Source organism: Bacillus sp. 11C, from assembly GCF_055486375.1.
Window position 1 is genome coordinate 200,559 of record NZ_JBUPVZ010000001.1, and the last position, 57,671, is coordinate 258,229.

The 57,671-nt window shown below is 45.7% G+C and carries 57 protein-coding genes and 1 other annotated feature (1 of these 58 only partly in view); of the genes, 10 read left to right on the forward strand and 47 right to left on the reverse strand.

The window, feature by feature from the left end:
* Nucleotides 1–30: 30 nt before the first annotated feature.
* Nucleotides 31–259 (reverse strand) — a binding site (T-box leader).
* A gap of 111 nt (nucleotides 260–370) precedes the next feature.
* From ACY3LV_RS01025 to ACY3LV_RS01035, 3 genes are all read right to left on the reverse strand, one after another.
* Nucleotides 371–871 (reverse strand): YwgA family protein, encoded by a 501-nt coding sequence (locus tag ACY3LV_RS01025; protein ID WP_087992757.1) that lies wholly within the window; start codon nucleotides 869–871, stop codon nucleotides 371–373.
* A 35-nt stretch (nucleotides 872–906) separates the two neighbouring features.
* Nucleotides 907–2,208, reverse strand: a complete 1,302-nt coding sequence (locus ACY3LV_RS01030; protein WP_148963435.1) for an HD domain-containing protein — start codon at nucleotides 2,206–2,208, stop codon at nucleotides 907–909.
* Between the two features lie 160 nt (nucleotides 2,209–2,368).
* The gene (locus ACY3LV_RS01035) at nucleotides 2,369–2,593 is read right to left on the reverse strand and encodes a YuzB family protein (protein WP_087992758.1); all 225 of its coding nucleotides are present in this window, start codon (nucleotides 2,591–2,593) and stop codon (nucleotides 2,369–2,371) included.
* A gap of 213 nt (nucleotides 2,594–2,806) precedes the next feature.
* On the opposite strand from ACY3LV_RS01035, the gene rsfA reads away from it, so the two are divergent.
* Nucleotides 2,807–3,586 carry a prespore-specific transcription regulator RsfA gene (rsfA, locus tag ACY3LV_RS01040; RefSeq protein ID WP_333561623.1) on the forward strand — a complete coding sequence of 260 codons (780 nt, stop codon included), beginning with the start codon at nucleotides 2,807–2,809 and terminating at the stop codon, nucleotides 3,584–3,586.
* A gap of 143 nt (nucleotides 3,587–3,729) precedes the next feature.
* Here rsfA and ACY3LV_RS01045 read toward each other — a convergent pair whose 3' ends face one another.
* From ACY3LV_RS01045 to pta, 4 genes are all read right to left on the reverse strand, one after another.
* The gene (locus tag ACY3LV_RS01045) at nucleotides 3,730–4,620 is read right to left on the reverse strand and encodes a carboxylate/amino acid/amine transporter (RefSeq protein ID WP_464863214.1); all 891 of its coding nucleotides are present in this window, start codon (nucleotides 4,618–4,620) and stop codon (nucleotides 3,730–3,732) included.
* Between the two features lie 170 nt (nucleotides 4,621–4,790).
* Complete coding sequence (gene ywfL / locus ACY3LV_RS01050) at nucleotides 4,791–5,636, reverse strand: octanoyl-[GcvH]:protein N-octanoyltransferase (protein ID WP_464863215.1); 846 nt, start codon at nucleotides 5,634–5,636, stop codon at nucleotides 4,791–4,793.
* Nucleotides 5,637–5,683: 47 nt separating this feature from the next.
* Complete coding sequence (cysL, locus tag ACY3LV_RS01055; protein WP_087992762.1) at nucleotides 5,684–6,583, reverse strand: cysJI operon transcriptional regulator CysL; 900 nt, start codon at nucleotides 6,581–6,583, stop codon at nucleotides 5,684–5,686.
* A gap of 144 nt (nucleotides 6,584–6,727) precedes the next feature.
* Entirely contained in the window at nucleotides 6,728–7,699 is a 972-nt protein-coding gene (gene pta / locus ACY3LV_RS01060; RefSeq protein WP_464863216.1) for a phosphate acetyltransferase, read from the reverse strand.
* A 269-nt stretch (nucleotides 7,700–7,968) separates the two neighbouring features.
* Here pta and hemQ point away from each other — a divergent pair, with 269 nt between their 5' ends.
* Together hemQ and bacG are read left to right on the forward strand one after the other, a co-directional pair.
* Nucleotides 7,969–8,733 carry a hydrogen peroxide-dependent heme synthase gene (hemQ, locus tag ACY3LV_RS01065; protein ID WP_464863217.1) on the forward strand — a complete coding sequence of 255 codons (765 nt, stop codon included), beginning with the start codon at nucleotides 7,969–7,971 and terminating at the stop codon, nucleotides 8,731–8,733.
* A 133-nt stretch (nucleotides 8,734–8,866) separates the two neighbouring features.
* Nucleotides 8,867–9,646 carry an NADPH-dependent reductase BacG gene (bacG, locus tag ACY3LV_RS01070; RefSeq protein ID WP_464863219.1) on the forward strand — a complete coding sequence of 260 codons (780 nt, stop codon included), beginning with the start codon at nucleotides 8,867–8,869 and terminating at the stop codon, nucleotides 9,644–9,646.
* A gap of 271 nt (nucleotides 9,647–9,917) precedes the next feature.
* Here the strand turns inward: bacG and bacF are convergent, their stop codons facing one another.
* From bacF to spsA, 21 genes are all read right to left on the reverse strand, one after another.
* Nucleotides 9,918–11,117 (reverse strand): transaminase BacF, encoded by a 1,200-nt coding sequence (gene bacF / locus ACY3LV_RS01075; RefSeq protein ID WP_148963428.1) that lies wholly within the window; start codon nucleotides 11,115–11,117, stop codon nucleotides 9,918–9,920.
* Entirely contained in the window at nucleotides 11,118–12,302 is a 1,185-nt protein-coding gene (gene bacE / locus ACY3LV_RS01080) for a bacilysin exporter BacE (protein WP_148963427.1), read from the reverse strand.
* Entirely contained in the window at nucleotides 12,299–13,717 is a 1,419-nt protein-coding gene (gene bacD, locus ACY3LV_RS01085) for an alanine--anticapsin ligase (protein WP_464863220.1), read from the reverse strand. Before bacD ends, bacE begins: the two co-directional genes overlap by 4 nt.
* An 18-nt stretch (nucleotides 13,718–13,735) precedes the next feature.
* Entirely contained in the window at nucleotides 13,736–14,497 is a 762-nt protein-coding gene (gene bacC, locus ACY3LV_RS01090) for a dihydroanticapsin 7-dehydrogenase (protein WP_464863221.1), read from the reverse strand.
* 2 nt (nucleotides 14,498–14,499) lie between these two features.
* Nucleotides 14,500–15,207: a 3-((4R)-4-hydroxycyclohexa-1,5-dien-1-yl)-2-oxopropanoate isomerase gene (bacB, locus tag ACY3LV_RS01095; RefSeq protein WP_087992769.1), complete on the reverse strand. Its 708-nt coding sequence runs from the start codon at nucleotides 15,205–15,207 to the stop codon at nucleotides 14,500–14,502.
* Nucleotides 15,197–15,811 (reverse strand): prephenate decarboxylase, encoded by a 615-nt coding sequence (gene bacA / locus ACY3LV_RS01100; protein WP_148963425.1) that lies wholly within the window; start codon nucleotides 15,809–15,811, stop codon nucleotides 15,197–15,199. The genes bacB and bacA overlap by 11 nt, the downstream gene beginning before the upstream one ends.
* A gap of 151 nt (nucleotides 15,812–15,962) precedes the next feature.
* Nucleotides 15,963–17,201: an MFS transporter gene (locus ACY3LV_RS01105; RefSeq protein ID WP_464863222.1), complete on the reverse strand. Its 1,239-nt coding sequence runs from the start codon at nucleotides 17,199–17,201 to the stop codon at nucleotides 15,963–15,965.
* 321 nt (nucleotides 17,202–17,522) lie between these two features.
* Nucleotides 17,523–19,070, reverse strand: coding sequence for an L-glutamate gamma-semialdehyde dehydrogenase (pruA, locus tag ACY3LV_RS01110; protein ID WP_464863224.1), 1,548 nt, complete (start codon nucleotides 19,068–19,070; stop codon nucleotides 17,523–17,525).
* Nucleotides 19,071–19,307: 237 nt separating this feature from the next.
* Complete coding sequence (rocG, locus tag ACY3LV_RS01115; RefSeq protein ID WP_333561632.1) at nucleotides 19,308–20,582, reverse strand: glutamate dehydrogenase; 1,275 nt, start codon at nucleotides 20,580–20,582, stop codon at nucleotides 19,308–19,310.
* Nucleotides 20,583–20,765: 183 nt separating this feature from the next.
* The gene (bslB, locus tag ACY3LV_RS01120) at nucleotides 20,766–21,230 is read right to left on the reverse strand and encodes a biofilm surface layer hydrophobin BslB (protein WP_464863225.1); all 465 of its coding nucleotides are present in this window, start codon (nucleotides 21,228–21,230) and stop codon (nucleotides 20,766–20,768) included.
* A gap of 324 nt (nucleotides 21,231–21,554) precedes the next feature.
* Complete coding sequence (locus ACY3LV_RS01125; protein WP_087992774.1) at nucleotides 21,555–22,010, reverse strand: dTDP-4-dehydrorhamnose 3,5-epimerase family protein; 456 nt, start codon at nucleotides 22,008–22,010, stop codon at nucleotides 21,555–21,557.
* On the reverse strand, nucleotides 22,003–22,854 hold the full coding sequence (gene rfbD / locus ACY3LV_RS01130) for a dTDP-4-dehydrorhamnose reductase (RefSeq protein WP_464863347.1): 852 nt from the start codon (nucleotides 22,852–22,854) through the stop codon (nucleotides 22,003–22,005). The genes ACY3LV_RS01125 and rfbD overlap by 8 nt, the downstream gene beginning before the upstream one ends.
* 13 nt (nucleotides 22,855–22,867) lie before the next feature.
* Entirely contained in the window at nucleotides 22,868–23,815 is a 948-nt protein-coding gene (rfbB, locus tag ACY3LV_RS01135; protein WP_464863226.1) for a dTDP-glucose 4,6-dehydratase, read from the reverse strand.
* Complete coding sequence (locus ACY3LV_RS01140; protein ID WP_464863227.1) at nucleotides 23,815–24,555, reverse strand: sugar phosphate nucleotidyltransferase; 741 nt, start codon at nucleotides 24,553–24,555, stop codon at nucleotides 23,815–23,817. Before ACY3LV_RS01140 ends, rfbB begins: the two co-directional genes overlap by 1 nt.
* A 24-nt stretch (nucleotides 24,556–24,579) precedes the next feature.
* A complete protein-coding gene (locus ACY3LV_RS01145; protein WP_464863229.1) occupies nucleotides 24,580–25,599 on the reverse strand; it encodes a PseG/SpsG family protein in 1,020 nt (339 codons plus the stop codon).
* Between the two features lie 2 nt (nucleotides 25,600–25,601).
* Nucleotides 25,602–26,324: a glycosyltransferase family protein gene (locus ACY3LV_RS01150; RefSeq protein ID WP_464863231.1), complete on the reverse strand. Its 723-nt coding sequence runs from the start codon at nucleotides 26,322–26,324 to the stop codon at nucleotides 25,602–25,604.
* Nucleotides 26,317–27,438: an N-acetylneuraminate synthase family protein gene (locus ACY3LV_RS01155; RefSeq protein ID WP_464863232.1), complete on the reverse strand. Its 1,122-nt coding sequence runs from the start codon at nucleotides 27,436–27,438 to the stop codon at nucleotides 26,317–26,319. The genes ACY3LV_RS01150 and ACY3LV_RS01155 overlap by 8 nt, the downstream gene beginning before the upstream one ends.
* On the reverse strand, nucleotides 27,438–28,307 hold the full coding sequence (locus ACY3LV_RS01160; protein WP_464863233.1) for a GNAT family N-acetyltransferase: 870 nt from the start codon (nucleotides 28,305–28,307) through the stop codon (nucleotides 27,438–27,440). Before ACY3LV_RS01160 ends, ACY3LV_RS01155 begins: the two co-directional genes overlap by 1 nt.
* Nucleotides 28,308–29,477: a DegT/DnrJ/EryC1/StrS family aminotransferase gene (locus tag ACY3LV_RS01165; RefSeq protein ID WP_464863234.1), complete on the reverse strand. Its 1,170-nt coding sequence runs from the start codon at nucleotides 29,475–29,477 to the stop codon at nucleotides 28,308–28,310.
* A gap of 20 nt (nucleotides 29,478–29,497) precedes the next feature.
* A complete protein-coding gene (locus ACY3LV_RS01170; protein WP_464863235.1) occupies nucleotides 29,498–30,922 on the reverse strand; it encodes a CDP-glycerol glycerophosphotransferase family protein in 1,425 nt (474 codons plus the stop codon).
* Nucleotides 30,923–30,926: 4 nt separating this feature from the next.
* Complete coding sequence (gene spsA / locus ACY3LV_RS01175; RefSeq protein ID WP_333561641.1) at nucleotides 30,927–31,697, reverse strand: spore coat dTDP-glycosyltransferase SpsA; 771 nt, start codon at nucleotides 31,695–31,697, stop codon at nucleotides 30,927–30,929.
* Nucleotides 31,698–32,018: 321 nt separating this feature from the next.
* On the opposite strand from spsA, the gene gerQ reads away from it, so the two are divergent.
* Nucleotides 32,019–32,552, forward strand: a complete 534-nt coding sequence (gerQ, locus tag ACY3LV_RS01180; RefSeq protein WP_333517895.1) for a spore coat protein GerQ — start codon at nucleotides 32,019–32,021, stop codon at nucleotides 32,550–32,552.
* 41 nt (nucleotides 32,553–32,593) lie between these two features.
* On the opposite strand, the gene ACY3LV_RS01185 is transcribed toward gerQ, so the two are convergent.
* The 3 genes from ACY3LV_RS01185 to ACY3LV_RS01195 all read right to left on the reverse strand — a co-directional run bounded on the left by ACY3LV_RS01185 (nucleotide 32,594) and on the right by ACY3LV_RS01195 (nucleotide 34,692).
* Nucleotides 32,594–32,965, reverse strand: a complete 372-nt coding sequence (locus tag ACY3LV_RS01185; RefSeq protein WP_087992786.1) for a DUF423 domain-containing protein — start codon at nucleotides 32,963–32,965, stop codon at nucleotides 32,594–32,596.
* Nucleotides 32,966–33,026: 61 nt separating this feature from the next.
* Nucleotides 33,027–34,349 carry a purine/pyrimidine permease gene (locus ACY3LV_RS01190; RefSeq protein WP_464863236.1) on the reverse strand — a complete coding sequence of 441 codons (1,323 nt, stop codon included), beginning with the start codon at nucleotides 34,347–34,349 and terminating at the stop codon, nucleotides 33,027–33,029.
* 19 nt (nucleotides 34,350–34,368) lie between these two features.
* On the reverse strand, nucleotides 34,369–34,692 hold the full coding sequence (locus ACY3LV_RS01195) for a YwdI family protein (RefSeq protein ID WP_464863237.1): 324 nt from the start codon (nucleotides 34,690–34,692) through the stop codon (nucleotides 34,369–34,371).
* A gap of 167 nt (nucleotides 34,693–34,859) precedes the next feature.
* Between ACY3LV_RS01195 and ACY3LV_RS01200 the strand changes: the two genes are divergently transcribed.
* Nucleotides 34,860–36,230, forward strand: coding sequence for an aldehyde dehydrogenase (locus ACY3LV_RS01200; protein ID WP_464863239.1), 1,371 nt, complete (start codon nucleotides 34,860–34,862; stop codon nucleotides 36,228–36,230).
* Between the two features lie 25 nt (nucleotides 36,231–36,255).
* Here ACY3LV_RS01200 and ACY3LV_RS01205 read toward each other — a convergent pair whose 3' ends face one another.
* Both ACY3LV_RS01205 and ACY3LV_RS01210 read right to left on the reverse strand, forming a co-directional pair.
* Entirely contained in the window at nucleotides 36,256–36,933 is a 678-nt protein-coding gene (locus tag ACY3LV_RS01205; RefSeq protein ID WP_464863240.1) for a uracil-DNA glycosylase, read from the reverse strand.
* Between the two features lie 14 nt (nucleotides 36,934–36,947).
* Nucleotides 36,948–37,754 (reverse strand): glycosyltransferase family 2 protein, encoded by an 807-nt coding sequence (locus ACY3LV_RS01210; protein WP_394715384.1) that lies wholly within the window; start codon nucleotides 37,752–37,754, stop codon nucleotides 36,948–36,950.
* A 190-nt stretch (nucleotides 37,755–37,944) separates the two neighbouring features.
* Between ACY3LV_RS01210 and ACY3LV_RS01215 the strand changes: the two genes are divergently transcribed.
* Nucleotides 37,945–38,760 carry a bifunctional hydroxymethylpyrimidine kinase/phosphomethylpyrimidine kinase gene (locus tag ACY3LV_RS01215; RefSeq protein ID WP_464863241.1) on the forward strand — a complete coding sequence of 272 codons (816 nt, stop codon included), beginning with the start codon at nucleotides 37,945–37,947 and terminating at the stop codon, nucleotides 38,758–38,760.
* Nucleotides 38,761–38,850: 90 nt separating this feature from the next.
* On the opposite strand, the gene ACY3LV_RS01220 is transcribed toward ACY3LV_RS01215, so the two are convergent.
* The 3 genes from ACY3LV_RS01220 to scrA all read right to left on the reverse strand — a co-directional run bounded on the left by ACY3LV_RS01220 (nucleotide 38,851) and on the right by scrA (nucleotide 42,014).
* The gene (locus ACY3LV_RS01220; RefSeq protein WP_087992796.1) at nucleotides 38,851–39,099 is read right to left on the reverse strand and encodes a hypothetical protein; all 249 of its coding nucleotides are present in this window, start codon (nucleotides 39,097–39,099) and stop codon (nucleotides 38,851–38,853) included.
* Nucleotides 39,100–39,192: 93 nt separating this feature from the next.
* Complete coding sequence (gene sacA, locus ACY3LV_RS01225) at nucleotides 39,193–40,632, reverse strand: sucrose-6-phosphate hydrolase (protein ID WP_464863242.1); 1,440 nt, start codon at nucleotides 40,630–40,632, stop codon at nucleotides 39,193–39,195.
* A complete protein-coding gene (scrA, locus tag ACY3LV_RS01230; protein ID WP_333517885.1) occupies nucleotides 40,629–42,014 on the reverse strand; it encodes a PTS system sucrose transporter subunit IIBC in 1,386 nt (461 codons plus the stop codon). The genes sacA and scrA overlap by 4 nt, the downstream gene beginning before the upstream one ends.
* A 300-nt stretch (nucleotides 42,015–42,314) precedes the next feature.
* Between scrA and ACY3LV_RS01235 the strand changes: the two genes are divergently transcribed.
* The gene (locus ACY3LV_RS01235; RefSeq protein ID WP_464863243.1) at nucleotides 42,315–43,085 is read left to right on the forward strand and encodes a formate/nitrite transporter family protein; all 771 of its coding nucleotides are present in this window, start codon (nucleotides 42,315–42,317) and stop codon (nucleotides 43,083–43,085) included.
* Nucleotides 43,086–43,123: 38 nt separating this feature from the next.
* Here ACY3LV_RS01235 and sacT read toward each other — a convergent pair whose 3' ends face one another.
* Together sacT and ACY3LV_RS01245 are read right to left on the reverse strand one after the other, a co-directional pair.
* Nucleotides 43,124–43,954: a sac operon transcriptional antiterminator SacT gene (gene sacT, locus ACY3LV_RS01240; protein WP_464863244.1), complete on the reverse strand. Its 831-nt coding sequence runs from the start codon at nucleotides 43,952–43,954 to the stop codon at nucleotides 43,124–43,126.
* Nucleotides 43,955–43,993: 39 nt separating this feature from the next.
* Entirely contained in the window at nucleotides 43,994–44,296 is a 303-nt protein-coding gene (locus ACY3LV_RS01245; protein ID WP_087992814.1) for a hypothetical protein, read from the reverse strand.
* A 528-nt stretch (nucleotides 44,297–44,824) separates the two neighbouring features.
* Between ACY3LV_RS01245 and vpr the strand changes: the two genes are divergently transcribed.
* On the forward strand, nucleotides 44,825–47,245 hold the full coding sequence (gene vpr / locus ACY3LV_RS01250; RefSeq protein WP_464863245.1) for a serine protease Vpr: 2,421 nt from the start codon (nucleotides 44,825–44,827) through the stop codon (nucleotides 47,243–47,245).
* Between the two features lie 34 nt (nucleotides 47,246–47,279).
* Here vpr and ACY3LV_RS01255 read toward each other — a convergent pair whose 3' ends face one another.
* The 4 genes from ACY3LV_RS01255 to ACY3LV_RS01270 all read right to left on the reverse strand — a co-directional run bounded on the left by ACY3LV_RS01255 (nucleotide 47,280) and on the right by ACY3LV_RS01270 (nucleotide 51,855).
* A complete protein-coding gene (locus tag ACY3LV_RS01255; protein WP_333561654.1) occupies nucleotides 47,280–48,281 on the reverse strand; it encodes an LLM class flavin-dependent oxidoreductase in 1,002 nt (333 codons plus the stop codon).
* A 175-nt stretch (nucleotides 48,282–48,456) separates the two neighbouring features.
* Entirely contained in the window at nucleotides 48,457–49,206 is a 750-nt protein-coding gene (nfsA, locus tag ACY3LV_RS01260) for an oxygen-insensitive NADPH nitroreductase (RefSeq protein ID WP_333561655.1), read from the reverse strand.
* Nucleotides 49,207–49,313: 107 nt separating this feature from the next.
* The gene (locus ACY3LV_RS01265) at nucleotides 49,314–50,498 is read right to left on the reverse strand and encodes an FtsW/RodA/SpoVE family cell cycle protein (RefSeq protein WP_333561656.1); all 1,185 of its coding nucleotides are present in this window, start codon (nucleotides 50,496–50,498) and stop codon (nucleotides 49,314–49,316) included.
* Nucleotides 50,499–50,709: 211 nt separating this feature from the next.
* Nucleotides 50,710–51,855 (reverse strand): GNAT family N-acetyltransferase, encoded by a 1,146-nt coding sequence (locus ACY3LV_RS01270; RefSeq protein WP_333561657.1) that lies wholly within the window; start codon nucleotides 51,853–51,855, stop codon nucleotides 50,710–50,712.
* Nucleotides 51,856–52,083: 228 nt separating this feature from the next.
* Between ACY3LV_RS01270 and ywcE the strand changes: the two genes are divergently transcribed.
* Nucleotides 52,084–52,350 carry a spore morphogenesis/germination protein YwcE gene (gene ywcE, locus ACY3LV_RS01275; RefSeq protein WP_081638379.1) on the forward strand — a complete coding sequence of 89 codons (267 nt, stop codon included), beginning with the start codon at nucleotides 52,084–52,086 and terminating at the stop codon, nucleotides 52,348–52,350.
* Between the two features lie 40 nt (nucleotides 52,351–52,390).
* Here ywcE and qoxD read toward each other — a convergent pair whose 3' ends face one another.
* From qoxD to qoxA, 4 genes are read right to left on the reverse strand one after another with little or no spacing between them, the layout of a single operon-like run.
* Complete coding sequence (gene qoxD / locus ACY3LV_RS01280) at nucleotides 52,391–52,765, reverse strand: cytochrome aa3 quinol oxidase subunit IV (protein ID WP_148963394.1); 375 nt, start codon at nucleotides 52,763–52,765, stop codon at nucleotides 52,391–52,393.
* Between the two features lies 1 nt (nucleotide 52,766).
* The gene (gene qoxC / locus ACY3LV_RS01285) at nucleotides 52,767–53,381 is read right to left on the reverse strand and encodes a cytochrome aa3 quinol oxidase subunit III (RefSeq protein WP_010329034.1); all 615 of its coding nucleotides are present in this window, start codon (nucleotides 53,379–53,381) and stop codon (nucleotides 52,767–52,769) included.
* Between the two features lie 13 nt (nucleotides 53,382–53,394).
* Nucleotides 53,395–55,344 (reverse strand): cytochrome aa3 quinol oxidase subunit I, encoded by a 1,950-nt coding sequence (qoxB, locus tag ACY3LV_RS01290; protein WP_148963393.1) that lies wholly within the window; start codon nucleotides 55,342–55,344, stop codon nucleotides 53,395–53,397.
* Between the two features lie 27 nt (nucleotides 55,345–55,371).
* Entirely contained in the window at nucleotides 55,372–56,337 is a 966-nt protein-coding gene (gene qoxA / locus ACY3LV_RS01295; RefSeq protein ID WP_148963449.1) for a cytochrome aa3 quinol oxidase subunit II, read from the reverse strand.
* A 514-nt stretch (nucleotides 56,338–56,851) separates the two neighbouring features.
* Between qoxA and ACY3LV_RS01300 the strand changes: the two genes are divergently transcribed.
* A complete protein-coding gene (locus tag ACY3LV_RS01300) occupies nucleotides 56,852–57,097 on the forward strand; it encodes a GlsB/YeaQ/YmgE family stress response membrane protein (RefSeq protein WP_003222176.1) in 246 nt (81 codons plus the stop codon).
* Between the two features lie 70 nt (nucleotides 57,098–57,167).
* Here ACY3LV_RS01300 and galT read toward each other — a convergent pair whose 3' ends face one another.
* Nucleotides 57,168–57,671, reverse strand: partial view of a UDP-glucose--hexose-1-phosphate uridylyltransferase gene (gene galT / locus ACY3LV_RS01305; protein ID WP_464863246.1) — the end only. Its footprint extends 1,038 nt past the window's final position; the window shows 504 of its 1,542 coding nt (coding positions 1,039–1,542); its start codon lies beyond the right edge, outside the window — the gene reads right to left on this strand; it ends in the stop codon at nucleotides 57,168–57,170.

The following is a 57,671-nucleotide window of genomic DNA, read 5'->3' on the forward strand; positions in this document are numbered from 1 at the left end:
ATTCATATAAAAAAACACATTCATCCCTATAAAAGGGACGAATGTGTTTATCATCCGTGGTTCCACCCAAATTCCCGATCAACACACATGGTGTATCGGCTTTAAGATGCTGTAACGCAGCATGACGGTATCAGATACTTGATTTCTCCGATACGGCTCAAAGGCGGTAAGCTGCTTTCCCTGCGTTAGGAAGATCTCAGCTGTTCTTCCTTCTCTGGAAACCGTAAAAAGCATCTCATGTCCTTATCAGTGCCTGTATACATTACTGATTGTTTAATGATTTCATATATTTTACAATAGATTTCTTTAAACAGCAATCTTTTTTGTTAAAAAAAGCAAAAGAAACGTTTCATTCTTTTGCTTTGTATGGTTAACAAATCTGCTTCAATTCCTCTATGTATTGAAGCGCTTCGTCATATTCTTCATTCGTATATTTTTGCTTGCTTTTGATTGTAAAGACTTTTTCTTTCTTTTCCTCGGCCTCAAGCCCGTCAAAGTAAAGGATCGTGGAAACCAGCTCTAAAAACCGCGATGAACGGCTGTTCACACTGTCGATATAGCCCTTAATGTCTGGCATATCCAGATCAGCATGGTCTAAAAATGCGGAGCCTGTCTCAGTCAGCGAATAACGGTATTGAAAGTAGCCGCCTTTTTTTTCCTTTACCTCATGCAGAAATCCAAGGTTGCACAGCTCTTCAATCTGGAGCGTCAGTTCCTCTGAATACGGTCCGTAAAAGTGAAAATCATATTTCTCATAGAAAGGAAACTGCATTTTTTTTGCGATGTAAATCATTTTCTGCATCTTCTTCCGCCCGATGATTTCTCCAGAATCCGAGAACACCTTCATCAGTTTTGCATGTTCTTTCAACAAATTCCCGACATCTCCTTTTTCCTTCTTTCCAATTTCTATGTCAGTCCCAGCAGCTGCCGGATTTTCATTTTCGCTTCCGGGTGTTCAGAGCCGTCACAAATCAGGTCCTTCGGATAGTACAGCTTGTGGTCCGTCCGCCGTTTTCCGGAGATGGATTCCACGATAGCCGACTGTCTGGACAGCTCTTTAATTTGGCCGTTTTGCGTCAAGAGATGGATCGGCAGACGCTCCTCTTCCTCTCCAGGACGGTAAAAATCATATGGAAGATCGGAAGAAGAATCAACGACCAAATAATAGCTCGGATCGATTCCCGCCTCTTTGAACAATGAAGTCAGCTCAAAATAAGCCGACATTTCTTCATTCGGATTGAATTCAACGTATTGGAACAGCTGGCGGTTAATGAATCTGCGGCACAAATCGGATAAAATCGCGTCTTCTTCATCCTCCCAAGCCTGGAAGTAATACAAAATAATAGATTCATCCAGCTTCACATAATCCTCCAGTGTCAATTTCCCTTCAAAAATAGAATAGAAATGAACCGGGGCGTGAGTGAAGACATAGCCTTCATCGTGCAGCTGCTTCGCCCTGTGAAGAATCTTCGTTAAAATAACCTCTGCGCTTCTTGTCACAGGATGGAAATACACCTGCCAGTACATTTGGTAGCGGCTCATGATATAGTCTTCGACAGCGTGCATCCCGCTTTCTTTAATGACAATCTGGTCCTCGCGCGGGCGCATCACCCGAAGAATCCGCTCCATATCAAAATGGCCGTAGCTGACGCCCGTATAATAAGCGTCGCGCTGCAGGTAATCCATGCGGTCTGCGTCAATCTGACTCGAAATCAGGCTGACCACTTGCTTGTTTTTATATGTTTTGGCAATGACTTCAGCAACATCCTGCGGGAAACGCGGGCTCACCTTTCTGAGCACCTGATTGACCTCTGTGTCTCCCAAAATGATATCTCTTGTAAAATCTTCGTGGTCAAGGTGAAAGACTTTTTCAAATGAATGCGAGAATGGTCCGTGCCCGAGATCATGAAGCAGCGCCGCGGCCAAACAGAGTTCGCGCTCACTGTCATCCCATTCATGGCGGCCTTTAAAGACGTCATCAACCATTCTCCTGACAATTTCATAGACACCGAGAGAATGGTTGAACCGGCTGTGCTCAGCGCCATGGAACGTCAAATACGTCGTGCCGAGCTGCTTAATTCTGCGGAGACGCTGAAATTCGCGGGTTCCGATCAAATCCCATATCAGCTTGTCCCGAACATGAACATAGCGGTGCACCGGATCTTTAAACACTTTTTCTTCTGATAATTTTCCATTTGGATACGCCATCGTCATTCCCTCTTTTTTTTAGCCGTGTTTCTATTATATCGACTCTATTCTTTGAAAACATCCTTGAATTTGCCCGTCGATTTGTTCCATCTTCACGAAAAACAGATCTTGTGAAGCAAAAAAGCCTGACCTGAGGGCCGAGGCTATGAAAAATATGTTTTTACTTTTTTATTTTCTTTTGTACTTTGTCAATCAGCTCATCCTCTGTCGGAGCTGACAGCGGGCGATTGTTCACAAAAGCAAATGATTTTTTCCGTCCGGGCCCGCAATAAGATTGGCACCCTACCTCAACCTTTGCGTCCGGGTCCACTTCTTTTAAACGCGGCAGCAATGTTTTGATATTAGTGGCTTGGCAATCATCACACACTCGAAATTCATTAGCCATGACGTACGCTTCCCTTCATTTCTATGTTCATCTATGTGAATAAACCTAAAATCGCTTTTCAAAAAAATCACATCACTCTTCATTTTACAAGGATTCGACTGTTCCTGCAAGCTGCTCCAACCTTCGTATCTTCTATTCTTTCAGCCAATTTGTATAAATATTTTCCAAACTGGACATTCTAATACCATGAAAAGAAAATGGGAGTTGAGATAAATGACAAAACAGCGACAAGACGCTTGGTCAAAAGAAGATGATCTGCTTTTAGCCGAAACAGTGCTTCGGCATGTGAGGGAGGGCAGCACTCAGCTGAACGCCTTTGAAGAAGTCGGAGATCAATTAAACCGGACCTCCGCAGCCTGCGGATTCAGATGGAACGCGGTCGTCCGTCATCAATATGAAAAAGCGCTTCAGCTTGCGAAAAAACAGCGAAAACAGCGGATGAGAGCGCTCGGAAACGGGCAGCCTGCGAAAAAAAGGCTATTATATCAGCCTCCCGCGGTTGATCCTGAAATCATTCAAGAAACCGATGCAGAGGAGACGGTTAAAACGGACGCGCCATCAGCCGAAAATGAGCAGCAGCCTTTAATGTCAGGCGAACACATGCCTTTTGTCGATGAAAGCTTTAAGGAAGAGTTAGCTAGTCTATCACACTTATTGTCTCCTCAAACGCCTGCAGCTGCGCCTGAGATGACGATGAATGATGTGATCCGCTTCCTGCAGAATTATGAAGGAAATAACGAGCAGTCATCGGCATTAAGAATGGAAAATGAACGTTTAAAGAAAGAAAATCAGGAATTGCAAAGCAAAACGGAACAGCTTGAGGCAGAAGTTCAAAAGCTTGAAAAAGATCAAAAAACGATCCAAGAAGATTACGAAACCTTAGTGAAAATTATGAATAGAGCCAGAAAACTAGTTTTATTTGAAGAAGATGAACATGCATCTCCATCCTTCAAAATGGACCGGAACGGCAATTTAGAAAAAATGGCAGAATAAGTTGGAAAAATCCCAAAACAGCAGATGGTTTTGGGATTTTCGCCATGTGCAAAATCTCCTTTTCCATTGAGAAAAGAGGATTTAATCATTTTGCAGCTGGCTCCGCTATTCTTGTAAAATGAGGCCAAGCTTATGTGAATCTATTAAGACATGTGAACTGCCTCGGCCGTTTTTTGTTTTCGAGGCGAAGCGGAGATGACCAGAAGCCCGAGCATCAAAAGGGCAATGCCGAACCAAGAGGAGAGTGAAAGCATTTCCCCTATGAAAAACACGCCCAGCAATGAGGCCGTCAGCGGTTCAGCTAAAGACAGCGTGACCGCCGCCGAGGCCGGAACCCCGGTAAGGCCTTTCACAAACAAAAAGTATGCGGCGCACGTTGCAATTAACCCAATGTAAAGGCTCGTTCCTAGCCCTCTCGGGGTCAGTATCCACGAGATATCCGACTGCCATAAAAGCGGCGTCAGCAAGATGGCGCTGATCATAAAAACAACGGCGGAAGTTGCTAGCGGAGGCTGGTTTTTCACCATCGCTTTACTGATGAGCGTATAGCCAGCAAAAGAAGCACCCGCTCCAAGGGCCATAAGAACACCAGCCACATCAATCCGAACATTGGAACCGTCGGAAAACAGAAGCCAGCAGCCTGATAAAGCCAGCACGGTCGCGATCCACCAGGCGTTTCGCGGGCGTTTTTTCAAAGCGGCCCACTCCAGGCTTCCGGCAATGATAGGCGCACTGCCGATCGCAATCACAGTTCCTACAGCAATTCCCGTTTCTTTAACGGCAGTAAAAAACAGCGGCTGGTAACACGCCATACAAACCGCTGCTGATAACACGAGCGGCCATGACCAATTTTTCACGTGAAGCTCCCGTCTGATCCAAACCGCAAGCAGCATGGCACTTCCTCCTATTAATAAGCGGAACGCTCCGAATGTCAGCGGTGTGGAGCTTTCTGGAGCCATCGCCTGAACGGTTCCCGTGGTTCCCCAGAAAAAAGCCGCAATCAGTACAAACAGGCTGTAAACATTCCCTTTCACCTGCCCTCTCCCCTTTGTATATGGATGCTGATCTCATTTTATCGTTTTTCTTTTGGTCATGGTTATCTGCATGTAAGAATGATTTATCTGAAAACAAGATGATTGGGGATAAAATGCCGCTTGAAATAAAAAATGCATGCCGGCCGATACGGCTGGCATGCGAAGAACATTCACCCAAATACCTTTGCATTCCGCTCAGTCATCCGGACGAGGTTTTTCTCAAATTCCATTTCCTCATCAACGGACAGTCCGGCTGAGTAAAGGTGTGTGCTTAACGCTTTTAATTCCGTCAGTAAAGCGAACATTAACTCTTGTACGGAAATGTCTGTTTGCAGAAGCTCGCTTAAGGACGCCATCGTTTCCGGACGTATCTCCGGATAGACGCCTTTTTTATCATTTCGTTTGTCCTTCAGCGCCGCTTGGTAGAACCTTCTGATCAAATCGGCTCTTTCACTGCCGCTTTTATCCGCGCAAAGATAAATCTGAACAGCGACTCCGCCGCGAACGCGTCTTTGAGAGATGCCGGCGAATTTTTTGCCATTTATGCTGAGGTCATAGCTGCCGGGACAATATGATCCTTCAATTTCATAGGCTTCGATCTTTGCGTTGTATGGGTTTAGCACCCGTCTCATCAGCTCAACCATCGCTTCATATCCTTTGTCTATATCGATGCCTTTCTTTTCGTCCTCGAATATGAGAGAGATATTTAAAACGCCTTCGTCCAAAACGACTGCCAGACCGCCGGAATTGCGTACGATCACACGGTACCCTTCGTTCTCCAGCAGAGCGATGCCATCCTGCAAAAACGGCAGGCGCGTATCCTGTATTCCAAGGACAATCGTATTATGGTGCACCCATGAGCGCGTTGTCGCCGGCGACACGCCTTTTCCGACGGACATGCACAGCGTATCATCTATTGCGAAGGACTGCTTCGCATCAAATAAAGGGCCGAGACTGGATTGGTCAATGATTCTCCATGTCGGCTGCATCAGTAAATCAATCGGTTGGTTTGCCATCTATGTAAAACCCTTTCATGTTAGGCTTATGAACGAAAACTATTATATCATTTCAGCCGCTGTGATTGATAATTGCTTTTCAGCATCGTAATAAAAATTTCCTTATTTTTCGTATTCTCCATGAGAGGAGAATGAATATAAGACAGCTTGCGCTTTAATGAGAGATCTTTCATATGGAGAATGGAAATTTCTCGATGGATCAAATCCTTATGCAGTACGCTTCTGGATAAAACCGACAGGCCCATGCCGCTGATCACCGCTTCTTTTACCCCTTGATTGCTGCTGATGGTGAACATCGACTTCGGCCGCAGCCCGTTTGAGCTGAGCACATGATCGAGATACTCTCTTGTCCCGGAGCCCTTCTCTCTTGTCACCCATGCTTCGTTTTGCAAATCGCTGATTGAAATATCTCTCCGTCCGGCCAACGGGTGCTGATTCGGCGCGGCAATGCACATTTCATCCTCCATGAACGGTTCAATTTCCAGTTCATTCTCGTTTGTATGTCCTTCAATCAGTCCGATATCAGCCTGAAGCATCCGCACACGTTCGCTGACCTCCTCTGTATTGCCAATCATGACATCGAGGTTCAGCTCTGGATACAACTTTTGCAGCTGTGCCAGAAGCGGCGGAAGAATATACTCTCCGATCGTAAAGCTGGCAGCTATTTTCAATTCGCCTTTCACATAATGGTGATGCGCATAGATTTCGGCCTTGGCTTGCTCGTAGAGAAATACCATTTGCTTTGCTCTTTGATACAAAATGTCTCCTGTCGGCGTTGTCGTAAAGTGTTTTGGCGACCGGTTCAGGAGGGCCGTTTGAAATTCTTTCTCAAGATTTTTGATATGCAGGCTGACGCTGGGCTGGGAGATCATCAGCTTTTCCGCCGCTTTTGTGAAGTTTTTTTCTTCTACTACCGCTATAAACGTTTTCAGTACGTCGTAATACAAAAACCCCACCCCTGTCATTAATAAAATATATAGTTATGATCAGTTTTCTTTATTGTACTCATATCATCTGTCTTGGTAAAGAAGGCTATGCGAAGGCGCAAAAAAAGCAGCCCTCCGGGAGAGAGCTGCCATCGTCTTCATTTATTACAGTGCTTGTACAGCTGTAATTAATGCGAGGTTGTAAACATCTTCAGCGTTACATCCTCTTGAAAGGTCGTTTACAGGCATATTTAAGCCTTGCAGAATTGGCCCTACCGCTTCAAAGTTGCCCAAACGCTGAGCGATTTTATAGCCGATGTTGCCTGCTTCAAGACTTGGGAATACGAATACGTTAGCGTCCCCTTTGATCTCGGAATCCGGCGCTTTTTTCTCAGCAACAGATGGAACAAATGCGGCATCAAATTGGAATTCGCCGTCAAGTGTCAGCTCAGGCGCTTTTTCTTTGGCGATTTTCACAGCATCCGCTACTTTTTCTGTTTCATCAGATTTAGCTGAGCCTTTTGTAGAGAAGCTGAGCATTGCCACGCGAGGCTCAATGTCGAACATTTTTGCCGTATTGGCACTTTCGATCGCAATTTCGGCAAGATCTTGGCTGTCAGGCGCAATGTTGATCGCGCAATCCGCGAATACGTATTGCTCTTCTCCGCGAGCCATGATGAAGACGCCGGAAGTCTTTTTCACGCCTTCTTTTGTTTTGATGATTTGAAGAGCCGGGCGGACAGTGTCGGCTGTTGAATGAGCCGCTCCGCTAACAAGTCCGTGTGCAAGCCCTTGGTACACCAGCATTGTACCGAAGTAGTTCTCGTCTAATAACGCTTTTCGAGCCTGTTCTTCTGTCGCTTTGCCTTTACGGCGTTCTGCGAATGCTTGTACAAGGTCTTCCATGCCTTCATATGTATGTGGATCATAAATCTGAACGCCATCCAGCGCCAGGTTCAGTTCTTTCGCTTTTGCTTGAATTTCATTTTCATTGCCGACCACAATCGGATTCAGCACCTTGTTTCCTGCAAGCTTGCTGACAGCTTCTAAAATACGCTCGTCTAAACCTTCAGGAAATACAATTTTAACGTCTTTTCCAGCTACTTTTTCTTGCACTGTTGAAAATAAATCTGCCACAATAAAACCTCCTCAAAAAGTTACAAAAACGCTTTCTTTTACTAGCATACTCTTCTTCCAACCAAATTCAAACAGCCAACTTTCATTATAGCGCTTTCACAAAAAAATCTTATTTTTCTAACTAATTTAAGTGACTCATTTTCCCCTTATAGTTTCTCTAATTTTTATGGAGTTATACAAAAGGGATGTTCAAGGTTTCTCCACAGTAGAATCGGATAAACTATGGTATAGTGAAGGCAATCATGAAAAGGTAATAGGAGTGAAGATAAATGAGTGAACAGCAAATGACGAATGAAGCGGCCAAAACGCTTGACGGCTGGTATGCGCTTCATGATTTCCGCACAATGGACTGGACTTCCTGGAAGCTGCTGTCCAGTGATGAGCGCCAATCTATTATACATGAATTCACAGGATTGCTTGAAAAATGGGGCGTGGCTCAAAAAGAAGGAAAAGGGTCACAAGCGCTTTACAGCATCGTCGGCCAAAAAGCTGATTTTATGCTGATGATTCTTCGTCCTACAATGGAAGAATTAAATGAAATTGAGCTCGAATTCAACAAATCAAGACTTGCTGAGTTCACTATTCCGGCTTACTCCTACGTATCAGTGGTAGAGCTGAGCAACTACTTGGCAAGCGGCGACGGCGACCCTTACGAAAATCCGCACGTGCGTGCGCGCCTTTACCCTGAACTGCCGAAATTTAAATATGTATGCTTCTATCCAATGGATAAAAGAAGATCCGGCAACGACAACTGGTACATGCTTTCAATGGAAGAACGCAGAAACTTGATGAGAAGCCACGGCTTAATCGGCCGCAGCTATGCAGGCAAAGTCAAACAAATCATCACCGGCTCCGTCGGCTTTGACGATTACGAGTGGGGCGTTACCTTATTCAGTGATGATGTGCTTCAATTCAAAAAGCTTGTGTATGAAATGCGTTTTGACGAAGTCAGTGCCCGCTACGGCGAATTCGGTTCATTCTTTGTCGGCAATCGCCTTTCGCTTGAGACACTTCCTCAATTCCTATATGTATAATATCTGTTCCCGCCCTAGACGGCGGGAGTTTTTTTGATTTCTATTTATCAGAATTTAAATAAAATTTGCTATTTTCTCTGTTTTTTCTTACGATGTAGTTAATAATCCAATTTTTTCAAAGGGGTGCAGTTATTTGTCAAAACGAACCGCATTTATTATGGGAGCCAGTCAAGGGATCGGAAAAGCAATCGCTCTGAAATTAGCAGAACAGCAATTTTCCGTCGTCATTAATTCGCGAAACTTGGATAATATTGAACCTGTCAAAGAAAACATTTTGGCCAAACATCCTGAAGCGAGTGTCATTGTTTTGGCGGGTGATATGTCTGACCAGCATACGAGAGCCGGCATTTTCCAAAAAATCGAATCTCAATGCGGACGGCTTGATGTTCTGATTAATAATATTCCGGGCGGCGCGCCTGACACATTTGACAACTGTCATATAGAGGATATGACAGCCACGTTCACACAGAAAACCGTCGCTTATATTGACGCGATCAAGCGTGCCTCCTCACTGATGAAGCAAAACGAGTTTGGCAGAATCATCAACATTGTCGGAAATTTATGGAAAGAACCCGGCACCAATATGTTCACAAACAGTATGTTGAATGCCGCTCTAATTAACGCCAGTAAAAATATTTCCATCCAGCTTGCTCCTCACAACATTACTGTCAACTGCCTGAATCCTGGTTTTATCGCTACAGACCGTTACCATCAATTTGTGGAAAATGTAATGAAAAAGAACAGCATATCCAAACGGGAAGCAGAAGAACAGATTGCTTCCGGAATTCCGATGAAACGTGTCGGATCAGCAGAAGAAACCGCAGCGCTCGCCGCGTTTCTCGCATCTGAGGAAGCCTCCTATATCACCGGACAGCAAATTTCCGCGGACGGAGGCAGCATGAAAAGCATATAAAAAATCCCGCTTTTTAGCGGGATACCAGATTGTTGACAAAATCCTAAAACGACTTTCGTTTTAGGATTTTGTCATCTTTTTAGCATGATTGAAAACCTTTGAAGTCTAGGAAGGGCGAGCATTGGAGCAGACTTTCACAGGATGTGATGACGGCGGCGTTTAGGCAGGACGCCTAAGCATTTAGCCGCCGTTCCTTTCGTCATTCGTGAGCACCGATGCGCAAGCCTGACAACGAATGCGAGGATTTGCCGACACGCTGAAATCCCGCTGTTTAGCGGGATACTTCTTGTAATGATGCAAACGGCAGGTTCAGCTTTTGAATCCGCATGACAAATTCCCGCAGATCCTCCTGCTTTGACACCATTGATATTCTGACATGCCTTTTTCCGTTGCTTCCGAATATTTCGCCCGGTGTGACAACGACATGGGCATGCTCCAACAAGTAATCAGAGAATTGGTGAGATGTCTCAAACATTTTCGGAATCTCAGCCCATACGTAAAATGTTCCTTTTGGCTTTTCCATCTTCCAGCCCAATTCCTTTTCACACAGCTCCGTAAAAAAGTCAATTCGTTCCTCGTAGATTCTTTTCAAGGATTCCGTTTGCTCAGGATCTCCTGATAGCGCCGCGCTTGCCGCCTGCTGCAGCCCGCCGAACATGCCGACAAATACATGATCCTGAAATTCATTGACAGCCTGAATGATCTTTTCATTCCCGACCGCAAACGCCATTCTCCAGCCGGCCATGTTAAATGTTTTTGAAAATGAATAAAGCTCTGCCCCGACTGCTTTGGCATCTTCTGCCCCTAGAAAGCTGGCCGGTTTGTTATCAAATTCAAACGCTCCGTACGCAAAATCATGGATTAAGTGGATCTTGTGCTCCTTCGCAAAAGCAGCCGCTTTTGCATAAAAAGCCGCATCGGCTACGGCTCCCGTCGGGTTATTCGGATAGTTTAAAAACATGAGCTTCGCTTTTTTCAGCACGGCGGGGTTGATCTTTTCAAAATCGGGCAGATAGCCATTTTCCTCATACAGCGGCATTTCGTGCAGCTCAGCTCGCGCCATCGCAATCCCTGACATGTATTCAGGATAGCCCGGGTTCGGAACCAAAGCGATGTCTCCCGGATTGAGCAGGCATTGTGTCAGCACATACAAGCCGGCTTTCCCGCCGCCGAAGAGCGCAACTTCCGTTTCAGGATTGATTGAGACTCCGTATTCTCTTTTATAGAAAGCAGCGATAGCTTCCTTCAAAAAAGGATAGCCTCTGAATGGGCCGTATCCGTGAAACGACGGATTCAGAGACGCCTCCCGCAAAGCCTCCACAATATGAGGCGGAGTGGGAAGATCAGGGTTTCCCTGTCCGAGATTAATGATATGGGCCCCCGTTTTTTCCAATTCCTTCACCTTTTGAAAAACGAGCGAAAACTCTTGCCTTGGAAGTGTCTTGATGACGTCGGACGGTGTTATTTCCATCTAATAGACTCCTTTTTGCTCCGTTTTGTTATCCCGTTCCAAAAACGATTTGTTGACGAGCTTCGTATGCAAAAACAATCCGCTTACCATAACAACAATCAGCCCCATAATGACCGGAGCGCTGAAAACATTGATTAACATCGAACCAACAGAAATGCATAATCCGATAGACGCTTCCGCCACCGAAAAAATGCGCCCCTGAATCTGGTTTACCGCATTCTCCTGAACCTTTACCTTTGCAAGCACTTCCCCGTATTCCATCGCGATGAAAAAGAGGATTGCGGCGATGACAGAGACAGCGAAAATCGGCGTGAATAAAAACAGCGCCAGCGAGACAATGGATAGTACGGTAAAGTACGTCAGGCCTCTATTGTTGTTAAAACCCCACTTGCTGACAAGCGCCGCTCCAATGAAGCCGCCGAAGCCGATGCAGAATGTGAGAATAAAGTTGCCGATTTCACCGTCACCCAAAAAGCGGCTGACAATCGGAAAATAGCTGTACACAATCCCCCATAGCAAAGCCATCGTAATCATTGTAAACATAGCATTTAACACGAAGGAATTTGTTTTGATTTCCTTGAGCCCTTCTTTAAAAGACTGAAAGGCCTCTTTTATGTTTTCAGATTGAATCGGGACGAATTGCAGCTTGATGCGGCTGATAAATAATGCCGAAATCAGGTATGTCACACCGTTAAAGGCTACAGCAAGCTCTACAGAACCGCCTAACAGAAAAAGCCCTCCGGCAGCCGCTCCGACGATGATAGAGATGGTCGTCGCTTTTGCGAATAACGTGTTGATGCTTTTAATATCTGATTCCAATGATGACATGACAGCGAGACGGGCCGGATTAAAAAACACGCCGCTTCCATAAGAAATAAACAGAAGGGCCAGAAAAATCAGCGGATACTCGCCTTTTGGAAGAAATATGAGCCCCAAAAAGATCAAACCCCTGATGATATCCGTCCACAGCATGATCTTAATTCTGTCTAACCGGTCGACCAGAACCCCCAAAAACGGCTGGAACACCATCGGAATGCTTCTGACCACGATAACCCCCGACGTCACCCAATAGTCGTGATAATATGTAGACAAAATGAGCAGGGCCGGGAGAACACAATAGTCTCCCATAAACGATAGCGCCTGCCCGTAAAGCAAGTATTTAGAGTTGGGCTTCAACTGTTTCATACTGGCAGCACATACTTTGCCGTCAGCTTCGCATACAGCTGAATTTGTCTGATTGAATCAGCCACATCCTGTGAATTGCTGCCTCTCAGTTCAAAGACAACAATGGAATTGAAGGCTTCAAACAGTGTCAAATCAACTGATGTGCCTGGTGCCGCAGCCGAAAAAGAAACGATTTCTGTATCACCTTTCAATAGCCCGTCCGGAATATCGATCGCTTCGATCACCAAATCCTCTGCAGTTTCAGGAATCTGGCCATTTTGTTTGAAATGCTGAGGGTACAAATGGCAGTCAGCGACATAGTAAGGCTCTTGATCCAGTAATCCGTTCGGCAGATCAGCGTCTTTTCCGAAACAGAGAACATCTAATAATAATTGCGCCATATCAAGACCGAAAACCTTTTTAATGTTAGGAATCATATTCCATCCGGCGAATCTTGCCGCTGACTCTATTAAACCCGGTTCTCTGTTTTTCATTAGCTTGATTTCTGTATGTGTTGCGCAATTCTGCAGTCCAAGCCCTTCATTTGCCTTTTTGGCGGCTTCGACAATTTTCTTTTTCGCCTCTTCATCCAGAATGGACGGCGTAATATGTGATGTTTCTGTAAATCCGATTTGCGGCGTTTTGTCATGAATGGCGATCGGGAAATACTCACCGTCCGCCATGATGCCTTCTATGCTGATATAGTCGGAGTAGCCTTCTGTTTGATACCAGTCTCCGTACTCACCCTGTAAAAATTCTTCAGCAATAAACGGCGCTTCAAATGTGACCGCCTTCGGCACATTAATCGATTTCAGGTAGTCATTGACTCTGTTAAATTCAGCTTCTGCCGTCTCAGTGTCCGTAATCAGCGTTACGCCGATTGAACTCGCTAAGTATGTAGGCTTTAAAATAAAGGGTGTGCCGATCTCTTCAAGTGCGGCACGGAAATCTTCAAGAGTTGTGACCCGTTTGTTTTTGATCGATTTAACTCCCGCTTTATTAAAAGCGTCTCTCATTTTATTTTTATCTCTGGCATTTTCGGCAGCCTGCACTCCGGCGCCCCTTAGGCCCAGACGTTCACAAGCTTTCGCCATCGGGGCAATGAATAATTCATTGTTTGTGGTGATGGCATCCGCTCCAAACATTTCGGCAACCTTGACGATTTGTTCGACGACCTCTTCTTCAGGCTTGTCATGATCCTCATGCGCCCAATAAATTGAATCGGGATGCTCAAAATCAGCTAAGCTCTGAAAATAGTCTTTATCTTTTATAACCGCGACCGAGTATTTTTCAATCAGTGCTGCATGAGAGGCTGTAATTGCAAAAGGCCTTGGAATAAAGCTGACCAGATTATACTTTTCAGCAGCGCTTTTATAAAACATGTGCGGCGGGCAGCCTCCAAGATCAGCGATGACCAATACTGTTTTTCTCTCCATATGTAAAACACTCCTTCTCTATTGTGCGGTGTATCCTCCGTCTGCGGTGAGGGCGCTTCCGGTCATATAGCTTGATAAATCTGAGGCTAAAAACAGCATCACGTTTGCGATTTCTTCGGGTTTCCCGAGCCTCAGCAGCGGATTTACCTTTGCCTTTTCTTTTTTGATCTCTTCAAGTGTGCCTTCATTATTTTCAAGGAATGATTTTTCATTTAGCGGTGTGTCGATAATCCCCGGGCATACGCAGTTGACGCGAATTTGATGTTTCGCATAATCAACGGCCATTGACCGCGTCAGCTGCAAAACGCCTCCTTTGCTGGCGTTATAGGCAGGAATATCAGGCCATGCCACGAGTCCGCCGACTGAGCATGTATTAATGATGTTGCCCTTGCCGGCAGCCAGCATATGCTTGAGTGCGTACTTGCTCATTAAAAACGTGCCGGTCAAATTGACTTGAAGCACCTTATTCCAATCGCTGAGCCCCATTTCGTGAATGGGAGCCACGATTTCAATTCCCGCGTTATTAATCAATACATCCAACCCTCCAAATGTATCGACCGCCGATTGAACAGCGTGCTGACAGGCAGCTTCGTCTGTGATGTCCGTTTGCACAAAGTGCAGCCTGTCATGATTTTCTTTCCGGACCATTGCTTCTCCCTGCGCCTCGTCAATATCCGCCACAACCACATTGGCCTGCTGGCTCAGAAAAGCCTGAACCGCAGCATAACCAATGCCTGATGCGCCTCCTGTTATAAGGACGGTTTTATCGGTGAGGTTCATGATCACTCATCCGCCTTTATTTTTTTTGCTTTTGCCCTGTTGTAGCGCGGCGGGAAGAAGATGTTAATGGATTTTGATTCTTTTTCTGAGCGGTTGATGGCGCCGTGATCTTCCCGAGGCTCACAGAAATAGGCTGTACCGAATTTCATGTCCACCGTGCAGCCTTCGACCGTCATGTCGTAACCGCCGCCGATGCAGATGCCGATTTGTTCATTCCGATGTTTATGGAAAGGCATTTCTCCGCCGTTTCCAGGGATTTTGGCCAGCATGATTTCCACCCAGTCCTCTACAAAGAACGTGACTTCCATGCCGGGCAATAGGTCTCTCGTTTTGAAAATATTCAAAAAATAGTCCTCAGGACTTGTATATGTTTCATCAGCTTTCAGCCGCTTGATATCAATCGCAATGACTTCTTGGTCTGTGTCGTTTCTAGCCCCGTGAGGCACATCCGGCGGCGCGATGTAGGCAGATTCCAAGGCCGTCATTTTTCTCGTCACATCTCCAACAGTCATCATCAGCTCGCCTGAAACGACCATGCCGATTTGGACTTCCTTATGCTGATGGGGTTCAACGTTCGTATGCGGCGGAACGTAAGACATTAATACCTCAGTGTCGCCGCGCACGGTTGAATACTGTCTCACACCGTTTTCCCATTCTATTAATTTCGGTGTCGGGAAATAAAGCTCCTGCATATCTTCTTTAGTTTTCATAATCAACGTCTCCTTTTCCAAATAATGACCAGCTCATAGGAATGCTTTTAAATGTTTTCACAAATGTAAGCCCGTACTTTTGCCGTGCGAGCTCATTCGTTAAAGCAATGTCATACAAGCCTTCTTTTACTTTTCTTGCAGCTTGACTGGTCGAATTGACCAGTTTGAAACGTACATCTTTGCGGGTAAAATATTTGATTAAATTAATGGGTGAAGGATGTGAAACAATAACAGATAAATCAAGCATATCGTCGCTGAATTCAAAGTCAGGACGAACAGCCAGGCCGTACATCGGTGTATCGCACCTGAAGATTTGCAAAAGCTGCAAATCCGGCCTCATGTAGAAATGCTTAATGCCGTCGTAAGCGTGTGGGACGATGGTATATTCCAGCGGGCTTTGAAGCGTCCTTTCGATGCATGATTCAAATGTATCATGCAAGGACAATTTACTGTTCAGCCCCTGCAGAAGAGTAAAATTGGAGATGAAATGCTTTGCTGCGTACTCACTGCTTGTCCCCTCAGGGCCGAGCGTGTTGACTGTAATCAATTTGGATATTGAATCAGTTCTGTTTTTTGTCTGAATGCTATTATCCAATATTATCATGAGCACCAACCAATCTTTTAAAATTTTAAGTAAATTTTATCCAGAGAAAATCGAACTGTCAACATTTTTTGAAAATACTGATAATTATTCCCGTACAAACAGAAAAACCCTTAAAAAAGGGTTTTTTATTATAGGCATTTAGAAACTTTCTTTATTGGGATAAGGAATGATCGGCTTTCTGCTCATGTTTGCCGTACTTTTTATATGCGAATACACTGAGCACAAATCCGAGTACGGTGATGGCGGCGCAAATCAATCCGACAGCTGCATAACCGTATCCCACATATACAGGTCCCATCAAAGCAGATCCTAATGTCACAGCCAGATTCGAGGCAAGGCTGTAAAACACCATGATTTTCCCGCGATGATGCTCTGAGCAGTCACTCAAAATGGTGCTGAGCAGCGTCACCGTCAAGCTTTGCATTAACCCCCAAATAAATAGGCTGACGATTAACAGAATCATTGAAGCCGGTGCATAGGCTAAACAGGCCAGCAGCACGCTGATGACCCCCAGCGCAATCAACAGGGAGCGCATTTTTCCGATGCGGTCGGCTATCTTTCCTGTAATCACACTCATGGAAAACCCAATGCCGTAAATCATGATAAATAAGCCCGCAGCTGTATTTCCTCCGGTAAAAACGTCCTGAAGATAGGAGCCTAAAAATGAATACATACCGTAAAAACCAATCATATTACAAAAGGTTATCGTGATATAAACGGGTACGCGCGGGACTTTCAGTGCATCCCGGAATGTTCCAGCCGGCTCTTCTTTTTCTTCCTTGCCGCTGTTTTTATGCTCGGCATGACGGCGGATTTCAAGCAGGATCAGCAAAACAACCAAAACGCCCATCAAGGCGAATATCCAAAATGTCCATCTCCAATGCAGGACGCCGCCGATAAATGATCCGAGCGGCACACCGAAGATCAGTGCCAGCGACCAGCTTGAAACGATCAGTCCCATCACCTTGCCCCGGTATGTATAAGGAACACGATCCCCGACAACTGCGTAAGCTGTCGGCACAAACGCTCCCGCAGCCAATCCCGACAGCGCCCGGCCCAAAAAGAAGAATAAGATATTTTGGGCTAAAGCGCATATTACTGTTCCTATGATAAAAATGATAAGACTTGCCATTAAACTAAGTTCTCTCGAATATTTATCGCCTAAAGGAACCAGAAGCGGCGCACCGATAAAAATCATCACGCCGTAAATACTGATAGATAACGCAAGGACACTGACATCTGAGTTGAAGGCTTTTGCTAAATCCGGCAGCAGCGGTGAGATCACAAGTTCTTCAGATCCGGCAGCAAATACCCCCATCGTTAAAGCCAGTGCTAACAATAGCGGAAAATGATGTTTTGTTTTGATGTCATTGTTTTGTTTACTGTTCATTCTCCCTCAAACACCTCTTCCATAATCTTCATAAAGTTGAATTAATTTTAGCATTGTTTTTTCGCAATTTACAATTCGAACGAAATCTTTATTATTTTTATTGTTTTCATTTAAATTTTAATACAGATTTTAATATTTCATTTAAAAATTACGAGAAACTTTAACGCTACTTATGGAAAGCCAATGGCATTTAGTTTACTCGGATGATCAGACGACACCGTAAAAAAGCTCTCCGATTCTCCGGAGAGCTTTTTCTATTGCGCCTTTGCCTGTTTAAATCGTGCGGTCAGCTACAGAACGCACGGTTTTGTTTCTCTCAAATCAAAAAGCTTCGGACGTTGTTTTGGCTTGCATATGAAGAATTAAATAATCCGGGCCGCCTGCTTTTGAGTCTGTTCCGGACATATTAAAACCGCCGAACGGCTGATACCCGACAATCGCTCCGGTACAGCCTCTGTTGAAGTATAAGTTTCCGACATGGAAATCTTCACGCGCCCGTTCAATGTGCGCACGGTTTTTCGTCAGCAGTGCGCCAGTTAATCCGTATTCCGTGTTATTTGCAATCTCCAGCATATGATCGAAATCACGCGCTTTGCAGATCGCAACAACCGGGCCGAAAATTTCTTCCTGCATCAGGCGCGCGTTTTCATCAACGTCTGCAAAGATCGTCGGCTGAATAAAGTAGCCTTTTGAATCATCGCCTTCGCCGCCGGTCAACAGTTTGCCTTCAGATTTGCCGATTTCAATATATGACATGACTTTGTTGTAGGACGCTTCATGAATGACTGGGCCCATATACGTATCAGGATCCTCCGGATTGCCGGCAGTCAGCGTTTTGGTAAGTGCCACAGCTTTCTCCACTACTTCATCATAAACATCCTGATGGATGACCGCGCGAGAGCCTGCTGAACACTTCTGTCCTGAAAATCCAAACGCTGAATACACGATAGAGGATGCAGCAAGGTCTAGATCAGCGTCCTTGTCGATTAGCATCGTGTCTTTACCGCCCATCTCTGCAATGACCCGTTTCAGCCATTTTTGGCCCGGCTGCACTTTGGCGGCGCGCTCATAAATCCGGCACCCAACCGCTCGGGAACCTGTAAATGAGACAAACCGCGTTTTCGGATGCTCTACTAAGAAATCGCCGATCTCCGCTCCATCTCCCGGAATGTAATTCAGAACGCCGTTTGGCAAACCCGCTTCCTCCATGACCTCAACAAATTTTGCAGCCACGACCGGCGCCGCGTCAGCCGGTTTTAAGAGAATCGTATTTCCTGTCACAATCGCTGCCGCCGCTGTACCTGCCATAATCGCAAGCGGGAAATTAAATGGAGAAATGACGATGCCGACGCCAAGCGCTTCGTAATGATATTGATTGAATTCGCCAGCACGGCTCTTCACCGGAGCCCCTTCCTTAAGGTTTAACATTTGGCGCGCGTAAAACTCTAAAAAGTCTATCGCTTCAGCCGTGTCCGCATCTGCTTCCTTCAACGGTTTTCCCGCTTCCTTTACAAGATAGCTTGAAAATTCATGCTTTCTTCTGCGTAAAATAGCTGCTGCTTTAAAGAGGATATTGGCACGGTGCTCCGGTCTTTGTTTTTTCCATGATTCAAATGCCTGCAATGCGGCTTGCATCGCTTTTTCAGCAAGCTCTTGATCCGCTGTAGACGCGTACCCAATGACCTCTTCTTTATTGGCCGGGTTTATTGAAACCATTTTGCGGTCTGTTTCGATTTTTTCTCCATTGATGACAAGCGGATAATGCTTGCCGAGCTGAGTGTTTACAAAGGCCAATGACTCTTGAAATGCTGTTCGATTTTTTGCCTCCGTAAAATCAGTAAATGGTTCGTGCACGTATGAAACTGTCATATGTAATCCCCCTCATGTCATAAAAAATGCCTTGGCATAAATTAAAAATGCAAGAATCATACCAATATCTTGTCTTTTGCTGAAAAAACTTGTTGAATTGTACAGAAATTTGTCAAACAGGAGAACACCTAGCTCTTTTTCCGATCACGAAATGCAAATTTATTTTGCGCATTCCGCTTTTCCTAAACGGGTAAAACGCAAAATTTATTTGCATCAGAAAGAATTCTCCTTCCGAATTCACACCCACCCGCGGAATCGCGATGCTTCTGCCGACTTTCTGATGCCCGTCATGTAAGCCGCCAAGCGCATGTCTACTTTATGTGCTGCCGCTGTCTGATAAATCGTTTCGAACGAATTGACCATGACGTTTCTCAGTTTTTCTGCGACCTCTTTCTCTGGCCAATAATATCCTTGGTTGTTTTGCACCCATTCAAAATAAGAAACCGTGACGCCGCCGGCACTCGCCAGAATATCGGGCACGAGGAGCACGCCTCTTTCATTCAGGATCTTCGTGGCATCAATGGTTGTCGGTCCATTCGCCGCTTCGACGACAATTGACGCCTGAATGTGATGTGCGTTTTTGGCTGTGATTTGATTGGCGATTGCCGCAGGCACTAAAATATCGCAATCCTTTTCAAGCAGCTCCTCATTTGTGATGACGTCTGTAAATAAGTTGGTGACCATGCCGAAGCTGTCCCGCTTATCGAGCAAATAAGGGATATCGAGGCCGTCCGGATTGTAGAGCCCGCCGTGGGCATCCGAAATCCCGATCACCGTCGCGCCGGCCTCATGCATGAATTTGGCCAGAAAGCTCCCCGCGTTTCCAAAGCCCTGTATGATAATGCGCGCGTTTTGCAGCTTGATCCCTTTTTTCTTCACCGCCTCTTCAATACAAATCGTGACGCCCTGTGCCGTTGCCGTTTCCCGGCCTTGCGATCCGCCTAAAACGATTGGTTTCCCTGTAATAAAGCCTGGAGAATCGAATTCCCGGAGCCGGCTGTACTCATCCATCATCCACGCCATAATTTGCGAGTTGGTGTACACATCGGGAGCTGGAATATCCTTTGTCGGGCCGACGATCTGGCTGATGGCACGGACATATCCCCTGCTCAGCCTTTCCAGTTCTCCAAATGACATTGTCCGCGGATCACAAATAATACCGCCCTTTCCGCCGCCATAAGGAAGATTGGCAATCCCGCACTTGAGCGTCATCCAAATGGATAATGCCTTTACCTCCTCTTCGCTGACTTCAGGATGGAAACGCACGCCCCCCTTTGTCGGACCGACAGCATCATTGTGCTGCGACCGGTAGCCTGTATACACTTTGACACTGCCGTTATCCATTTTTACCGGAATACGGACGGTGAGCATTCTCTGCGGCTCTTTCATGAGTTCATACATATCGCCCGGATAGCCCAGCTTCCGCAGGGCTTCCTTAATGATCGTTTGGGTAGACAGAAATAAATTAAGAGCTTCTTTTTCCTCGTCTTTCTTGACTTGCTTTTCTGACATCATTTTCACCTCATTATTTTTTGACCAGCTTAAAATGTAAGCGCTTCAAAAATTTTCCGCCGATCAATTCCTTTCTTCATTGATTCACCCTTATCATCATGCAAGATCCGTACCAGTTTTTTAAATCAACAAAAAAGAGACTGAAAATATCTCAGTCTCTGATCACATCTATTCATTAACGAGTTAACGAGGGTCAATCACCAGCTGCGTTTCAGCATAAAAACTGCCGATTCCCAAACCGTTCACAACATCGCCTTTAATCGTGTAAGCGCCTGCGCGCGGAAGGGTTTTGCGCACCATGACGAGGTCAAATTCGGATGCGCCTAACAAATCAAGCGTAAGCGGGAGTCTAACTGTTTTTCCATCATTTAAAATCTGTGTTTCTTTCAGCGTTCTTCCATTCACTGAATCTCTTGTCGTAGCATGAAACCCGTCAGGAAAACGAAATTCTACCGCTCCTAGAGAAAGCACCGCGTTTGGTTTATACGTCACTTCAATATCGGAAGTGGTCCACTCTTTTGTACTGTTGATCGTTTTAGCCTCAATTGAAGCAGACTGTGCATGAGCTTGGCCTGAAGGAAGCAAGATTGATAGTAAAACAGCTAAACCGATGAATAGTGAAGATACGAATGAAGTTCTTTTTAACATGACATTTCCCCCTCAAATCACAGTTAATATTTGGCCAGAGCGTCCTCTGCAGAAAAAGTATGTTTCTGTCATTCGCGAATTTCCAATTCTTTTTCTTAAAAGTTAATCTATCACCAATTTCCATGGAAGTAAATGTTTTTTAAGGAATATTAAAACTTTCGTTTTTATGTGAATTCCATCCTGATTACACAAGGTTCCTACAGACTATTTCTTCTCTCTTTTTCTAGTCACATCCGCCCGCTTATTTCTATCTTTTGCCCTATTTTAAAAAGGATAAAAAAAGTCGAAGATGCCTCCGCTCTTCGATTGATCACGTTCCTATCTTTATCTGAATTCGGTATTCCAGTTAAAACCGATTGTCTCATCATTCCACGGAATTCTTTTTTCATCAGGCTGATCCGCGTTATACGACATGGTAGTGAAGTAGATAATCGTCAGCGGCTTCTCTCCCAGCACTCTGTATCCGTGGGCAACCCCTTTAGGGATCAATAATAGCATCGGGTTATCTTCGCCCATGTAATAAACGCCAGTTTCTCCTTTTGTCTTTGAGTCCTCTCGAAGATCGTAAAGGACAACCTGAGCATGGCCAGTTGGGAAGAACCAAAGATCATCTTGCTTCTCATGATAATGAAATGCCTTAATCACACCCGGATAGCTTTTCGACCAAGAGGCCTGCCCGAAATGCTCAAGAAGGTTCTCATCATCCCGAACCAGCTCGGCAAAAAATCCTCTGTCATCACTATGCTTCGTCAATTTTTTCACCTTGACTCCATCAATCACGTGCACTGCTCCTTTCCCGCAAATATGCCCGTAACGCTTCTCGCCAATGGCGAGGGCGAATGCCGGCTTCTTCAATGGCCTGATGGCTCAGAACAGAATAAGCCGGACGGGGCGTTTTGTTTCCGTATTCTTCAGTCGTGACAGGCAAAATGACTGTGGCCATCCCGCTATCTTCCATAATGGCCTTCGCAAATTCATACCAGCTGCATATGCCTGAATTGCTGACATGATAAATGCCCGGCGGATGGCTGAACAGCTTGATGACCACTTCTGCTAAATCCTTCGTATAGGTCGGCGAACCCATTTGATCGCTTACAACCCGCAGCTCTTGTTTCGTTTCAGCAAGCTTCAGCATGGTTTGAACGAAATTGCTGCCGCCGTGTCCGTACACCCACGACGTTCTGATAATCGTGCTGTCTTTTGTCGCTAATCGAATCAGTTCTTCTCCGAGCTTTTTGCTTTTGCCGTAGATGGTATTTGGATTTGGAGGATCGTCTTCCCTGTAAGGCTGGGTTCCTTTCCCGTCGAATACATAGTCCGTGCTGATATGAACATATTGAGCGCCGATGCGGGTTGCCTCAAGCGCTGTATAATAAGCGCCGATTCCGTTAATCAAGTACGCTTTATCAAGTTCTGTCTCGCATTGATCAACCGACGTAAACGCGGCAGTATTAACCACGATATCCGGCTGATAATGGCCAAACGAATGCCGTACTGAGCGCTGGTCAGCAATGTTCATCATCTTCTTTGTTAATGCAATGACCTCATATCCGGTTTGCTTCAGCTGGCGGCACAGTTCCCGGCCAAGCTGTCCTCCCGCACCAGTCACCAATACCTTTGTCAATCGGATCACCTTCTCATCGGTCATTGTCGGTATACCAGCGAATCGTACGCGCAATGCCTTTTTCAAACGGCACTTCCTGCCGCCAGCCCAGTTCGTTTTTCAGCTTTGATGCATTGATCGCATAGCGCCGGTCATGCCCTTTTCGGTCTTCCACGTGTGCGAACAATTCCTCACAGCCCAAATGCTTCATGATGATGCTCGCCAGCTCTTTATTTGTGCGTTCATTCCCGCCGCCGATGTTATAGACCTCACCATCGGTTCCTTTTTCTAAAATCAGCTTGATGGCGCGGCAATGATCCTCCGCAAACAGCCAATCTCGGATCTGGAGCCCATCGCCGTACAGCGGAACTGGAAGTCCTTGCTTCGCATGGCGGATAATCGTCGGAATCATTTTTTCGCTGTGCTGGTAAGGGCCGTAATTGTTGCTGCATCGTGTAATAATGGCCGGAAGCTTGTGGGTTTTGACATAAGATAACACAAGCAAATCAGAGCTTGCCTTGCTGGCTGAATATGGGTTATTAGGAGAAAGCGGCGTCGTTTCAGTAAACGCGGGATCTTCCGTTTCTAAATCCCCGTACACCTCATCTGTTGAAATATGAATCAGCTTCTTGGCTTTTCCCTGCAAAACCGCTTCCGCCAATCGGTATGTTCCCATGACATTTGTGGTGATAAACGGCTCTGCTTGGGAAATGCTTCTGTCTACATGCGATTCCGCAGCGAAGTGAATCACGCCGTCATACGTCTCATCAAACGCGCGGTCGATATCCTCCTGAACACTGATATCCCCTTTCACAAAGCGAAATCGGCTGTTTTCCTTTAATTTTTCCATTTCCTTCAGGTGGCTGGCGTACGTCAGTTTATCTAAAACGGTAATGTGCGCATCCGTTTCCTTCAGCATGAGCTTTGTAAACGTGAGCCCGATGAAGCCGGCCCCGCCCGTAATTAAATATGATTTTGCCATCACTTTTCGTCCTGTCCTTTCTGTAAAGCCCGGTGTACAAGCTGAGAGGCGAGATGAAGCGATTCGTGAGTTCCGGCATCGACCCACCAGCCTGATAACACATCATACGTAAGCTGGCTGTTTTCAATGTATAGATTATTCACATCTGTGATTTCCAGCTCGCCGCGCTTTGACGGTGATATTTGTTCAATATAGGAAAATACCTCCGCATCATACATATAAATGCCGGTTACACAAAGGTTGGTCGGCGGATGTGCGGGCTTCTCGATAATGGAACGAATCCGCTTGTTTTTCTCATCAATTTCAGCAATCCCGAAGCGCTCCGGATCATCAACTTCTTTCAGCAGCACCTTTGCTCCTTTTCCCTGCTGTTCAAAGCGCTCCGTAAAAGGCTTTAATGAATCTTCGAATATATTATCACCTAATAATAAAATGAAAGACTCTTTTTTCGTAAAGCGTTTTGCATAAGACAGCCCATCCGAAATACCCGATGCGGCAGGCTGGACTTGATAAGTGATTGTGACGCCAAGCTCTTCCCCGTTCCCAAGCAGTTTGAAAAACTGCGGCATATGATCTTTTTGGCTGATGAGTAAAATGTCTTTTATTCCGGCTTCCTCCAGCTTCATAATCGACCAGTAAATCATCGGATACGGGCCTACAGGAAGCAAATGCTTGTTGACGGCTTTCGTTAAGGGCATAAGGCGTGAGCCGTTTCCGCCGGCTAAAATAACACCTTTCACAGTAACACTTCCTTACATGCATTTTTATAGCTTTTGATCATACAAATCTTGAAGAATAGCTTTTACCCGCTTGATGCCTTTGCCATCCACGAGCGGCCTCCCTCCCTTGTGCAAAGAAAGGCGAAGAGGATAGCTGCTGCTGATTCGTGACATCTGATAGATGAGCGTTTCATCCGATACAAGCTCTCCGAGACCAAGATCAAGAGCGGCGCCTTGTTCAGCAAATGTTTTGGCTGTTGCCGTTTGGTGCTCAACCTGAGAAAGAACAAGGCACGGCACACCGATGCAAATGGCTTCGTACAAGGAGATGCCGCCGGCTACAATGGCTGCATCCGCTTGTTTCATGACACCCGCCATATCACTTGTCTGCCCGATCACCGTGTACTGCGGCTTCTTTTGAACCTGCCTTCGGACCGCTTCTTGATGCGGTGAAGCGCTCCCCATTACAAAAATCATGTTTTTATCTTTCATGGCGGGGACTTGATCGGCTGCAGCCAGCACTTTAAAAATAAGCTGCTTCGGATCGCTTCCTCCCAGCGCAACAAGAATATTGCGGCATTTTTTCCTCAGTGTGTAATCATTTCTTGCGGCCTGGAAGGCGGGGTGAAGAATGAGATAATCAGGGCCCTCATAGATGCGGGTGTTTCCCTGATCGTACCACCTGCTTCTGATATCACCGTAAATTCCGTTGATGACTGCGTCACTTAGCTGAATCGCTTTTTCATTTTTCTCTTCAAAGAGTACGATTTTTGCATCTGTTTCCGCCTTTATTTTCCTTAATAGCTCAGCAGGCGCGTTGAGAATATCAAACAAAAGCAGATCAAGGTGCTTGTTTTTTATTTCCCGGAGAATAAATTCATGCTGCCGCAGCTCCGGTTTTACAATGACATGCCAATGCTCTTCATGAAGAAATGGTTCAGACTCCTGATTCGTGTAAAACGTAATCAAGCAGCGCTGTTTGAGTTCTTCCGCGAGCCTCTTCATCCGGACAACATGGCCCATTCCCTTTTCATAACCGCCGTCTGCGACGATCCCAATATGCATGGCTATTCAGCCTCTCGTTCGATTGCCGCATCAGGGTTCCGGTTCAGCAGGCTGATGAGCTCTGAGGCGGATACATCAGGGCGCTCGCCTGCTTTTTGATAAAGGGCCTTTATCGATTCATAGTCTTCCTTTGTGTCGATGGTCAGCCGGTATTGAGGGGCGCGAAATTGTTCCGGCGCCTCTAAAAACTGAACGCGATAAAGATCTGGATGGTTCCTTACATATAACGTGACATGCTCCTGATATTGATCCTCCAACGCCTGAATACGGCTGATGTCTGTTAACAGTTTGGCGCTGACCACTTCGCCGCTAATCCCTAACGGAGTGTGCCAGATATACGTATAATCTGCTCCTTGATCAAGATGCGACGCTATCATGAAATCGAGCAGCTTCGGATCGACAAACGGATTATCACCCGTTAACCGGATGACCACTGTCGGTTTGACAGCTTCAATGACCTTCACAAACCTGTCGAGAACACGCTCCTCGCTGCCGCGGAAAACGCGAAAGCCATATTTCACACAGTGCGCCTCTAAGATGTCGTCAGTTTCTTTGTCAGACGTGGCGATGACAAGATTATCCCGATCCTTTTGATAAAACGCGCTTTGCCGGACACGGTGAACGAGAATATCGAGTAAACGATTGGATCCGAGCGGACGCAGCACTTTTCCCGGAAGCCGTGTTGAACCCATTCTGGCTTGGATGATAAAGAGAATGTCATTCATGAGATGGGCTGTCCTTCATTAAAATGTCGCCCCAGACAATACCTGTATCGGACGGGATGTCTCTTACAGCCCGAACGCCGCCGGTCAGCAGCTCAAAAAATCTCGGGTGCAGCCCCTGCGGCTTTTGTCCGGGGCGTAGCACTGAGATATTGTCTTCACTAAAGGCTTCGCCTTTTTGAATCGGAGCTGTTGCAAAAATTCCTCTGTATGCAAATTGTCGGATTTCTCCTTCGATGGCGGTTGTGGTTTTGTATGAACTGCCTAGCAGTCTTTCAGATACCGGCTTCCTGATTCCTTGTTTCAGCTCGGCCTCGGTTTTCCTGATACCTTCGACCATTTCTTTTAATTCGCCCGGATTTAACGCAAACGAGTGGTCGGCGCCCGGCAGATTTTTATCGATCGTAAAATGCTTTTCTATCAGTTTTGCTCCGAGCCGAACCGCGGCACACGGCGCTTCAGTCGGGTGCTCGCTGTGATCGGAGAAGCCGATCACAGCATCAGGAAAAGCGGCGGCAAGCATTGGAATGACGCTGAGGTTGCTGTACTCCGGCGGCGCAGGGTATTTCGCCACACAATGCATAATGGCGATTTTATCGTTGCCCTCTGCCCTGATGGTGCTCCACGCTTCGTGAACATCAGAAATTTCCGCTCCGGCTGTCGAGAATATCATCGGCCTGTTCAGTCGGGCGACATATTTGAGCAGCGGAAGATGGTTAATTTCATAGGATGCGATTTTAAAAGCGCTCGGCGAGGTGGACTGAAGCAGGTCGGCTGACCCCTCGTCACATACTGTGCTTAAAAAGATCACCTGCTTTTCGCGGCAGTAATCCAAAAGCGGGGAAATCCACTCAGCGGGCATTTCCATGGATTGAATCAAAGAAAAAATAGAGACGTCCTGGCCAGCCGCTGTTTTGTACAAACCAGGATCTTTCTGGTACATCTTATCAGCCTGGAACATTTGAAATTTCACGGCATCCGCGCCGGCTTCCGCCGCTGCATCAATCAGCGCAAAAGCCTGATCAAGCTTTCCGTCATGATTAATTCCCGCCTCGGCAATAATAAATACAGGCGCGTCTTTGCCCACAGTTTTATTCGCGATCTGAAACGCTGCCATTATTTCGCCTCCTTGCCCGGCCAAATATGATAATAGTAATACGATTGTTCAGCGGTGAAGCCCATTCTTTCATAAAGGCGGATCGCCCTTACATTGTGAAGCTGCGTCCCCGCTGTTACCGTTTTATGCTTCTGGGTCAACGGATGTTCTATGAGATTCGCCAATAAATGAAACGCGACACGTTTGCCTTCGAATCCCGGCTTCACAGCCATCAAATCGAGAATACATTCATCTTCTCTGGATAAGCCCTGAAGATAACCGATGACCTCGCCATTATGCTTAGCGGCAACATTGACAGCCGCCCTTCCATTCAGATTGTTTCGTGTCCACTCCTGAAAAATTTTGTTTGCTGCTTCGCGGCTGAGATGAGGATCTTGAAAATATCTGCTTTTTGTAAACGAGTCTCGGGCCAGCTCACATATCGCTTCTGTGTCTTCGGGCTCAGGCGGGCCCAGTTCAAAAAATGGCGGTGTTTTGTCATATAAAGACGGGGGATTCGCCAGCTTCAGCAAACTGCCGACAAAGTAAGAAGACGGTTGCTGCTGTATCACATGCGCGGCTCCGATATCTTCAGCCGGAACGCGAACAAAGATAAAATCCGTTTCATCCATTTGCCGTACAGAATAAAAAGCTTGAAACAGCCTCTTCAGCTGCCCGGTGCTGTTTGCCGCAAGAAGCTTGACGTTCATGACTTTCTTCTGAAGCATATGGCTTTCCCACAGAGAGTCTTCATAAAGCAAGACGCCTTGGAGCCCGCTGTTTTCAAAAAGGCCGAGGGAAAATTGATACGGAACGTCCAGTGTAAGCTGCCTGCTGTGGAGAAAACTCTCAATCGCCTCTTTGGAGACATTTTCTTTTACCGTGTACACTTAACCAGCCCCTTTTACGATATCCCGCACAGCTTCAATGACATCATTTACATCCTCGTCAGACATTGAAGGATAGAGCGGGAGCGACAGGGTTCGTTTATAGTAATTCATCGCGACCGGGAAGTCCTCTTCCTTATACCCGAATCGCTTTTGATAATATGGATGAATGTGTACCGGAATAAAATGAACGCTTGTGCCGATATTGTATTCATCCTTTAAAGCCGTAATCATTTCGCTGCGCGTGATACCGGCCTGTTTTTCATCAACTTGCAGAACATATAAATGCCAAGCGTGCCTGCCGTCATCATGGACAAACGGCGTGATCAGCCCCGAAATCTGCTGAAAAGCGGCTTGGTAGCGGCCGGCAATCTCTTCTCTCCGTTTCTGCATCTCATCTAGACGTTTCAGCTGATGATGACCGAGAGCAGCCTGCAGATCAAACATGTTCATCTTATAGCCGGGCGATTCGACTTCATAATACCAGCTGCCATTTGAAGAATAACGGTTCCACGCGGCTTTGCTCATGCCGTGAAGGCTCAGCACCCGGATGTGATCGGCAAGCTCCTCATCGTCTGTCGTCAGCATGCCGCCTTCCCCTGTCGCCAGGTTTTTGGTGGCGTAAAAGCTGAATGCCGTCGCGTCTCCGATAGAACCGATCATTCTTTGCTTATAAGTTGTATACACAGCATGTGCCGCATCCTCAAGCACGAATAAGCCATGCTTTTGGGCAATTACCAATATCGCATCCATATCGCAGGACTGCCCGCCAAAGTGGACGGGTACAACTGCTTTCGTTCGCGGTGTGACGGCCGCCTCAAGCTTTACCGGATCAATATTGAGCGTGTTTTCGTCAATGTCCGCAAACACAGGCGTCGCTCCTGTATGAATAATCGTATTGGCGGTCGAGCTGAACGTAAGCGGAGAGGTAATGACCTCGTCACCCGGCCCGATTCCTTTTGCTTTCAAAGCCAAAAATAAGGCGGCCGTACATGAATTCAGCGCCACGGCGTGCTTCGCCCCGACAAACGCGGCAAACTCTTTTTCAAACTGCTGAACCTTCGGGCCTTTGGAGAGCCATCCCGATTCAAGCGTTTCTGTAACCTCCTGAATTTCTTCCTTGCCGATTAACGGCAAAGAGTAAGGAAGAAAATGATTTCTCTTTTGCACCATTTCTTTGCGCTCCTATCATTTTATTCAGTATCTTCCCGCCTGTAATCAACCCCTGTTTTGGCTTTCAATTCCGCAAATAAGGCGTTTGTTGATTCTGCCACCGGGTAATTAGCTGCTGTGAATGCCAGACGCGCCTCTTCTGCTTTTTGATGCACTGAGGGACTTCGAAGAACCGCAATTAAGGTGCGCGCCAGTTCATCCGGCTGATCAAATATAAAACCGCCAAGAGATTCATAATACGGATACGTGCGGGTTCCGGATGATTTCCCGATCAATGCAGGTTTTTGAAACAGCATGGCTTCAAGTCCGACTGTTGACGTTTGCGTCACTGCCGCGTCAGCATACGGCAGCAAATCATACAGCTCCATCTCCTTTTTGATGACTCTGCAGGCTTTATGTTTTTTTGCCGCAGCGTGATACAGATCCAGCTTATTTTTCCCGATTTCCCAAGGGTGGGGTTTGATGATGATTTGCAGCTGTTTCTGATCAGAAAGCTCTTCTAGCAAACCGGAATAAAAATCTTCCGAAAAAGGCTGGGTCGCAATAAGCACGATTTTTTTGGATGGATGAAAAGCAAGTTTTCGATAGAATGTGGACATGTCGATAGGGGTTCTGTTAAAAATCTGATCGAAGCGGGGATGTCCCGTTACGAGAATCTGCTCAGGTTTACAGCCTTTTCGTTTGAACCAATCCGCTTCATAAGCGCCAAAAACAGCCTGATAGGTTGTAAAAACAGGAATGAAGGCTTCATCTCCCATCAATGCGCCATGCTGAAGACAAATGCTGACCGCCCCTCTCTTTTCACACGTAAGAGCGAGCACCCTGCTGTAAATATCTTCTGTCGTTCCGACGACAACGGCAGAAATCTTCTCCTGCTCAAAAAGCGCATCAACCGTATCAATGGCTTCCATAAATAAAGGAATATCTTTGTAAAGCCGATCGCGAAACGCTTGATCACCGAATGCAGGATGGTCATCAAAAGGGGCGAGAATCGAACAGGCTGTTTCGAGATACGGCTTCGGATCACCTTTTTGGCATGATTCCGCAATGTCACGCTTGCTAATCACAGGCAGATCACAGTAATGCGGCAAACTCCATCTGGCTAAAACAGCTGTTTTGCCAGGGTCAAATTGATAGTAATTTTCGTTCGAAAAACGCAGGTAATCAAAGTGCAATATGACTTTCCCCTTACCAGGTTTTTCGTTTGTTTTGACTATATTTTTTATCTTTTCTTCAAAAAACGGCTGAATCTGTCCTTCATCGATATGCTGATCCACCGCTCCGAATAACTCCGGCTCTTCATCCATCATCACCCTTAGCTCCGGGCTGATGTATTGATAAAAATTACTGATAAGTCCAAGCGGAATCCCCTTGTAGCGAAGTCTGTCAAAAAGCTCTACATACTCCCGGTACAGCACCCAATAATTGCTTAAATAGGCCGACAAGCTCTCACCCCATTCCAAGCTTTTTTAATGATTCACGCAGCTCGCGGCAATTGCGCTGCGGAGGAAGGTTCCTGACGAATTCATTTTTTTCTGATTCAAACAGCTGAAAATGAATCGATTGGTCGGTAATATAATTCAAATCCAGCTCCTCAGCCAGCGGGTAAAACGGATAAAAATGGTTGACCCTCCAAAAGAACCGGGCATCCCCGATCCGGTAAAACGCCGGGCTTTCATCCCAATGGGAGCCAAACTTCTCCTTTACCTTCTCAAGCACAGAATACCTGTGCATCACCGAACAATGGTCGATGGCGCACGGCGCGTTCCACGTCACGTGAACGGCCGGCCTGATAGTTTCTTTTACAATGTCGCGATCCTCGTTTAAGTGATAGGTTTTGGAGGCTGAGTAAATCACAGCCTTTTCAGGATGATGATCGAGCTCCCGCACCATTTTCAAGAGCCGGTCCGGCATATAGACGTTGTCATCCGTAGCATAGGTGATATATTCACCCTTCGCCATCTCAATCGCCTGATTGATCAGCGCCGCGTATCTTGTTTTTTCCGTTCTTTCCTTTACTTCAGATATATCGCTTTGATAAAAACGCACTCGGTTATCATTCAAAAAAGGACGGATTACATTTAGCGTCTCTTCATTGGAGTTGTCATCCATAATAAACAATTCAAAATCGGAAAACGTTTGTGAAAGTATGCTGGAAATGGACTTTGCCACATAATCGCTTTTGTTATAACTCGTCATAATGACTGATACTTTCGGCAAATCCTACACCTCCTTCTTGAAACTTCACACCTGAAACTAACGTTATCTTATGTTGCTTATGCGCAAATTGCGCTAGGGATACAAACCAATATGCGCGAAAAGTTTGTGTATGCCTACGAAAAACAGCGGCTGCCCAGACCAAAATCTGGCCCGTCCGCTGTTCTTTTTCCGCATATTCCAAGCATCAGCCTCATAAGGTGAAAGAGATAAAAATCGCACCAGCGACTAAGATCGTTTTCCATCGGAGGTGAGTCATCGCGGAGCGTTCATCTATACATCCGGAACTTGTTTTGAATGGTTTTCATAAAAAGGAGGAACGATATGAAACCGAAAAAAAATCAATATCAGCAAATGCAGGGATTTGATAATATGCAGGGATATCAGCCTCAGTACGGCGCCAATCCGTACCCGCAGCAAGGTCAAGGCGCGCAAATGCAGACGATGGGGATGCAGCCAATGATGCCAATGCAGCAAGGACAGCAAGGACAGCAAGGATTCGGATTCCCGGGCCAGCAGGGCGGCGGGTTTCAAATTCCATCGGGGCCGACACCGTCGGCGCCCGGCCAAAGCATTCCCGGCATGCTGCCTGTTGAGGAATCATACATTGAGAACATTTTGCGACTGAACAGGGGAAAAACGGCCACCATTTATATGACATTTGAAAACAGCAAGGAATGGGGTTCAAAGATCTTTCGCGGCGTCATTGAGGCAGCGGGCCGGGATCACATTATCATCAGCGACCCAAAATCAGGAACTCGCTACCTGCTCCTGACCATCTACCTCGATTACATTACATTTGATGAAGAAATTGCGTATACGTATCCATATTCCATGGCATCCTATTCGCCAAGATAAAGTAAAAGCCAATCACTCATATGATGAGGATTGGCTTTTTTTTATAGATATTTGACGGCTGCGACAATGATCATGATCCAAGAAATAATAAACGCCACACCGCCGAGCGGGGTAATGGCCCCAAGAATGGAGATTTGCGTCAAACTAAGAATATATAAGCTTCCGGAAAACAGCACAATTCCCGCAAACATCAGCCAGCCGGCTGTCGTGACACTGCCGATGCCGGATAATTTATCGGCCAGGAAGGCGACAACGAAAAGCCCAAGGGCGTGATACATATGATACTGCACACCTGTGTGCCACACCTGAAGATATTTATCAGGAATTTTCCCTTCTAATCCGTGAGCGCCAAATGCCCCGAGTCCCACGGCAAGCAGGGCATTAATGGCCCCTAATATGATAAAAACTTTCATCTAGCTCTCCCGCCTTTTCGTTAAACTCATATCCTTTATCTTATCGCACCTATACTAAAATTCAATGTTTGTTCTCCGATGACACGAGATTGTCGGATTTTCTCCTGCGCCAAAGCTGGAACTGGTCTGCCGCTATTGCAACAAGCGTTCCTAATACAAGCCCGTTGCTTAACAGAGAAATAAATACCGGGTGCAAACCATTTAAGGCAGTTTCAGGAACAAACATAATGCCGACCCCCGTCAACAGCGAGGTGCCGATCACAGACCGCACCCTTTTCAGTTCCGCTTTCTCATATGAATCAAATTCTGCAAGGGCCAGACCGCCCATCGCGGAAAACACAACAAAGTTTACCGCAAATCCAACGGGTGACGGCAGGCTCGCAAACGCATTCATAAAAAATGGGATCACGCTGATCACGACAACGAAAATACTGCCGAGCATAAACGGTTTTTTAGAAGGCATTTTGGTCGTTTCAATAAAACCCGCTGCTCCCGAAATCGGAACCGGTGCAATGGCTCCCGTCAAACCGCTCAGCAGATGGCTGAATGAGGCGGCAAAACCGGCATGGCGTTCATGATGCCGCCCATCCGGCTGTTTGCCGAATTTTTTTACAGCGATGTCCACAACCTTCATGCTCGCCAGCATATTCACGATCAGCAAGATGGTAATAAAAATTGAGGTGATGATAAGACCGCTGTTAAATAAAGGTTTGCCAAAAGGAAACAGGGAGGGCAGCTGAAACAGCCGATCAGGCATTTCCATCGGCTTTGCAGCTCCGGCAGCCGCAAACAGCACCCATCCGCCGAACAGAGCCAATAAAATAGAATATTGCTTAAAAAACGTGATGTTCGAATTTGTCATCATAAAGGCGGCGGCGATTACAACAAGTGCCAGACCAAATACAAGGCCGTCTACACCGTCCTTGCGGTAGCCGATTCCGAGAATTCCTTTTATAATGGGCTGACTCAGCTGCATGACAAGCAGCAATAAATAGACGCCTGTTACAACCGGAGTAAACAAGGCGGCGAGCCGGTCAATGACCTTGAAGATACTTAACAAAAAGAAACATACAGCGCTTACAAGAAGAGCTCCCTGCAACCCGCGCAGTGTGTCCCCGTAAGTTGCAAAAACAGTTCCCGTCAGCCCGCCGTAGATCGTATACACGCCCCACCACAAGCCGGCGGGGCTCTCATTGATCGGCAGTCTGTGGCCTTTCAAACACTGAATGACGGCGGCAATTCCCAATACAAAAAAAGTGCTCTGGATCAATCTCGCAGAATCTGAGTGATCCAGATGAAACGACTGGGCAACCGCCACCGGAACAACAACCGCCGCAGCAATGATAAACGCTGTCCATTGCAGCGCGCCAAGAAACAATTTCACGTGCGCTCAACCTTTCTCATTAAAAATCAAATAATGACTCTCCGTTTCCGTCCTCTTCCTGCTTCTCTTTTTCCTGCTTTCGATAATTTTTTAATCCCGCGCTTCCCATCATTTTTTCCATCATCAACTGGTCTGTCGATGGCGGCGCGGCAGGACTTGGCGTGCTGCTCGGCTGGATGCGGGGCGCGCTTGCGGTCTCCGGCTGAGACTGATCCAGCACGACGTCACACAAAGAACGGACAACTGCTACGGAACGCTTCAGCTCCTCATCCCGTTCAGCTGTCTTTGCTTTTTTCAGCTCCTCTTCCATCTTTTGAATCAAAGCAGATATATGAATGTTCATAGAGAACCCTCCAAAAAATAAATGTCGTCTTCCTGCATTTTATCAAATTCCTGCTGCAAACGCAGATATGAGTTTGTTATTTTTTCTAACAAACCTTGCGCATTTGACAAGCAGAAGTGATTTTTCACATAATAAATCACCATACCTTACAAAAAAGGAGCGATGGAATGAACAGCATACCCTCTATCGTCAGCAAGCAGAAAGCATATTTTGCGGCGGGGCATACGAGACCGCTAGAATCGAGACTGGACCTGTTGCAGAAGCTGAAACAAGCCATCAAAACACATGAAGCCGATCTCACAGCCGCTCTCTATCAAGATCTCCACAAATCCGAACAAGAAGCATACACAACGGAAATCGGAATCGTGTTGGAGGAAATCAGCTTTGTGATGAAACGGCTGGGAAAATGGGCCAAGCCGAAACGAGTCAAAACACCGCTGACCCATCTAGGCTCCAAAAGCATCATCATACCTGAGCCGTATGGAACCGTTTTGGTGGTTGCTCCATGGAACTATCCCCTGCAGCTGGCGCTTTCTCCCTTGATTGGAGCCATTGCCGCCGGGAACACGGTCGTTCTCAAACCGTCAGAATATACGCCGGCTGTTTCCGCTGTTCTTTCCAACCTCATCAGCAGCGTTTTTCCAAATGATTATGTCGCTATGGCGGAAGGCGGTCCCGACGTCAGCACAGCGTTATTACAGCACCCCTTCGATTATATTTTCTTTACCGGCAGCGTTGCCGTGGGAAAAATCGTCATGGAGGCTGCGGCCAAACAATTAACACCCGTTACCTTGGAGCTTGGCGGCAAAAGCCCCTGTATTGTCCATAAGGATGCTGACATACAGCTTGCCGCCAAACGCATTGTCTTCGGGAAATTTACAAATGCCGGACAAACCTGCATCGCACCCGATTATTTAATTGTCCACGAAGACATCAAAACGAAGCTCACAGAAGAAATGAAGCGTGCGATCAGAGAATTTTACGGCTCTCAGCCCGAACGGAATCCGCAGTACGGCAAAATCGTCAGTGAGCGCCACTATCAGCGGCTGCTCGATTTTCTGAATGATGGCGTCCCGCTCACAGGCGGACAATCTGATTCTGATCACCACAAAATAGCGCCGACGATTCTTGATCAAGTGGAGGATGACTCTCCTGTGATGCAGGAGGAGATTTTTGGGCCGATTCTTCCGCTGTTTACGTACGGCGATATCGATGAAGTCATTGACAAAGTCCAATCGCGCCCGAAGCCGCTCGCCCTGTACGTCTTTACCACAAACAAAGAAATCGAGCGGGCTGTTTTAGAGAATCTGTCGTTTGGCGGAGGCTGTGTCAATGATACGCTAATGCACGTCGCGACACCGTATTTGCCATTCGGCGGCGTCGGAGAAAGCGGTATCGGCAGCTATCACGGATTTGACAGCTATAACACATTTACGCACAAAAAAAGCGTCGTCAAACAAACGAACCGCTTCGACATCGCTTTTCGTTATCCTTCTTCCAAAAACGGGCTGCGACTGATTCGGAAAATACTTAAATAAAAAAGCGCAAATGATCTGCGCTTTTTTACAAATCCTTTATACACCAATCAATCGACGCTTCTCCCATTTTCTCCAAGCACGCATTCGCCCGGGAAAACGGTCTGCTCCCGAAAAATCCGTTTCTTGCCGAAAACGGGCTGGGATGCGTCGATTCAATGATAAAATGCTTGGACGTGTCGATCCGTTCTTTTTTCATTTGGGCATGCCGGCCCCACAAAATAAAGATTACCGGCTGCTCCCTTTCATTCAACACGTCAATAATCCGGTCCGTCAGCCGCTCCCAGCCTTTCCCCTTATGAGAATTCGCCTGTCCGCGTCTTACCGTCAGCACAGTATTCAGCAAGAGAACCCCTTGCTTTGCCCAGCTGACAAGCGATCCGTGGTTCGGAATGCTGCACCCGATGTCCTCCTGCAGCTCAAGAAAGATATTTTTTAATGAAGGCGGCTGCTTCACACCCGGCTTTACGGAGAAGCTTAAACCTTGAGCCTGTCCTGGCCCGTGATACGGGTCTTGGCCGAGAATGACCACCTTGACATCATCGAATGGGGTATAATGCAGCGCATTAAAAATATCCCGGCTGTCCGGATAAATCGTTTGCTCCGCGTATTCTCGCTTCAGCATTTCTCTGAGCTCTTGATAATACGATTTCTCAAACTCTTCTTCCAGCTGATTCCACCAGCTGTCTTCTAAAATCTGTTTCAAGATTCAGGCCTCCCTTACGAACGATGAAGTCTGGAATAGACAGGTTTGCCATCCCAAACAATTTCACTTTTTGCTTCCCGTCTTTTCATCTCAGGCTCTTCAAGCAGGACGGCAAAGTTTTTCGTCGGCAGTTCCCCGAGTCCGTGCTTTTCACTTAAACGATCCAAATATTGTTTCCGCTTGGCGCCAAGGTCCGCGGACTGATTGTCTCCCGCGTCACTGAAGGCATACATCACACTGGCACAAGGGACACGCTTCACCCGGTAATCCTTCGCCGCGCGCAAATAAAAATCCCAGTCCCAATAATTGTGCACATCAGCATCGAAATAACCGATTTCAGCATGCAGAAAACGTCTGTACATGCTTCCCGACGGCACATATGTAGAGAACACTCTCATATCCTCGTAGTCAGCGGTATAAGCAAACAGCTTCCGCGAAATTGGATATCTTGTTCCGTTTTTCTCTTCAAATGAGACAATCTCCGCATCAGAATGAACGAAATCCGCCGTTTCTATTTCCTTCGCCATTCTCTCCACATGCCCCGGTGTAAAGAAATCATCGTCATCACAAAGCATAATGCAATCGCCAGACGTCTCTTTTACACCAGCATTTCTCGCAGCCACATGCCCCGAGTTCTTTTCTAAATTGATGACAGCAATCGGCAGCTCCGGATACAGTGCTTTGACCGGCACGACCGATTCCCCGGCATCATTCACAATAATGACTTCATAAGGCTTCAAGGTCTGCTGCGAAATCGACTCCAGAAGCTCACACAAAGCCGGAATCCGATTATAGGTCACAATTACGATAGAAATCTTCATGATGCTCTCCTTCACATTTTCATAGTCATGTACTATTAAAACATATATTGGACGGGAGATCAGTGGGAATATCCTACTGAAAGGGGAAAGGTTGAAAAGAGAATACTAGATGAATCGATAAGCTTTCTATATTGTGATACAGAGAAAATCTAACTATAATGAAAGACAAAACATGATGGAGGTTCAAGACATGTCTATGCATAAAGCACTTACCATTGCCGGCTCAGATTCCAGCGGCGGTGCTGGGATTCAAGCTGATTTAAAAACATTTCAAGAGAAAAACGTATACGGGATGACCGCCTTAACAGTGATCGTCGCGATGGACCCGAACAACAGCTGGGACCATCAGGTATTCCCGATCGATACTGATACAATCCGCGCCCAGCTTGCAACGATTACGGACGGCATCGGAGTGGACGCCATGAAAACAGGAATGCTGCCAACCGTTGATATCATCGAGCTTGCGGCAAAAACGATCAAAGAAAAACAATTAAAAAATGTGGTGATTGACCCGGTCATGGTTTGCAAAGGGGCAAATGAAGTCCTTTATCCGGAGCACGCCCAAGCCCTGCGTGAACAATTAGCGCCGCTAGCCACTGTCATTACACCGAATTTATTTGAAGCCAGCCAGCTCAGCGGCATGGATGAATTAAAAACAGTTGACGATATGATCGAAGCTGCTAAAAAAATTCACGCACTTGGCGCCCAATATGTCGTCATTACAGGCGGAGGCAAACTCAAACATGAAAAAGCCGTTGATGTTCTCTATGACGGAGAAATAGCGGAAGTCCTCGAAAGCGAAATGATCGATACGCCTTATACCCATGGCGCAGGCTGTACGTTCTCGGCAGCCGTGACAGCGGAGCTCGCCAAAGGTGCGGAAGTCAAAAAAGCCATTTACGCAGCGAAAGAATTCATTACCGCTGCCATTAAAGAATCCTTCCCGCTAAACCAGTATGTCGGACCTACGAAACATTCTGCGCAGCGTCTCGATAAACAATCATAAACAACATCGGCTGCCTTACTTAGAGGCAGCCTTTTTTATATAACCAATAACTTTTCACAGAAAAAACTGCCGATCCCATCGGCAGCCTGTTTATTTGATTTTTAAATTGTTCGCAGATTTCCTCAAAAATGTTTCTATCGACTGAACAAAAAGTGCGTATTCCTTCATTTGCTCATATGCTCGTGAAAGAATTTCCGCCGTTTCACTGTGCGGTGCGGTCCCGCCAAGCATTTTTTTCAGCTGCAGCAGAACATCCTTATATTCTTCCCGCTTATCTTCAACCTGGTCCGCAGCCTTTTCCAAACATTCCGGTGTTATCTTCTGTTCATGTATATTCAAGAAAACAACTCCTTTTACAGAAAAAAATAGTAGGTTATCGTTGAAGAATAGCACAGATGGCACAGATTTCACATAAGAAAATAGAAGGATTTTCTACATAAGTGTCCAAATTCCGACATTCATTTCAGATTTTCCGGTCGAACTGGCTGTCACGTCATGATTTCCCGGGAAAGGAAAATATCTTGCACTAAAGACCTCTTCTCCATGATTGATAAAGATTTCTATAGATGACGCGTCGATAAACATGTGCACGGTATGCAAATCCTTGATGCGGCAATGTCTCGCTTCTGTTCGTTTTCCGTCGAAGCTCGTTCGCTCCAGCGTAATAACCCCCTCGTTCTGATCAAAGGAGAACGCAGCCGTTCCGCGGATACTGATTGAAAAACCGGACTCTGTCTCAATGTCTTCGATCAAGATCTCAGCTCTTTCAGGGTTTTCAACTGGAAGCGTCCCAGATGATCCATGCATGTTGATTTGTATGTTCTTCTCATTCCTGCGCATGGCTTTCAGCTCAGGCAGCGGCTGCTGAATCAGCTTCTGCCCTGATAGCGTCAGCTGTCTCGGCAGCGTCATACAGTGAATCCAGTGATAGTCAATTGTCGGATGAGATCCTTCATCCTGATCAGGCACCGCCATCCATGCAAACAAAATCCGCCTTCCCTGATCGTCTTCAAGTGTTTGCGGAGCGTAAAAATCAAAACCTTGATCAAGCTCAATAAAATCGCCATGCTTCAGTTCAGGCTTGTTATAATCAAGACGCCCGACAACATAACCTGATTGATACACGTTCTGATAATGAAAACCGTCTGCCTCAAGTCCCTGAGGTGAGACAATCAGCACATCGGATCCCTGAAGAGTAAACAAGTCAGGGCATTCCCACATGTACCCGAAATCGTCCAGCCCATTGAAGCCCGCGCCAGTTATCGGGCCGAGAAAACTCCACTCTGTCAAGTTATCAGAAGCAAACAACACAGCGTGTCCTTGCTTATTCTCCGTTTGCGCGCCAATCACCATATACCATGTGCCTTCATGCTCCCATACTTTCGGATCGCGAAAATGCGGCGTGTATCCTTCTGGAAGGAGGGCGACAACACCTTTCTTCTCAAAGGTCAGCCCGTCATCAGATACAGCAAGGCATTGATATGTTTCTCGGTTCCCCTCCTGATCCCTGACATTTCCAGTGTAAAACAGATAAAGCCGACCGTCTTTCGTGACAGCGCTGCCCGAGTAGCAGCCGTTTTTATCGAACCAATCACTCGGCGCCAGCGCAATCTCTTCCCGCTTCCAATTCACAGCATCCTGACTCGTATAATGGCCCCAGAATTTCGCGCCGTGCCCCGTCTGAAACGGCTGCCACTGAAAAAACACATGAAAGCTGCCCTTCCAATATACAACGCCATTCGGGTCATTCAGCAGCCCAACCGGCGGCATGATATGAAAATGCTGGCGGTGCGGATCACTGTCAGCGATAGGCTCTTTTTTCTCCACTTCTTCATATGCCCGGCGACGAAGCTCCTGATCATGTGATGTCATTTTTTTCTCCCCTCATCCTCATTAATCTTCATAATAAACGCTGCGGTAAACGATGACACTCCCGCAATGGCCATCCCAATCAGATAGTTGATCAAGTTGCCAACGCCAAACGGCGCAGCAATGGCAATCATCGGAATCCCTGTTAACCCGTAAGCGTTTGCAGCAACATGTGTAAAGACGACATACGCACCGCCCAATGCGCCTCCGATCATCGCGGCGATAAATGGCTTACGGTAGCGAAGATTGACTCCGAATATGACTGGCTCAGTAATGCCGAGAAAAGCAGAGAATGCAGCCGGAAGCGCGATTTCTTTTGTCTTTGCCTTTTTCGCCATAAAGAAGACGGCAAGGCCGGCCCCACCCTGTGCGACATTCGCCATTGACCAGATTGGCAGCAAGTAGTTTTTGCCGATATCAGCAATAAGTCCTGCCTCAATCGCATGAAAGCTGTGATGAACGCCTGTCAGTACGATGAGTGAATACGTGCCCCCGAAAACCAGACCCGCAACAAAACCGGCATGATCATACACATAAGTTAACGCAATCGTAATGCCTGAGCCAAGTGCTCTGCCCAAAGGACCAATCGCGATAAAAGCGACAAACCCGGTGACAATCACTGTGACAAATGGTGTTACAAGCAAATCTACCGAATGAGGAACCACTTTTCTTGTCCATTTTTCAATCTTGCTCATGACATAAACCGCCAGCAGGACAGGGATGACAGTCCCCTGATAGCCCAGAAGCGCGATATCAAATCCGAAAAGATGCATAAAATCTGGTGTTGCTTCCGCCAACCCCCAAGGATTCAAAAGCGTCGGATGAATCATGATTCCCCCGATAACCGCTCCCAAGTAAGGGTTGCTGCCAAACTCTTTTGAAGCACTGACCCCGATTAAAATCGGCAAGAAAATAAAGGCTGCGCTTGAAAACATATCAAGCAGCTGCAGCAAAGCAGACTCCTTGCTCATCCAATGAAACGCATTGATCATACCCAGTAAGCCCATTAACAGGCCGCTGGCGACAATAGCCGGAATGATTGGAACAAAAATATTAGAAAGCGTTTTCGCAAATCTCGCAGCGGGATTCAGTTTTTCTTTCGCCGCATCCTGGTGATTTACATGTTCGTCACGCTCGACATCAACTTCCTTCGAAAAAGCATCGTACACCTTATTGACAAGGCCTGTTCCGAAAATGATCTGGTACTGGCCAGAGCTGCTGAAAGCGCCTTTGACGCCATCAAGCTCTTCTACTTGTGTTTGATCTATCTTTGATTCATCCTTAATCACTAAACGCAGTCTTGTTGCACAATGAGCCGCGCTGATAATGTTTTCTTTGCCCCCGAGAAGCTCGGTGAGGCGTTTTGCAGTCTCTTTGTAATCCATCTGTTTTTCCCCCTTTTATTTAAACAAAAAAGACCTAAAATTCGCCAACGAATAAAGGACACAGCGATCCTTTTTCATCTACGCAAATTTTAGGTCTTGCCTGCTTTACCAGTCACAATCCCGCTTATTCAGACTGAGAATACGCTTTCATCATAAATCATGACAGCGTTTTCGTCAACTGTTTTTTAGTTAAAAAGTTTGATAAAACATTTAGTCATAAATTCGTAAAATTTAATTGTGAAATACTTCACAATATCATGCTATACTATGCTCAATCATCATAGAAAGCAGGAAAAGAACATGGAAACTCATGCATTGCAAAAGGTTGAACAGTACGCTTTAAAAAAACAAAATATATTTATTTCCAGCAAATTCCGTTATTTGCTTAGATCCATTCTGGCCAGCATGTTTATCGGTTTCGGCATTACAGCCGCAAGCAAAACAGGCAGCTATTTCTTCATGGCTGATTCTCCGTTTGCCTTTCCGGCAGCCGCTGTCACATTCGGAGCCGCTATTCTGCTGATTGCTTACGGCGGCGGGGATTTATTTACCGGCAACACCTTTTATTTCACCTATACCGCGCTCCGAAAAAAACTTCGCTGGCGAGACACCCTGTACCTGTGGATGACAAGCTATGCCGGCAATTTAATTGGCGCCATCCTATTTGCTATTCTGATCAGCGCGACAGGACTTTTTGAGGAGGCTTCTGTTCATTCCTTTTTGATTCATCTGGCAGAGCACAAAATGGAGCCGTCGGCTTCCGAACTGTTTTTCAGAGGTATGCTGTGCAATTGGCTTGTGTGCCTCGCCTTTTTCATTCCGATGTCTCTCAAAGGAGAAGGAGCCAAGCTGTTTACCATGATGCTTTTTGTTTTCTGCTTCTTTATTTCAGGTTTTGAGCACAGCATTGCCAATATGTGCACATTCGCCATCTCACTTTTGATCGAGCACCCTGATACGGTGACACTGATGGGAGCGGTCAGAAACTTAATTCCTGTTACGCTCGGAAATCTGACCGCAGGAATAGTGATGATGGGCTGGATGTACTACACGCTCAATCCCGATAAATAAAAAAACTTCCAGAGATCACTCTCTGCAAGTCAAAGCGGTTATTCCGAGAGATCTTGAAGACGCTGGACATGCAGCGTGATATAGCCGGCCTCGGACTCCGGCAAATGTAATTGATATTCATTTTTCAAGAACTCCGCCAGCTCCAGCGCACATCGATAGGCAAATGAATACTTTTTTTGGATGAAATAAAGCATCTCCTCATCCATATGATGGAGCGCTTCATTTGATTCCAACCGGCTGACCGCGTATCGCAAATGCGTGACAAGGCGTTGATAGGAAATGCTGTTTTCATCCACCTTTCGATTAAAGTAGTTTTCTATTTTCTCTATCATTTCTTTAATCATGGTCGTATGCTTCAGCGCTGAATACATGCTCTCCGCATCCATCTTCGCCGTATGGATGTGAAGGGCAATATAACCCGCTTCATCTTCAGGCAGAGACACGCCCAATGTCTCTTTTACGTGTCCGACCGCCCACAGGCCGACCTCATATTCTTTTTTATAGAGCGCCTTTATCTCATGCAGCAGTTTATTCTGCACAAGCAGCCCATTTTGAACCCTTTCGATCGCAAAGGACAAGTGGTCAGAAAGCGCGATATGAATGTGGTCGCTCAACGGCGCCGCGAGCTCCCCCTCCGCATAGCTGATGATATCCTCAGCAATTTCAATATGCTCCTCCGGCAGCGTTTGCAGGATTTGTTTAAACTTTTCATTCTCGTCGTGCACGACAAAGATCTTTTCCACTTTATTCATAGGGATGAGATCATTTTTCTTTTTTTGAAATGCGATTCCCGGTCCCATCACGATTTTTTCCTGATTATCCTCTTTTATTAAAGCCGCATTGTTGTTTAATACTTTATAGATTTTCAAGAGGCTATCTCTCCCGCCAATTTGCTTTTGACTGGGATTTTACCTCCTTTTGACCGCCATGTAAAGGTGCGGTCCAGCTCTCTCCTGCTTTGGCGATTCCTTGAAGGCTTGCAAACACCTTCTTTTATAAAGCGCAGCGGCTTTCGCTTTCTGCTTTTCTTCGTCATTCACAGCCATCCGCCATTCATAAAACGAAACAAGTCCTGCGGCCTGCACCGCCGCTTTTCTTTGGTATGTACGCTGAGCCGAATAGACCGCAGCAGCCGCAGTTTTTCTGTCCGGCGTCACCCAGTTCATCAAAAAGACCATCCACACCCGTAAAGATACAAGCAAACGTTTCATAGAAAAACATCCCTCCGCTTCTTTTTGGCAGGCAGCCTTTTTAGCAGCCCGTTTTCTCAGCCGCAGCCCGCGGGAAAAGACGGCCGATTTCTTTTCTCGCAAACTAGCGGCTCTAGCAAAACTCATGACTCTATGATAGACCGCGGAAAGAGAATTCTTTGTCACAATATGAGTGAAAAAACCAACTAGTTTTTAGAAGTTTTGTTGAAAGCTGAAAGAAATCAAATGAAAATTGGAGAACCGCTTCAAAAACTTTATACACAAGTTATCCCAAAGTTAAGAACAACTTAGTCACAATAGATATCCACATGTCCACAATCGCCATCTATATTTTGTATAGGAACATATATTCCCACCTACATATATACACAGATTTATTCACTTATACACAGGGTTCTGTGTATAACTCCTTCCTTATACACAAAAGAAATTCAATAAATGGTTCAAATGGTACAAGGATTTTTTTGAATTTTCAAGAAATATATACTAGATCTTCATATTTTTTTTAAACACAAAGGGGGAAACACATTGAAGAATGGGATCATTCGCTTTCTGCTACTAAGTTTCATTTTATTTTTCACGTTATCCACAGGCTTGACAGGCGTACAGGCAGCTCCAGCTGCTTCAAAAACGTCGGCTGACCTGGAAAAAGCCGAGATATTCGGTGATATCGATATGACAACAAGCAAAAAAACAACCGTAATCGTGGAGTTAAAAGAAAAATCCTTGGCAGAGGCGAAGGAAGCGGGCGAAAGCCAAACGAAAAGCAAGCTGAAAACCGCTCGCAGCAAAGCAAAAAACAAAGCCGTTAAAGCGGTGAAAAACGGGAAAGTAAACCGGGAATATGAGCAGGTATTCTCAGGCTTTTCTATGAAGCTTCCAGCTAATGAAATTCCAAAACTTCTCGCGGTAAAAGACGTAAAGGCCGTATATCCGAACGTCACATATCAAACAGACAATCTAAAGGATAAAGACGTCACAATCTCCGAGGATGCCGTATCTCCGCAAATGGATGACAGCGCGCCGTATATCGGAGCAAACGACGCATGGGATTTAGGCTACACAGGAAAAGGCGTCAAGGTAGCCATTATTGATACCGGGGTTGAATACAATCACCCTGATCTGAAGAAAAACTTCGGACAATATAAAGGATACGATTTTGTAGACAATGATTACGATCCAAAAGAAACACCTACGGGCGACCCAAGGGGCGGAGCCACTGACCACGGAACACATGTAGCCGGAACTGTGGCCGCAAACGGAACGATTAAAGGAGTTGCCCCTGATGCCACACTTCTTGCTTATCGCGTGTTAGGCCCTGGCGGAAGCGGCACAACGGAAAACGTCATCGCCGGCGTGGAACGTGCAGTACAGGACGGAGCAGATGTGATGAACCTGTCTCTCGGAAACTCTTTAAACAATCCGGACTGGGCGACAAGCACAGCGCTTGACTGGGCCATGTCAGAAGGCGTTGTCGCGATCACGTCAAACGGCAACAGCGGACCGAACAGCTGGACAGTCGGATCACCGGGCACATCAAGAGAAGCGATTTCTGTCGGCGCGACTCAGCTGCCGCTCAATGAATACGCCGTCACATTTGGCTCCTACTCTTCAGCAAAAGTGATGGGCTATGACAAAGAGAATGACGTTAAAGCGCTCAATAACAAAGAAGTTGAACTTGTCGAAGCCGGAATCGGCGAAGAAAAGGACTTTGAAGGAAAAGATCTGACAGGCAAAGTCGCCGTTGTCAAACGGGGCAGCATTGCGTTTGTGGAAAAAGCGGACAATGCGAAAAAAGCCGGCGCCATCGGCATGGTTGTGTATAACAACCTCTCCGGAGAAATTGAAGCCGACGTGCCAGGCATGTCTGTGCCAACGATTAAACTGTCATTAGAAGACGGTGAAAAACTCGTCAGCGCCATGAAAGCTGGTGAAACAAAAGCAACATTCAAGTTGACGGTCTCAAAAGCGCTCGGTGAACAAGTCGCTGATTTCTCCTCCCGCGGCCCTGTTATGGATACATGGATGATTAAACCTGATATTTCCGCACCAGGCGTCAATATCGTCAGCACCATCCCGACACACGATCCCAACAACCCATACGGTTACGGATCAAAACAAGGAACGAGCATGGCATCACCTCATATTGCCGGAGCGGTTGCCGTTATCAAACAAGCAAAACCGAAATGGAGCGTTGAACAGATTAAAGCCGCCATCATGAATACCGCTGTCACCTTAAAGGACGGCGACGGAGAAGTGTACCCGCACAACGCCCAAGGCGCAGGCAGCGCGAGAATCATGAACGCGATCAAAGCCGACTCTCTTGTCTCACCTGGAAGCTATTCATACGGCACATTTTTAAAGGAAAACAAAAACGAGACGAAAAAAGAAACGTTTACGATTGAAAATCAATCTTCCATTAGAAAGTCATACACGCTTGAATACTCATTTAACGGCAGCGGCATCTCCACATCCGGCACAAGCCGTGTTGTGATTCCGGCCCATAAAACCGGAAAAGCTACTGCAAAAGTAAAAGTCAATACAAAGAAAACAAAAGCCGGCACCTATGAAGGAACGGTCATCGTCAGAGAAGGCGGGAAAACCGTCGCCAAGATGCCTACATTGCTGATCGTCAAAGAGCCGGATTATCCGAGAGTAACATCTGTCTCCGTCAGCGAAGGATCTGTACAAGGCACCTATCAAATTGAAACCTATCTTCCTGCGGGAGCAGAAGAGCTGGCGTTCCTCGTCTATGACAGCAACCTAGATTTTGCAGGCCAAGCCGGCATCTATAAAAATCAAGATAAGGGCTATCGGTACTTTGACTGGGACAGCACGATCAATGGCGGAACCAAGCTTCCGGCCGGAGAATATTACCTGCTCGCCTATGCCGCGAACAAAGGCAAATCAAGCCAGGTTCTGACTGAAGAACCTTTTACCGTGGAATAAGAAGAAGCCCTGCCGATTGGCGGGGCTTTTCAGATTAATTCGCAAATGCTTCCTGTAACAGGCGATAAGAATGGAGCTTATCTTCAAAATGATGCGTAATGGTCACCGCCATGATTTCCTCTGTTCCATACGCCTTACTCAAAGCTAACAGCTGCTCCTTCACCTGTTCTTTCGTGCCGACAATCATTCGATTTCGATTCTCAGCAACTCGTCTCTGTTCATACGGAGAATACGTATTTTCCCGGACAGCTTCATACGAAGGAACTCCTTCTAAAGGGATGCCCTGCTCCCCCGCCAAAATCGTGAAATCTAGCACTGCCGCAAGCTCCTCTGCCTTTTCCTCTGTGTCAGCACAAAGAACAAAAACAGCGACTGCCGCACGAGGCGTATCACCTAACACAGATGGTTTAAATCGTCTCTTATACTGTCTGACCGTATCCTCTCCGCCCTCTCCATTGATAAAGTGGGCAAACATATAGCCAGCGCCTGTCTCAGCGGCAAGCAGCGCGCTTTCTCCGGATGAGCCGAGCAGCCACACATCCGGCGCGGTGGAAATATGCGGCGCTGCCGTCAGGTTCGGAAAACGATGTTTGTCATCCGCCAAATCATGCAAATACATGGCCAGCTCCTTGATTTGCTGCGGATACTGATCAGCATTGCGCTTCCCGCCGTCATTCAGCGCCCATGACGCAATCGGCATTCCCCCCGGTGCTCTGCCAAGCCCGAGATCAATTCTCCCCGGTGTCAGCCCCTCTAGCACACGGAAATTCTCAGCAACTTTATATGCGCTGTAATGCGGCAGCATGACACCGCCTGACCCCACACGGATTCGCTTCGTTTTCGCCGCTATATGACTGATCAGCACCTCAGGGCTTGACCCTGCCAACCGCTTTGAAAAGTGATGCTCAGACACCCAAAATCTCTTATATCCAAAATCCTCCGCAGCCTGCGCAAGCTTGACGGTTTGCTGTAAGGCTGTTTCTGCACTGCTGCCCTCTGATACTGGAGATTGATCTAATATACTTAATGAAATCATCCCTACCACCTCATCCTCATCGTATCACTGATCCTTTATTTTTTCTCAAAAGCCGCTCACACCGCTTATCAGTGTCTCCCGATCATTCGCCATTTATTTGTGATAGGATGTCTCTATTTGTCGGAATATGTTACACGTGAAACATAAAAACCCCTCCGAAGCGGAGAGGTTTGCTTTAGTTTTTATTAAAGCCTTTTTCTTTCACATAGTCATTTAAGTACGTACGCGGCTTCTGCTTCATAAAGTTCAGAATTTGATCAGACCACGTTTCTTCCCGCTGTCCGTTGGTTCTATCTCTATAATAATCAGAAATCGTTTTGTCATACGCATTCATGGATTCGCGGAAATCGTCTGTATTCACATTGTACGTATTCTCATGGTAGACAGCCTGCTTCGGCAATCTCGGTTTTTTGCCGGAAAGGTTCGCAGGATGGCCTACTGCCAGCCCGAAAAGCGGAAGCACATGGTCAGGCGTTTGCAGCACCTCTGCCACCTTGTCCAGATCATTCCGAATGCCGCCAATATAACAAATGCCTAGTCCCATTGATTCTGCGGCAATGCTCATGTTTTGAGCTGCAAGCGCAGCATCAATTAAACTAACCATAAACAGTTCCGTATTTTCCAGCAGCTCAGAAATATTCTCGCCTTTTTCCTCAGCCAGTTTTTGATGGCGATACAAGTCCGCGCAAAATACAAAAAAGTGCCCGTTCTTCTCAACGTAAGGCTGCGGACCTGCAAGCACAGACAGCTCACGTTTCTTCTCAGGATCGGAAACACCGATAATGGAATACGCCTGTACATAGCTGGATGTAGACGCAGCCTGCGCACTTTTCACTAATGTATCAATTTCTTCAGCTGTCAAAAGCTGATCAGTAAAAGACCGGATCGACCGATGATTCAAAATGGTTTCGATTGTGTTATTCATCACAAGAACCTCCTTATCTATTTTTTATCATATCCGAAAAAAAGAGAACTCAAAAGCAAAATGCTCTGCAACAAAAAAGACAGCCTCTGCCAAGGCTGTCTGCATATTTAAGAATTAAACAAATAACTTCTGTATTTCGTCAGCTGTACACTCGCGTTATACACAATTCCGAAGCAGATTAGCGTGGCAAGCGTCGAGCTTCCCCCGTAGCTAACAAACAGCAGCGGAATCCCAGTAACAGGCATAATGCCGATGTTCATACCGATATTCTGGAAAGTGTGAATGACAATCAATGCCGTATATCCCACGCAAAAGAAAGAAGCGAAGCGGCTATAAGGATGTATCTTATCAATGAGAACGACAAGTCTGTAGATCAAGAAGAAAAACATGATGACGACAATAGCACAACCTAAAAACCCGAAACTCTCACCTAAAATAGCAAAAATAAAATCGGTCTGTCCCTCTGGTACATACACCTTTAGATTATGAACGCCATTTCCGATGATGCCACCCGAACCAATTGCCATAACTGCCTGATCAACCTGCCAGCCGCTATTTGCATCTTCTTGAGTTGTTCCATTTGAATCAGATACCCAAGAGGTAACCCTCTTAATTTGATACTCTTGAATCCCCACTGATTTAGCGACATCAGGGAAATTAATCATGACTAATAATATAAGAGTAATGAATAGAATACCTGCACCGCCAACAATCGCAATCAACTTCCAGTTTATACCAGACATAAAAACCATGACAATCACAATAAACATGCAAACCCCTGCAGTACCGGCATCCTGGAGAAGAATAAGTCCGATTGGCACTACAGAAACACCCGCTATCTTTAATAACAAATAAACATCATCTGTAAGTGATCGGATTTTTTTAGGATTTGCCTTAGAAATTACCGAGGCTACCACCATCATGAGACCAATCTTCATAAACTCTGACGGCTGCAGCGTAACAGAACCAAATTTAAACCAACTTTTTGCACCATTTTTTTCAGGCGCAATTGACTCAGGGCTCACTCTTAATATCAATAAGAGCAGAATCCCGAATAAGAATACATACAAACTAAGTTTTTCTAACTGCTCAAGATCGAAATAAAGCAATACAAATACCGCGATAGCACCTAATATATAATAGACAATTTGTTTCTTCCAAGCACCGTCCCCATACTGCCCAAATTGCCCGGCAGCATAAATCGCCACAACGCTAATGATAAAAAACACACCAAATATAAAAATCAAATCCCCTTGGTAAAAGGGGTTTTGCTGTTTCTTATATCGACTCATTCTATCCCGCCTTACATTTTCATCGGAAAATCACTAATGTTTATTATACATGAACCACGTTCAAGATGACACGTGAAGCTCGCTTCCATTTATGTTTTTTGCGCGCATACACGGCGCTTTTTCAGCTACACGAAATATGACGTATCATAAACCGAAATGTTTCGATTGATATTAAACTTTTCAAATAAAAAAACCCCATATAAATAGGGGGTTAAAAGAAATCCATAAGAAATGGAGGTTTTAACTGAAAAACATCTTCAAGTCGTTTGATTTCCGAAACCGGTCCTTTTATCATACCTGTTTCATAAAGAAAACGGGCACTTCTGGCGCCAAGGAAGAAAGCGGTTAAAGAAGCTATATCGCATTCTATTAGATGGTCAGACACCTCTTCCGAAATGACCTGTACTTTGCCCGAATCGACGCGGAAAGTCTGTTGATTCCATGGAGCCCATTGATCCGTTACCTTAAAGACAAAGGGTGCTGTCATGCGAGGTTTTGGATATTCCCGCAAAAAACCCTCAACGTCTACGATGCGTGCCATACTATAAGGATATATCTCCTGTTTGACACGGGGTTCGGCAGTTAAAAAATCAAGATCTTCCTCCATCCTTACAGTCAGTTCTACTTCATTTACCATCGAGTCATGCTGGCAAATAAAATTCCACAAGCCTCTCTGTGTCTCCCTGTTCAAATACACAAATTCCTCAACTCGCATCCTATTATTCTTGATGTCATACACAAGATATCCACAAGGCTTTCCATCTTCAGAGATATAAATAGCTTTCAATCCAGAGACCTTCTCTGCCCAATGCTCCTTTGAACGCTTCATCAGCCCGTTATGCTTTGTTCTGTACTGATTATAGATGGCATTCATTGTATCTGTTTCATCCTTTTGAAGCCTTCTTACATATCCTGAAACATGGTCTAGCTTTTGCAACTGTTCTTTAAGATACGTCAGGCGTTTTTGGTAGAAACAGAGCTCCCACCCAAATTTGCGGTAGAAAGAAATGAGGAACGGATGTAAAAAGCTGATGGTTTGGTTTTCTTTCTTCATGACCGTTAAAGCGTTTAGAATCAGCTCCTTTACTGTTCCTTTTCTTCTGTATTCAGGCCAGGTTGCCACTCCGGCAATACCGCCCATCTTCATCTCCTGCTCCTCCAGCATGACAGAAAAGGGAATGATGTGAAGCTTAGAAAGTAATTTCTCTTGTTCTTTGATTCCAATGACGTAATGGTTCTCTAAAGCCTTTACTTTCTCTTCTCGTTCCTCATCCTTGAGTTCTTTCTGAAAAGCGTATTCAGACATATAGATCACTTCCCGCCAGTCTCCTCTTTCAAGCTTTATTATCTGGTACATCAACATCCCCCTTGTTTTAAAAGAAAGTTCCATACATTCTCCTAGCGAATGAATCTAAAAAAATAAGGCGATAGGTCCAGACCATTTCCGCAAAAACGTGTATCAATTTCTGGAAAACATGGTATAATAATTGTAACAAAATGTTCAAAAAACGACCACAAAACAGACACAAATCAGTTCCTCTATTTCATTTTTGTAAACGTTATCACAAAATGAAAGGAGACGGGTATGATGGACATGTTTTTTGCTTATTTATTGGTTGCCAGCGCAACTCCTCTTTTTATTTGGCTTGATAACAAAAAAGTCGCACTCTCAGCTATTCCGCCAATCATCTTAATGTGGGTATTCTTCTTCTTTTACGCAACTGAAAGCCTTTCTCCACTAGGACACACTCTCATGATTATCTTGTTTGCCGTCAATGTCATTGTCGCTCATATCGCCGCATTTATCATTTACGGTCTTCCGTATCTTCGCAGAAAGCGAAGCAGCAGCTGAAACAGCAAAAAAACCCTCTTCTGACGAAGAGGGTTTTTGCTTATTCGTGATGGCCTGAATGCTCTGAGTGTTCAGTGCCTCCAGGAGGATTTCCGTCCATATGGTCACCATGGTGATAGTGAGCCGCGAAAATCCAGATGGATCCAAGTACGATAACGATCGCGCCAAAGAATCCGAACAGCGTGTTTCCAACTTGGATAGTGCCGTTTTCGCTCTCTGTCATGTGCATGAACATGAGAAGCTGCAGTGCCGCCTGGATGAAGGCAAAGCCGAAAATGATCCAAAGTTTTGCTGATGAGCTCAGGTCAGTATACACTGCAACCCATAGAGCCAGCAGGGTCAAAATGATAGACAGTGCAAAACCTACAATGTGCTTCCATGGAAAGTGACTGTGTTCAGCAGATTTGTTTGCCATTTTACAGACCCCCCAATCCCATGAGATAGACACCTGTAAAGATGAAAATCCATACAACATCTAAGAAGTGCCAGTATAAGCTTGAGATAAAGATTTTAGATGAAGTTTGCGGAGTTAGGCCGCGTTTCTTCAACTGAATCAGAATTCCTATAATCCAGAAAATACCGATTGTTACGTGAGTTCCGTGAGTTCCAAGTAAAACAAAGAATCCAGACCAGAACGCACTTGTACCGAGAGATGCTCCTTCATGTACATAGTGGACAAACTCGGTAATCTCAAAACCGACGAAGCCGGCACCGAGAAGAAGAGTGATAATTGTCCAAATGACTACGCCTTTTAAACTTCCGCGGCGCATTTCATGAACAGCGATCCCGCAGGTAAAGCTGCTGATAAGCAGCAAGAACGTCATAATCATTACCAGATTGACTTCAAAGAGTTCGTCCGGTAAGACACCTCCTGCTGTTCTGTTTTGAAGAACGAAGAAGGTTGCAAATAGTGTTGAGAACAACACAATTTCTGCCCCTAAAAAGATCCAAAACCCGAGAATATTAAGTCTGCCGGTTTCAGATTGATATTCCATAGGCGCGTTAGAATTGCCGTGTTCTGCATGTTCCATAACTCACGCCTCCTTATTCGGAAATCTTTCTTTCCGTCTCTTTTATTTCATCAACACTAATGTAGTAGCCGTTGTCGTATTCGAATGAACGCAGAACCATGCAGAGCAGGACGCCGATCAATCCGACTACGCCCATCCAGTACCATTCAAAGACAAGTCCAAAGCCGGCGATACCGAAGGCAACAGACATAAAGAATGGTCTGCCTGAGTTGCTTGGCATATGGATTTTCTTGAATTTGCTTTCAGGGTATAACTCCGTTTTTTCTTCTTTCATCTGATGGAATGCATCTTTAGATTTGACTTCAGGAAGCACCGCAAAGTTGTAATGCGGCGGAATCGCAGAAGAAGTCGCCCAATCAAGCGTACGTCCCACACCCCATGAATCTCCGCTGATTTCACGAGTAGAGTAGCGGAAGCTGTAGTAGATGTTATAGCAAAGGATTAAGAACCCTACACCCATCATGAATGCTCCGACAGTTGAGACAAAGTTCAATGCTGTCCAGCCGTCATTCGGTCCGTATGTGTAAATACGGCGAGGCATACCTTGAAGCCCCAAGAAATATTGCGGGAAGAAACACACATTGAAACCGATCATAAAGATCCAGAAGAACCATTTTCCGATTCTTTCGTTCAGCTTGTGGCCGAACATTTTTGGATACCAGAAAATAAATCCGGCGAAACAAGCAAATACAGTACCCGCGATCAGCACATAGTGGAAGTGAGATACAAGGAAGTACGTATTATGGTATTGATAATCCGCTGCTGCCATCGCAAGCATAACCCCTGTAACCCCGCCGATTACGAAGTTAGGAATGAACGCAAGCGCCCACAGCATAGGCGTTGTAAAGCTGATTCGGCCTTTATACATCGTAAAGAGCCAGTTAAAGATTTTGACCCCGGTCGGGATTGAGATGGCCATTGTCGTAATTGAGAAGAATGAGTTAACGGACGCACTGTTCCCCATTGTGAAGAAGTGGTGAGTCCAAACTAGGAAACTCAATACGGAGATGGCGATAATAGATCCGACCATCGCTGTGTAACCAAACAATTGTTTTCTCGCAAAGCTTGCGATAATCTCAGAGAAAATACCGAACGCCGGAAGAATAACGATATATACTTCAGGATGTCCCCAAATCCAGAACAAGTTAGCCCAAAGCATCGGCATACCGCCTGCTTCCAGTGTGAAAAAGTGAGCGCCGAACAAACGATCAAATGATAAAAGTGCTAAAGCTACTGTAAGCACAGGGAACGCAAACACGATAATAACCATTGTGATCAGTGTTGTCCATGTGAACATTGGCATACGCATTAATGTCATGCCTTTTGTTCTCATTTTTAAGATCGTGACCATAAAGTTGATCCCTGTCATCAGGGTACCGATACCGGCAATCTGAAGTCCGAGGAGGTAGTAGTTTTCACCCGGTCCAGGGCTCATTTCGTTACTTGCAAGCGGCATGTAACTGGTCCAGCCCGCGTTCGGAGAACCTCCGATCACGAAAGAAATGTTGAAAAGCATCGCCCCTACGAAGAACGTCCAGAAGCTCAGGTTGTTCAAGTAAGGAAACGCTACGTCGCGAGCACCGATTTGAAGAGGTACAACAACGTTGATAAGACCGATTAGGAACGGCATCGCCATGAAGATGATCATGATTGTACCGTGAGTTGTAAAAATTTCATTATAGTGGTTTGAGTCTAAAAAACTGTTATTCGGAAGCGCTAGCTGGGCACGCATCATCAGGCCGTCGACACCGCCGCGGAATAACATAATTACAGCAGCTATAATATACATGATTCCGAGTTTTTTATGGTCAACAGTAGTTATCCATTCAGACCACAGCCATTTCCACTTTTTGAAGTAAGTCAGTACAAAAATAATGGCAATGGTTGAAAGCGCAATGGAAACTTGTGCGCCCAGAATTAATGGGTCACCAGTTACGAAAAATTCGTCCCATTTGAATTTCATGCGGGCTTCCTCCTTTCCTGATCAATATCATTCTTCTGTATCATCAGACTTCTTAAATTCATTTTCTTTTACGTTTTCAAACGGATCTGTTTTAGAGTGCGGTGAAACGGCTTGGTAGCCAAGGCGTTTGCGCGCTTCCATCGCGTATTCTGCGTCCTGTCCGTGATCAACGTATTTTAAGTGAGTAGATGAGAACGTTAATTCATCCACATTTTCAGGAAGCATCAATTGATCATACTTCTCTTTTGTCAGCTTAGGCGCCTCGTTCTGAGACTTTTTCACCCAGCTGTTAAAGTCTTTTTCTGTGACTGCGTTCACATCAAACTCTTGGTCTGCAAAATGTTCACCTGTGAAGTTCGCGTTGCGGCCTTCGTAAGTTCCCACTTCATCAGCCTGTAAGTATTGGTCCATCAGCATTCCCGCCATCGCGTATTTTTGTCCTCCAAGCTGAGGAATCCATAGCGAAGCCATTGAATCTGCAGATGAAATTTTGAACAAGATCGGGCGGTCTACAGGAATGTTTAAGTAGTTGACCGTTTCAATATCCTGTTCAGGGTAGCTGAATACCCATTTCCAGTCTACCGAAGTAGCATGAACAACAAGAGGCTCTTTGTCCTTTGTTGCTTCAGGAGCTTTTTCTAACGAATATATCGTCTGTACGGTTGGCACAGAAAGTGCAATGACGATTAAAATTGGGATCACTGTCCAGACTACTTCTAAGAACGTGTTACCGTGAATTTCTGGGTTATAAGATCCATTATCTTTGCCTTTACGGTCGCGGTATTTTACTAAAATAATGGTAAATAGAACAAAGACGACCCCGACGATAAACAGCATAAATCCGATAGATAACAGGATCAAATCACTTTGCTGTTCAGCTACAGGCCCTTTCGGATCTAGTACTGAAGCATTGCTGCATCCCCCAAGGACGAAAACCACAGTTAACAGCGCTAATACAAGCAACGGTTTTAATGCTCTGAACAAGAAGATCACCATCCTTCCTATTGATGTAATAAATCTGAAGTGCATACTTCCTCAAAATCTTTTCTCTACTTTGTTATGCTATCAAAAAGTTCACTTATTAGCTTTATTTTTTTCTAAACTTCATCCCATTTTCGCTTAAATGTCATAAAATCGACAAAAATTGCTCCAACTTTATTCACATCTATCGCTTAAGATGAAAAGTTTCTAGTTATTTCCGCATATAAGTAAAGAAAGATGATGAAAAACTAATTCTGACAAATAAAGGTTTACCATAATAAAAAACTTAGGTCAATCAAAAATTTCATTTTGTTAAACTTTCTGGATAGGAATTAATTTTTCCTTGGCTAGCATCTTTTCACACGATTACCATTTTAACGCATCAAATTTTGAATGAAAAGGCTTAATAAAGCGGTAATATGCTCTAAACTGTTCCCATTTTTTAAGAGAACATCCAATTGTTTAGCTTACACAAAACAGAGGTATGTTATAAGCAAATAAATTCAAAAATAGGATGTGTTGCACGATGAGTTTCATCATTTCACTTATTGTCGCTATTATTATCGGATGGCTTGGCAGCCTGTTTGTGAAAGGAGATATGCCAGGAGGAATTATCGGGTCTATGATCGCGGGTCTTATCGGCGCGTGGATCGGACACGGGCTGCTCGGAACATGGGGACCGAACCTAGCCGGATTTGCCATTATTCCGGCAGTGATCGGCGCAGCCATTGTCGTATTCCTAGTAAGCCTGTTAGCGAGAAAAAGAGGATAAAGAGTGACAGCGCCCGAAGCGTCAGTGCTTTGGGCGTTTGTTTTGCGATAAAATCGAAAAAGCCTCAACCCTAGCGGTTGAGGCTTTTGACTGGTTTAACGCCTAAATGATCAATAAACCTTTTGAAGGCCTGTTTTCCTTCCGGTGTTTGTTTAAATACACCGGCGTGTTCAAGAATGCGAGCGAATACATGTCCAAGCTCTTCCTTTATCACTAGATCGGCATTCTCTTTTGTTATCGTTCTGTTTTCCATCAACCGAAGAGCCCACTCCTTATGTTTTGCCGTGAGCGGATTTTGTTCTAAAACTGTTTTCGGATCAGCAGAACACAGCGCCACTGCCGTTTCTTTCATTTCTTCCTGTAAACGGCCCGGCAATATCGCCAATCCCATGACTTCAATCAGGCCGATATTTTCTTTTTTAATATGGTGAACGTCCTGATGAGGATGAAATATTCCTAATGGATGCTCCTCGTCCGTCCGATTGTTTCTCAGCACGATATCAAGTTCGTACAAGTCTCCCTTGCGCCGCGCGATCGGCGTAACCGTATTATGGGGTGTATCGTCTGTATAGGC

Excerpts from the sequence above, each read along its gene's own strand:
- ACY3LV_RS01030 (WP_148963435.1), bottom strand. The coding sequence starts at position 2,208 with ATGGCGTATCCAAATGGAAAATTATCAGAAGAAAAAGTGTTTAAAGAT.
- ACY3LV_RS01035 (WP_087992758.1), bottom strand. The coding sequence starts at position 2,593 with ATGGCTAATGAATTTCGAGTGTGTGATGATTGCCAAGCCACTAATATC.
- rsfA (WP_333561623.1), top strand. The coding sequence starts at position 2,807 with ATGACAAAACAGCGACAAGACGCTTGGTCAAAAGAAGATGATCTGCTT.
- ywfL (WP_464863215.1), bottom strand. The coding sequence starts at position 5,636 with ATGGCAAACCAACCGATTGATTTACTGATGCAGCCGACATGGAGAATC.
- hemQ (WP_464863217.1), top strand. The coding sequence starts at position 7,969 with ATGAGTGAACAGCAAATGACGAATGAAGCGGCCAAAACGCTTGACGGC.
- bacF (WP_148963428.1), bottom strand. The coding sequence starts at position 11,117 with ATGGAAATAACACCGTCCGACGTCATCAAGACACTTCCAAGGCAAGAG.
- bacE (WP_148963427.1), bottom strand. The coding sequence starts at position 12,302 with ATGAAACAGTTGAAGCCCAACTCTAAATACTTGCTTTACGGGCAGGCG.
- bacD (WP_464863220.1), bottom strand. The coding sequence starts at position 13,717 with ATGGAGAGAAAAACAGTATTGGTCATCGCTGATCTTGGAGGCTGCCCG.
- bacC (WP_464863221.1), bottom strand. The coding sequence starts at position 14,497 with ATGAACCTCACCGATAAAACCGTCCTTATAACAGGAGGCGCATCAGGC.
- bacB (WP_087992769.1), bottom strand. The coding sequence starts at position 15,207 with ATGAAAACTAAAGAAGATATGCAGGAGCTTTATTTCCCGACACCGAAA.
- bacA (WP_148963425.1), bottom strand. The coding sequence starts at position 15,811 with ATGATAATATTGGATAATAGCATTCAGACAAAAAACAGAACTGATTCA.
- ACY3LV_RS01105 (WP_464863222.1), bottom strand. The coding sequence starts at position 17,201 with ATGAACAGTAAACAAAACAATGACATCAAAACAAAACATCATTTTCCG.
- pruA (WP_464863224.1), bottom strand. The coding sequence starts at position 19,070 with ATGACAGTTTCATACGTGCACGAACCATTTACTGATTTTACGGAGGCA.
- rocG (WP_333561632.1), bottom strand. The coding sequence starts at position 20,582 with ATGTCAGAAAAGCAAGTCAAGAAAGACGAGGAAAAAGAAGCTCTTAAT.
- bslB (WP_464863225.1), bottom strand. The coding sequence starts at position 21,230 with ATGTTAAAAAGAACTTCATTCGTATCTTCACTATTCATCGGTTTAGCT.
- rfbB (WP_464863226.1), bottom strand. The coding sequence starts at position 23,815 with ATGGCAAAATCATATTTAATTACGGGCGGGGCCGGCTTCATCGGGCTC.
- ACY3LV_RS01145 (WP_464863229.1), bottom strand. The coding sequence starts at position 25,599 with ATGCATATTGGGATCGTCGCAGACGGCGGTTATGAAAAGGGAATGGGC.
- ACY3LV_RS01150 (WP_464863231.1), bottom strand. The coding sequence starts at position 26,324 with ATGAATGACATTCTCTTTATCATCCAAGCCAGAATGGGTTCAACACGG.
- ACY3LV_RS01155 (WP_464863232.1), bottom strand. The coding sequence starts at position 27,438 with ATGGCAGCGTTTCAGATCGCGAATAAAACTGTGGGCAAAGACGCGCCT.
- ACY3LV_RS01165 (WP_464863234.1), bottom strand. The coding sequence starts at position 29,477 with ATGGTGCAAAAGAGAAATCATTTTCTTCCTTACTCTTTGCCGTTAATC.
- gerQ (WP_333517895.1), top strand. The coding sequence starts at position 32,019 with ATGAAACCGAAAAAAAATCAATATCAGCAAATGCAGGGATTTGATAAT.
- ACY3LV_RS01185 (WP_087992786.1), bottom strand. The coding sequence starts at position 32,965 with ATGAAAGTTTTTATCATATTAGGGGCCATTAATGCCCTGCTTGCCGTG.
- ACY3LV_RS01195 (WP_464863237.1), bottom strand. The coding sequence starts at position 34,692 with ATGAACATTCATATATCTGCTTTGATTCAAAAGATGGAAGAGGAGCTG.
- ACY3LV_RS01200 (WP_464863239.1), top strand. The coding sequence starts at position 34,860 with ATGAACAGCATACCCTCTATCGTCAGCAAGCAGAAAGCATATTTTGCG.
- ACY3LV_RS01210 (WP_394715384.1), bottom strand. The coding sequence starts at position 37,754 with ATGAAGATTTCTATCGTAATTGTGACCTATAATCGGATTCCGGCTTTG.
- ACY3LV_RS01215 (WP_464863241.1), top strand. The coding sequence starts at position 37,945 with ATGTCTATGCATAAAGCACTTACCATTGCCGGCTCAGATTCCAGCGGC.
- sacA (WP_464863242.1), bottom strand. The coding sequence starts at position 40,632 with ATGACATCACATGATCAGGAGCTTCGTCGCCGGGCATATGAAGAAGTG.
- scrA (WP_333517885.1), bottom strand. The coding sequence starts at position 42,014 with ATGGATTACAAAGAGACTGCAAAACGCCTCACCGAGCTTCTCGGGGGC.
- ACY3LV_RS01235 (WP_464863243.1), top strand. The coding sequence starts at position 42,315 with ATGGAAACTCATGCATTGCAAAAGGTTGAACAGTACGCTTTAAAAAAA.
- ACY3LV_RS01245 (WP_087992814.1), bottom strand. The coding sequence starts at position 44,296 with ATGAAACGTTTGCTTGTATCTTTACGGGTGTGGATGGTCTTTTTGATG.
- ACY3LV_RS01255 (WP_333561654.1), bottom strand. The coding sequence starts at position 48,281 with ATGATTTCATTAAGTATATTAGATCAATCTCCAGTATCAGAGGGCAGC.
- nfsA (WP_333561655.1), bottom strand. The coding sequence starts at position 49,206 with ATGAATAACACAATCGAAACCATTTTGAATCATCGGTCGATCCGGTCT.
- ACY3LV_RS01265 (WP_333561656.1), bottom strand. The coding sequence starts at position 50,498 with ATGAGTCGATATAAGAAACAGCAAAACCCCTTTTACCAAGGGGATTTG.
- ACY3LV_RS01270 (WP_333561657.1), bottom strand. The coding sequence starts at position 51,855 with ATGTACCAGATAATAAAGCTTGAAAGAGGAGACTGGCGGGAAGTGATC.
- ywcE (WP_081638379.1), top strand. The coding sequence starts at position 52,084 with ATGATGGACATGTTTTTTGCTTATTTATTGGTTGCCAGCGCAACTCCT.
- qoxD (WP_148963394.1), bottom strand. The coding sequence starts at position 52,765 with ATGGCAAACAAATCTGCTGAACACAGTCACTTTCCATGGAAGCACATT.
- qoxC (WP_010329034.1), bottom strand. The coding sequence starts at position 53,381 with ATGGAACATGCAGAACACGGCAATTCTAACGCGCCTATGGAATATCAA.
- qoxB (WP_148963393.1), bottom strand. The coding sequence starts at position 55,344 with ATGAAATTCAAATGGGACGAATTTTTCGTAACTGGTGACCCATTAATT.
- ACY3LV_RS01300 (WP_003222176.1), top strand. The coding sequence starts at position 56,852 with ATGAGTTTCATCATTTCACTTATTGTCGCTATTATTATCGGATGGCTT.